The sequence below is a fragment of the Flagellimonas nanhaiensis genome, from assembly GCF_003382275.1.
Taxonomy (GTDB): domain Bacteria; phylum Bacteroidota; class Bacteroidia; order Flavobacteriales; family Flavobacteriaceae; genus Flagellimonas; species Flagellimonas nanhaiensis.
Window position 1 is genome coordinate 1,095,759 of sequence record NZ_QTJX01000002.1, and the last position, 57,671, is coordinate 1,153,429.

46 protein-coding genes and 1 tRNA gene (2 of these 47 cut by a window edge) are annotated in these 57,671 nt (G+C 40.5%); 16 read left to right on the forward strand and 31 right to left on the reverse strand.

Annotation, left to right across the window (positions count from 1 at the left end):
- Positions 1 to 107 carry the beginning of a bifunctional riboflavin kinase/FAD synthetase gene (locus tag DX873_RS12530; protein ID WP_116184906.1) on the reverse strand. It extends 823 nt beyond the left edge of the window, so 107 of the gene's 930 nt are visible here — the first part of the coding sequence; its start codon is at positions 105 to 107; its stop codon lies beyond the left edge, outside the window.
- 184 nt (positions 108 to 291) lie between these two features.
- Here DX873_RS12530 and DX873_RS12535 point away from each other — a divergent pair, with 184 nt between their 5' ends.
- Positions 292 to 3,933, forward strand: coding sequence for a reprolysin-like metallopeptidase (locus DX873_RS12535; protein WP_232520910.1), 3,642 nt, complete (start codon positions 292 to 294; stop codon positions 3,931 to 3,933).
- The gene (locus DX873_RS12540) at positions 3,930 to 4,616 is read left to right on the forward strand and encodes a hypothetical protein (protein WP_116184762.1); all 687 of its coding nucleotides are present in this window, start codon (positions 3,930 to 3,932) and stop codon (positions 4,614 to 4,616) included. Before DX873_RS12535 ends, DX873_RS12540 begins: the two co-directional genes overlap by 4 nt.
- On the opposite strand, the gene pth is transcribed toward DX873_RS12540, so the two are convergent.
- The 3 genes from pth to DX873_RS12555 form a co-directional block, all read right to left on the reverse strand.
- Positions 4,617 to 5,246 (reverse strand): aminoacyl-tRNA hydrolase, encoded by a 630-nt coding sequence (gene pth / locus DX873_RS12545; protein ID WP_116184763.1) that lies wholly within the window; start codon positions 5,244 to 5,246, stop codon positions 4,617 to 4,619.
- Between the two features lie 94 nt (positions 5,247 to 5,340).
- Entirely contained in the window at positions 5,341 to 5,985 is a 645-nt protein-coding gene (locus tag DX873_RS12550) for a 50S ribosomal protein L25/general stress protein Ctc (RefSeq protein WP_116184764.1), read from the reverse strand.
- 83 nt (positions 5,986 to 6,068) lie between these two features.
- A complete protein-coding gene (locus tag DX873_RS12555) occupies positions 6,069 to 7,010 on the reverse strand; it encodes a ribose-phosphate pyrophosphokinase (protein WP_116184765.1) in 942 nt (313 codons plus the stop codon).
- A 159-nt stretch (positions 7,011 to 7,169) separates the two neighbouring features.
- Between DX873_RS12555 and DX873_RS12560 the strand changes: the two genes are divergently transcribed.
- Positions 7,170 to 7,251, forward strand: a tRNA-Leu gene (locus tag DX873_RS12560).
- A gap of 36 nt (positions 7,252 to 7,287) precedes the next feature.
- Here DX873_RS12560 and DX873_RS12565 read toward each other — a convergent pair.
- Complete coding sequence (locus DX873_RS12565; protein ID WP_147296656.1) at positions 7,288 to 8,055, reverse strand: hypothetical protein; 768 nt, start codon at positions 8,053 to 8,055, stop codon at positions 7,288 to 7,290.
- Positions 8,056 to 8,282: 227 nt separating this feature from the next.
- Here DX873_RS12565 and DX873_RS12570 point away from each other — a divergent pair, with 227 nt between their 5' ends.
- From DX873_RS12570 to DX873_RS12580, 3 genes are all read left to right on the forward strand, one after another.
- Entirely contained in the window at positions 8,283 to 8,699 is a 417-nt protein-coding gene (locus DX873_RS12570) for a deaminase (RefSeq protein WP_116184767.1), read from the forward strand.
- A gap of 1 nt (position 8,700) precedes the next feature.
- A complete protein-coding gene (locus tag DX873_RS12575; protein WP_116184768.1) occupies positions 8,701 to 9,312 on the forward strand; it encodes a pyridoxamine 5'-phosphate oxidase family protein in 612 nt (203 codons plus the stop codon).
- A gap of 73 nt (positions 9,313 to 9,385) precedes the next feature.
- Entirely contained in the window at positions 9,386 to 10,171 is a 786-nt protein-coding gene (locus tag DX873_RS12580; protein WP_116184769.1) for a hypothetical protein, read from the forward strand.
- Between the two features lie 41 nt (positions 10,172 to 10,212).
- Here DX873_RS12580 and DX873_RS12585 read toward each other — a convergent pair whose 3' ends face one another.
- The 7 genes from DX873_RS12585 to DX873_RS12615 all read right to left on the reverse strand — a co-directional run bounded on the left by DX873_RS12585 (position 10,213) and on the right by DX873_RS12615 (position 19,034).
- A complete protein-coding gene (locus DX873_RS12585; RefSeq protein WP_116184770.1) occupies positions 10,213 to 13,425 on the reverse strand; it encodes a CHAT domain-containing protein in 3,213 nt (1,070 codons plus the stop codon).
- A gap of 3 nt (positions 13,426 to 13,428) precedes the next feature.
- Positions 13,429 to 14,163 (reverse strand): tetratricopeptide repeat protein, encoded by a 735-nt coding sequence (locus tag DX873_RS12590; RefSeq protein ID WP_116184771.1) that lies wholly within the window; start codon positions 14,161 to 14,163, stop codon positions 13,429 to 13,431.
- Positions 14,153 to 14,719, reverse strand: coding sequence for an RNA polymerase sigma factor (locus tag DX873_RS12595; protein WP_116184772.1), 567 nt, complete (start codon positions 14,717 to 14,719; stop codon positions 14,153 to 14,155). Before DX873_RS12595 ends, DX873_RS12590 begins: the two co-directional genes overlap by 11 nt.
- 104 nt (positions 14,720 to 14,823) lie before the next feature.
- Entirely contained in the window at positions 14,824 to 15,990 is a 1,167-nt protein-coding gene (locus DX873_RS12600) for a PorV/PorQ family protein (protein WP_116184773.1), read from the reverse strand.
- A gap of 103 nt (positions 15,991 to 16,093) precedes the next feature.
- Positions 16,094 to 16,474 carry a hypothetical protein gene (locus tag DX873_RS12605; protein WP_116184774.1) on the reverse strand — a complete coding sequence of 127 codons (381 nt, stop codon included), beginning with the start codon at positions 16,472 to 16,474 and terminating at the stop codon, positions 16,094 to 16,096.
- 51 nt (positions 16,475 to 16,525) lie between these two features.
- Positions 16,526 to 17,779 (reverse strand): hypothetical protein, encoded by a 1,254-nt coding sequence (locus tag DX873_RS12610; RefSeq protein WP_116184775.1) that lies wholly within the window; start codon positions 17,777 to 17,779, stop codon positions 16,526 to 16,528.
- Between the two features lie 19 nt (positions 17,780 to 17,798).
- Entirely contained in the window at positions 17,799 to 19,034 is a 1,236-nt protein-coding gene (locus DX873_RS12615) for a serine hydrolase domain-containing protein (protein ID WP_116184776.1), read from the reverse strand.
- A 302-nt stretch (positions 19,035 to 19,336) separates the two neighbouring features.
- Between DX873_RS12615 and DX873_RS12620 the strand changes: the two genes are divergently transcribed.
- The 10 genes from DX873_RS12620 (at position 19,337) to DX873_RS12665 (ending at position 31,392) form a co-directional block, all read left to right on the forward strand.
- Positions 19,337 to 23,746: a T9SS type B sorting domain-containing protein gene (locus DX873_RS12620; protein WP_116184777.1), complete on the forward strand. Its 4,410-nt coding sequence runs from the start codon at positions 19,337 to 19,339 to the stop codon at positions 23,744 to 23,746.
- A 7-nt stretch (positions 23,747 to 23,753) separates the two neighbouring features.
- Positions 23,754 to 24,701, forward strand: a complete 948-nt coding sequence (locus DX873_RS12625) for a PorP/SprF family type IX secretion system membrane protein (RefSeq protein WP_116184778.1) — start codon at positions 23,754 to 23,756, stop codon at positions 24,699 to 24,701.
- A gap of 1 nt (position 24,702) precedes the next feature.
- The gene (locus DX873_RS12630; protein ID WP_116184779.1) at positions 24,703 to 26,652 is read left to right on the forward strand and encodes an OmpA family protein; all 1,950 of its coding nucleotides are present in this window, start codon (positions 24,703 to 24,705) and stop codon (positions 26,650 to 26,652) included.
- A 155-nt stretch (positions 26,653 to 26,807) separates the two neighbouring features.
- On the forward strand, positions 26,808 to 27,347 hold the full coding sequence (locus tag DX873_RS12635; protein ID WP_181899496.1) for an RNA polymerase sigma factor: 540 nt from the start codon (positions 26,808 to 26,810) through the stop codon (positions 27,345 to 27,347).
- Positions 27,344 to 27,889: a hypothetical protein gene (locus DX873_RS12640; protein ID WP_116184780.1), complete on the forward strand. Its 546-nt coding sequence runs from the start codon at positions 27,344 to 27,346 to the stop codon at positions 27,887 to 27,889. Before DX873_RS12635 ends, DX873_RS12640 begins: the two co-directional genes overlap by 4 nt.
- Positions 27,870 to 28,958, forward strand: coding sequence for a hypothetical protein (locus DX873_RS12645; protein ID WP_116184781.1), 1,089 nt, complete (start codon positions 27,870 to 27,872; stop codon positions 28,956 to 28,958). The genes DX873_RS12640 and DX873_RS12645 overlap by 20 nt, the downstream gene beginning before the upstream one ends.
- A gap of 73 nt (positions 28,959 to 29,031) precedes the next feature.
- Positions 29,032 to 29,688 carry a hypothetical protein gene (locus DX873_RS12650; RefSeq protein ID WP_116184782.1) on the forward strand — a complete coding sequence of 219 codons (657 nt, stop codon included), beginning with the start codon at positions 29,032 to 29,034 and terminating at the stop codon, positions 29,686 to 29,688.
- On the forward strand, positions 29,678 to 29,857 hold the full coding sequence (locus DX873_RS12655; protein ID WP_116184783.1) for a hypothetical protein: 180 nt from the start codon (positions 29,678 to 29,680) through the stop codon (positions 29,855 to 29,857). The genes DX873_RS12650 and DX873_RS12655 overlap by 11 nt, the downstream gene beginning before the upstream one ends.
- 32 nt (positions 29,858 to 29,889) lie before the next feature.
- Positions 29,890 to 30,723: a head GIN domain-containing protein gene (locus DX873_RS12660; protein WP_116184784.1), complete on the forward strand. Its 834-nt coding sequence runs from the start codon at positions 29,890 to 29,892 to the stop codon at positions 30,721 to 30,723.
- Positions 30,724 to 30,813: 90 nt separating this feature from the next.
- A complete protein-coding gene (locus tag DX873_RS12665) occupies positions 30,814 to 31,392 on the forward strand; it encodes a precorrin-2 dehydrogenase/sirohydrochlorin ferrochelatase family protein (RefSeq protein ID WP_116184785.1) in 579 nt (192 codons plus the stop codon).
- A 49-nt stretch (positions 31,393 to 31,441) separates the two neighbouring features.
- Here the strand turns inward: DX873_RS12665 and DX873_RS12670 are convergent, their stop codons facing one another.
- The 19 genes from DX873_RS12670 to DX873_RS12770 form a co-directional block, all read right to left on the reverse strand.
- Positions 31,442 to 32,194, reverse strand: a complete 753-nt coding sequence (locus tag DX873_RS12670; protein WP_116184786.1) for a LytR/AlgR family response regulator transcription factor — start codon at positions 32,192 to 32,194, stop codon at positions 31,442 to 31,444.
- Between the two features lie 1,396 nt (positions 32,195 to 33,590).
- Positions 33,591 to 34,253, reverse strand: coding sequence for a hypothetical protein (locus DX873_RS12680; RefSeq protein WP_116184788.1), 663 nt, complete (start codon positions 34,251 to 34,253; stop codon positions 33,591 to 33,593).
- Positions 34,254 to 34,536: 283 nt separating this feature from the next.
- On the reverse strand, positions 34,537 to 34,917 hold the full coding sequence (locus DX873_RS12685; protein WP_116184789.1) for a hypothetical protein: 381 nt from the start codon (positions 34,915 to 34,917) through the stop codon (positions 34,537 to 34,539).
- 230 nt (positions 34,918 to 35,147) lie between these two features.
- Positions 35,148 to 36,155 (reverse strand): hypothetical protein, encoded by a 1,008-nt coding sequence (locus DX873_RS12690; RefSeq protein ID WP_116184790.1) that lies wholly within the window; start codon positions 36,153 to 36,155, stop codon positions 35,148 to 35,150.
- Between the two features lie 17 nt (positions 36,156 to 36,172).
- The gene (locus tag DX873_RS12695) at positions 36,173 to 37,117 is read right to left on the reverse strand and encodes a PorP/SprF family type IX secretion system membrane protein (RefSeq protein WP_116184908.1); all 945 of its coding nucleotides are present in this window, start codon (positions 37,115 to 37,117) and stop codon (positions 36,173 to 36,175) included.
- 4 nt (positions 37,118 to 37,121) lie between these two features.
- The gene (locus DX873_RS12700; protein WP_181899497.1) at positions 37,122 to 40,910 is read right to left on the reverse strand and encodes a T9SS type B sorting domain-containing protein; all 3,789 of its coding nucleotides are present in this window, start codon (positions 40,908 to 40,910) and stop codon (positions 37,122 to 37,124) included.
- 1,402 nt (positions 40,911 to 42,312) lie between these two features.
- Entirely contained in the window at positions 42,313 to 43,416 is a 1,104-nt protein-coding gene (locus DX873_RS12705; protein WP_116184792.1) for a bile acid:sodium symporter family protein, read from the reverse strand.
- 277 nt (positions 43,417 to 43,693) lie between these two features.
- Positions 43,694 to 44,971, reverse strand: a complete 1,278-nt coding sequence (locus DX873_RS12715; protein ID WP_181899498.1) for an Nramp family divalent metal transporter — start codon at positions 44,969 to 44,971, stop codon at positions 43,694 to 43,696.
- 5 nt (positions 44,972 to 44,976) lie between these two features.
- The gene (locus tag DX873_RS12720; protein WP_116184794.1) at positions 44,977 to 45,645 is read right to left on the reverse strand and encodes a bifunctional 4-hydroxy-2-oxoglutarate aldolase/2-dehydro-3-deoxy-phosphogluconate aldolase; all 669 of its coding nucleotides are present in this window, start codon (positions 45,643 to 45,645) and stop codon (positions 44,977 to 44,979) included.
- A gap of 78 nt (positions 45,646 to 45,723) precedes the next feature.
- Entirely contained in the window at positions 45,724 to 46,764 is a 1,041-nt protein-coding gene (locus DX873_RS12725) for a sugar kinase (protein WP_116184795.1), read from the reverse strand.
- 46 nt (positions 46,765 to 46,810) lie between these two features.
- Positions 46,811 to 47,563: an SDR family NAD(P)-dependent oxidoreductase gene (locus tag DX873_RS12730; protein WP_116184910.1), complete on the reverse strand. Its 753-nt coding sequence runs from the start codon at positions 47,561 to 47,563 to the stop codon at positions 46,811 to 46,813.
- A gap of 55 nt (positions 47,564 to 47,618) precedes the next feature.
- On the reverse strand, positions 47,619 to 48,383 hold the full coding sequence (locus tag DX873_RS12735; RefSeq protein WP_116184796.1) for an SDR family NAD(P)-dependent oxidoreductase: 765 nt from the start codon (positions 48,381 to 48,383) through the stop codon (positions 47,619 to 47,621).
- A 20-nt stretch (positions 48,384 to 48,403) separates the two neighbouring features.
- The gene (locus tag DX873_RS12740) at positions 48,404 to 49,672 is read right to left on the reverse strand and encodes an MFS transporter (protein WP_116184797.1); all 1,269 of its coding nucleotides are present in this window, start codon (positions 49,670 to 49,672) and stop codon (positions 48,404 to 48,406) included.
- Between the two features lie 228 nt (positions 49,673 to 49,900).
- Positions 49,901 to 50,602: a FadR/GntR family transcriptional regulator gene (locus DX873_RS12745; protein ID WP_116184798.1), complete on the reverse strand. Its 702-nt coding sequence runs from the start codon at positions 50,600 to 50,602 to the stop codon at positions 49,901 to 49,903.
- A 168-nt stretch (positions 50,603 to 50,770) separates the two neighbouring features.
- A complete protein-coding gene (locus tag DX873_RS12750) occupies positions 50,771 to 51,706 on the reverse strand; it encodes a polysaccharide lyase family 7 protein (RefSeq protein WP_232520911.1) in 936 nt (311 codons plus the stop codon).
- An 11-nt stretch (positions 51,707 to 51,717) separates the two neighbouring features.
- Positions 51,718 to 52,629, reverse strand: a complete 912-nt coding sequence (locus DX873_RS12755; protein WP_116184800.1) for a polysaccharide lyase family 7 protein — start codon at positions 52,627 to 52,629, stop codon at positions 51,718 to 51,720.
- Positions 52,630 to 52,742: 113 nt separating this feature from the next.
- A complete protein-coding gene (locus DX873_RS19185; RefSeq protein WP_116184801.1) occupies positions 52,743 to 54,728 on the reverse strand; it encodes a PKD domain-containing protein in 1,986 nt (661 codons plus the stop codon).
- A gap of 17 nt (positions 54,729 to 54,745) precedes the next feature.
- The gene (locus DX873_RS12765; RefSeq protein ID WP_116184802.1) at positions 54,746 to 56,194 is read right to left on the reverse strand and encodes a RagB/SusD family nutrient uptake outer membrane protein; all 1,449 of its coding nucleotides are present in this window, start codon (positions 56,192 to 56,194) and stop codon (positions 54,746 to 54,748) included.
- An 18-nt stretch (positions 56,195 to 56,212) separates the two neighbouring features.
- Positions 56,213 to 57,671, reverse strand: the end of a protein-coding gene (locus DX873_RS12770) for a SusC/RagA family TonB-linked outer membrane protein (RefSeq protein ID WP_116184803.1). The gene runs 1,646 nt beyond the window's last position; the window shows 1,459 of its 3,105 coding nt (coding positions 1,647–3,105); its start codon lies beyond the right edge, outside the window; its stop codon occupies positions 56,213 to 56,215.

Consider the following 57,671-nt stretch of genomic DNA (forward strand, 5'->3'; position numbering starts at 1 on the left):
TCCAGTATCTTACGGTGGCCAAGGTGTACTCCATCAAAAGTACCAATGGTAATTGCTGTTTGAAACGCATTATCCTTAAAATGAGAAATGTCCCGGATTGTTTCCACAAATTGAGAAATAAAAAAAGGCTTATTTTTGAAATCGACTGACGCCCCTCTTTGTATGAAAGCTAAATTACATCTTGTTTTTTCAATATCCATATTTTTTACATGCTTTTGCTCATTTGCGCAGCAAGACTACTGGAGGTCCATTCCCAAAAGGTCAAACTACAAAAGTGCATCAATAAAAGATATGGCGAAGGCCAGAGCAGTCTTTTCCCTGGATAAATCTGCTTTTTCAAAGCAGCTAGGTTCTTTTTCAGAATCAAAAGGAAAAAAACAAATAATCTATCTTCCTGATAATAGTGGTAAAATCATACCCTTTTCCATTAAGGAAACCCCAGTATTCAATGAAGGTCTAGCAAAGAAATACCCAAACATCAAGTCCTTTTCAGGAACAAGTTTAGATGGGAAGTACAAAGTGAAGCTCAGTAGCTCCCACAAAGGGTTGCAGGGCATGTTGGTGAACGTAAAAGATAGAAGAACAACATTCATGGAGAAGGTGTCCAATGAAAATGATGCCTATGTGATTTATGAAAGAGGTTCTGGAGATTCTGGAAAACAAGGTTTTGTCTGCGAAACAGAAAAATTGAAGCAGACTGTTTCCAAAACGCTGGTTCCATTGGTAGATGATCAGGTTCTTAGAAGGTTCAGAATAGCAGTTTCGGCTACGGGGGAGTACACGGATTTCCATGGAGGTACGGTCGCAGATGCCCTTGCTGCCATAAATGCTACAATTACTAGGGTAAACGAAGTTTTTGAAACTGATCTAGGGGTTACTTTGGAGTTAATCCCGAACAATGACCTGGTTATTTTTACAAACGCCAATACAGATCCTTACAACGGAAACCTGAACGGAGAGGTTCAGAATACATTATCTACTACCATTGGAGAGGCCAATTATGATGTGGGACATTTGTTTCATAGGGTGGGAGAAGGTGAGGATAACGGGAATGCTGGATTTATTGGAGCTGTTTGTTCGGATAACCAAAAAGGAAGTGCCTTTTCCTCGGCATTTAACCCTGTTGGAGACAGGTTTGATCTTGATTACGTATCACACGAACTGGGACATCAATTTGGGGCTAATCACACTTGGTCTTTTGAGTCTGAGGGTACTGATGTACAAGCCGAACCCGCCAGTGGAACAACTATCATGGGCTATGCAGGCATAGTGGCTGGCAATAATGTAGCTCCTAATGGAGATGATTATTTTCATTACTATAGCATTTTTCAGATTTCTGAGTATTTGGGAACAGTTTCTTGTGCCCAAACTACTCCTTTAGTAAACTCCCCACCCGTTGTTACTCCGATGGGGGATTATGTGATTCCCAAAGGGACTGCTTTTGTTCTTGAAGGGCAGGCAACCGATCCAGATGTTGGAGATGTGCTCACCTACACATGGGAACAAATAGATGACGGTGTGGTCACTACAGGCTCATTTGGCCCAGATAACCCCGGAGGGGCTAATTTTCGGTCGTTACCTCCCAGTACTGATCCAAGAAGATACTTTCCAAGACTTTCCGAGGTGGTTCAAGGCAATTTAACACAGACAGATCCGCAGGTCAATGAGGCGTGGGAAACGATTTCAAATGTAGAACGGAATCTTGGGTTTGCACTAACTGTAAGAGATAATGCCACAGGCGGAGGGCAAGTGGTTTCAGATTTATTGGATGTAAGGGTGGTAAATGCTGCTGGACCCTTTGTGGTCACTTCCCAAACGTCCAGCGTAACCTATGAAGCAGGGTCTCTTCAAGAAATAACATGGGATGTTGCAAACACCAACATTTCACCTGTCGCAGCGGAAAATGTGGACATTTTACTTTCATTGGATGGAGGTCTTACTTTTCCCATTGTTTTGGCAGATGATACTTTGAACGATGGTCAACAGGAGGTCTTGCTGCCTGGTAATGCCACCAATACGGCTCGTATAATGATAAAAGCCAGCGACAATGTGTTTTTTGCGGTAAACTCTTCCAATTTTTCTATTCAGCAATCCCAAGTGGTGCTTAGTTTTCAAGATTTGGAATTTGAGGTTTGCCAGCCCAACGATATAATTATCCCTTTTACGTATCAAACTTTTGGTGGATTTGCAGAAACTTCTACGTTTTCGGCAAATGTACCAGTAGGCTTGTCTGCATCTTTTGCACCTACTCAAGCAGATGCCAATGATACAGCGGTGGATTTAACCATTTCCAACACTAACGGTGTTTCTCCCGGAGTATATCAGATTATGGTCTCGTCTACTTCGGCTTCAGTGACCAAGGAGGTAACCTTGTCATTAGCTATTAGAGATGCTGGTTTTGCTGATGTTATACTACTCGCACCTGCAAATGGCGAAGTAAATACCTCTCTACGTCCTAAATTGGAATGGGAGAACAATGTGCTTTTCACACATTATGATGTTGAAATTGCAACAGATGTCGGTTTTTCTAATATCGTAGAATCCGCTACGGTTCCTTTTAATTATTATAATGCTACCAGTTTGATGGCATTGACCGAGTATTTTTGGAGGGTGCGACCCAACAATAATTGTGGAAGCGGAACTTTTGGTACTCCACGAAGCTTCACCACAATTCAACCAGATTGTAAAACTTTTTCAGCTAGAAGTTTACCACTTGAAATACCCTCAATAGGAACTCCAACGGTAACTACTTCAATTCAATTTTTGGAGGATTTACCAATTGCGGATGTCAATGTCAATCTGGAGTTGAACCATACCTACTTGGAGGACTTAAGGATTATTCTTATATCACCATCTGGGACTCGAGTAGCCTTAGTTTCCAACATTTGTGGGGAACGCAACAATATAAACGCAGTTTTCGATGATGACGGAGTTGATGTGGTATGCGGGGACAATCCTGCTATTTCTGGAACGGTGAAGCCATTGGGCTTTCTGTCATCTTTGATTGGGGAATCAGTATTAGGTGAATGGATTCTAGAAATTCAAGATGTGGCGGCCAGTGATGGAGGTTCACTTATAGATTTTTCCCTCGAAATATGTGCCGAAGGAGTATTTCGCCCTGATGACGATGAAGATGGGGTTTTTGATGACGGTGACGATTTATGCCTAGGAACTCCTAAAGGTGTAGAAGTGGATACCAGCGGTTGCCCCGTGAATAGATTTGCTTCGGATAATTTTGAGATTCAGGTTCAGAGTGAAGCATGTCGAAACAGCAACGATGGCCTTATTTCAATAGCACCTACGGACACTTCTATATCCTACTCCGCTGTTTTAGATGGAGGAACACCAATAAATGCCGATTTTACCCAAGGACATACCTTTGAAAACCTTACGGCTGGGAATTACTCATTGTGTATTACGGGCACAAATGGGGCTATAACCTATCAAGAAATATGTTTCTCTTTAGTGGTAACAGAACCTGAGGCTTTATCAGCTTTTGCAAACCTGCAAGGAGGGCTCTTGGAGCTTACTTTGGAAGGAGGAAGTCTATATAATGTAGAATTAAATGGATTGGTAACACAAACCAGAGAATCCAAAATACAACTCCAGTTGCTAGAAGGAAGGAACATGTTACGGGTTTATACCGATTTACCCTGCCAGGGAACACATGAGGAAACTTTTTTCTTTTCTTCAAAGCCTATCTTGTATCCCAACCCTGTAGAGGAGAATCAAGCGCAGGTTTTTCTCAATGGTCACATTGGCTCAGTAGAAGTGGAAGTGTTCGCCATGAATGGAAGATTGATTATAAAGAGTGAAAAACAGACTAATGGTAATGATTTGGAAATGGATTTTTCTATACTGCCGACAGGCATGTATCTTTTGCGTATAACAACAAATGGAGTCAGTGAGGTTATTAAATTGATTAAGGAATGAAAAGGATAGTGTTTTATTTGTTCATTGTAAGTATTGTGGTTTCTTGTGGAGGAAGTGATGACCCACCGCCTGCTCCAGGAGGAGCAACTTTGGTATTCCCATTGGAAAATTCTGAATGCACTACCGGAACAAGCGTTAATGAGGAGTTGAGTCAGGTGACTTTTGAATGGCAGGCTTCTGCTAATACGGACAATTACACTTTAAATGTAATTAACTTGGAAACAAGTGCACCGCAAACCATTTCTACTGCGGCAACTTCGGCAAGTTTGTCCATTGCCAAAGGAGCTCCATTTTCATGGACGGTGACTTCCAGAAACTCCAATTCCGATCAAGTGGCCACGAGTGAAACATGGCTGTTCTACAATGCTGGTGCTCAAACCTCGTATGCTCCTTTTCCGGCTCAATTGGTAAGTCCCATATCGGGATCAACCGTGCAAAAGGATATAGCAAATGAGGTGAGCCTAATATGGTTGGGTGCCGATGTTGAAAACGACATTGATTCTTTTGAGGTGTTTTTCTCTGATCAGAATCCGCCAACAGCCTCTATGGGAACTACCGATTCCAGTACCATGGAGCTTTCCGTCAGTGTAACGTCGGATACTGTATACTATTGGAGTGTGGTGACAACCGATCAGGAAGGAAATACTTCTAACTCTGGAGTATTTGAATTTAGGGTGTTTTAATCAACTACCGTTAAATTCGTTCATGGTGTTTTTTGAACCCGCGAACACAAAAGATTTAATGAGGTCCACTGATTTTTGAAGACGTTCTGGAAGCGCGGTGATTTCTTCATCGTTCCATTTTCCAAGAACATATTCCACCTGCCTGCCCTTGCCAAAATCAGCGCCTACTCCAAACCTAAAGCGATTATACTTGGAGGTCTGAAGAACATTTTGAATACTTTTTAACCCGTTATGTCCCCCATCGCTTCCTTTTGTCTTCAAGCGAATTGTTCCAAAGGGAAGATTGATGTCGTCGGTTATGATGAGTACGTTCTCAAGTGAAATCTTCTCTTTTTCCATCCAATATTTTACGGCTTTCCCACTCAAGTTCATATATGTGGAAGGTTTTAGGCACAATATACTCTTGCCTTTGTGCTTAAAGGACGTCACTGATCCCAATTTGGCACTTTCAAAAGTAAGGGACTCCTGTTGTGCAAGATGGTCTAGAACTTTGAAGCCGATGTTATGCCGGGTTTCTTCATAATCGGGTCCTATGTTGCCAAGACCAACAACCAAGAATTTTTTCATAGAATCAGTTTCTTCCAACAAGCAATCATCAATTCCAAAAAGTGATTTTAAAAACTGGAGCATTGTGATGAATCCGTTGCCTTAAAATTACAAAAGCATCCCCAACTTACGAATAAGCTCAGGGGATGCTTCTTTATAAAGTTTAATCCTTTGGATGTTACTCCGTAGCTTCTGCGGCTGGAGCTTCGGCACCGCCTTCAGCAGCTGCACCTTCCTCAGAAGTTTCTTCTTCTTCCTCTTCCTCATCGGCAACAGAAGTTCTAGAAGCTTTCACCTGTACAACAGAGGTATTGTTTGGGTGCTGGATGGTAAAGTCATCACTTAGAAGTGATTCCACGGAGATGGTTCCTCCAATCTTTAGCTTTGAAATATCTACTGTGATAAAATCAGGAAGTAGGTCTGGTAATGCTTTAATGGAAAGTTTTCTTTTTCTAAAAAGTAAACGTCCACCGTTTCGCACACCAGGAGAATTTCCTTCCAAGCGGACAGGGATGTTCATGGTAACTGGTTTGTCCTTGAACAACTGGTAGAAATCGATATGCAAAATTTTATCCGTTACAGGATGAAACTGAATGTCTTGCAATACGGCTTCAAGCTTTTGCCCGTCTTCCAGCTCAATTACAGCTGTATACGCATTGGGGGTGTACACTAAGTCTTTGAACGAAAGTTCGTCAGCTGAAAAGTGCAATGGCTTATCCCCTCCGTACAGCACGCAAGGGACCTTTCCAGCATTACGTAAGGCCTTGGTAGATACCTTGCCCACGCTTTCTCTTTGGGATCCTTTGATAGTAATTGACTTCATAACTTCTGTTATCTATATAATATTTAATTTATTCTTATCCATTTTCGAATTGCCAGGTGTGTCAGCCTGAGCGTAGTCGAAGGCTACATTAAAAACTTTGAAGAAATTGAGGTGTTATGATGCACACGGTGCATTACATCTGCGAACAGATCGGCACAGCCCAATACCTTTATTTTCTTTTGATCATGGTCAACAGGGATTGAATCGGTAATGATCAATTCTGTTAACTCGGAGTTTTCTATTTTTTCATAAGCATTTCCGGAAAGCAGACCGTGCGTAGTAATGGCACGAACACTCACCGCACCTCGTTCTATCATCAAATCGGCTGCTTTGGTCAAAGTTCCGGCAGTATCCACCATATCATCTACCAAGACCACGTTTTTTCCTTTCACATCTCCGATGAGCTCCATGTGGGAAATGACATTGGCCTTGGCTCTTTGCTTATAGCAAATAACCACATCGCTTTCCAATGCTTTTGAATACGCGTAAGCTCTTTTGGAACCTCCCATATCTGGAGACGCAATACAGAGATTGTCCAGATTAAGGCTTTTTAAGTATGGCAAAAAGAGTGTTGAGGCGAACAAATGATCGACCGGCTTTTCAAAAAAACCCTGGATTTGGTCAGCATGCAAATCCATGGTAATAATTCGAGTAGCTCCGGCTGTTTCCAACATTTTTGCTACCAACTTGGCCGCAATGGGAACACGGGGCTTATCCTTACGGTCCTGTCTCGCCCATCCAAAATAGGGCATAACTGCGGTAATGTGCCTAGCAGATGCCCTTTTGGCCGCATCCAGCATCAACAACATTTCCATTAGGTTTTCAGGGCCGGGATTTGTAGAGCCGATAATAAAAATCCTAGCACCTCTTATAGATTCCTCAAAAGAAGGCTGGAATTCACCATCACTATATCTGGAGAATTGGACTTTCCCTAAATCAGCACCATACGCAGCAGCAATTTTTTCCCCAAGAGCAACGCTTTGGGTACATGCAAAAATTTTGGGTTCGGGAACTCGATACGCCATTACAATCTCTTGTTAGCTAACTTATTAAAGTACTTTTTAATAAAAGAGGTGCAAATTTAAAAATTAATTCGGGTTGCTAAAGGATTATTGCCGCTATTTTTGGTAGTAAACAAAATTATTTTTTAGCTTTGCATCCGCATTTGAAATAAGTGCCAAAATGCCTTGGTGGCGGAATTGGTAGACGCGCTGGATTCAAAATCCAGTTCTTTCGGGAGTGTGGGTTCGATTCCCACCCAAGGTACAGAAAACCTCAATTTCATTATTCTGGAGTTGAGGTTTATTTTTTTACACTTATCAGAACCGCTTCAGAGCTGCTCAGGTAGGAATTTAAGGTTATTTTTTCAGATTTAATGCTGTCAGTGATTTCCAGTGAGACAGTATTTGGCGATACTTCGCCTAAATTATGAGCATATAAAAGGAGGTCATTGGGTTTGTCCGGTTCTAGTTTTATATCAAATTCCCGAAACTTTTTGGTCAAAAGATGTTTGGAAACCACCAAGGTTCCATTGAGATAAATGGACACGATGTCACCATCCTCTTTTTCATGATCCCATATTTTCACGGATATATGCTCACTGCTGAACACCAATTTTTTGACATAGGAGATTTTTCGGCCTTCAAACTCTTGCCTGATGGGGTGGTTCATGTTTTGTTCTGCAGCAATATTCGCTGTCGCTGTTTTTTCTAAGGGCTTTACGGGTCTTTCCTTTTTGATTGAAAAGAAAGGGGTAACAAATTTTGCGACATGGTGTTTATTGTCAGGGAATAGTTCAATGCCAACAACTTGATAGGTGTTTCCAGAACTAATGTTTTTGGCCAGTTTAATTCCCTTTGCGTAACCTTTGTTCTTGAACTTTCCCAATTCTTGTACCACCACTTCATCTCTTGCCAGAAAAAAGCGAATGGATTTTGTAGTGTCCAGGTTTATCGTATTCCATTGTATTTCGATGGTTTCCGGGATTTTCCAAACAGTTGTGCTTGTGGGATAGGTTATGGCAATGGTAGATTTTTTTTGAGCATAGCTTTTTTGTGAACAAATTGTCACAAAACAAAAAATGACACCAAGAAAAAATATTCTATTTATTGAATTAGAAACCATTTTGGTCTAAAAACTAGTTACAATTGCCCTTCAATCTGGTTAAGTACAATGAAATAGTATAATACAAATATTTTTTATCACTCTGGTAATCAATACAGGATTTTTAGGTTTTCCTTGACCAAAAAGTATCGATTTTGTAAGGTTTTTAACTTTTTAAAGGCTAAGATAGCGTTATGCAAGATGCTGAAAAATACATGGCCCTATGTGTGGAGTTGGCAGACCGTGCTGCTTCCAAAGGAAATAGTGCCGTAGGCAGTCTTTTGGTCATTGGTGATGAGATTATTGCCGATGCGGAAGAGGCGGCTGCTACCCATGAAGATGTAAGCTGCCATGCCGAAATGGAGGTGATTCGGAAAGCCCGGAAAATTTTGGGAAAAGATATGTCCAAGGCTACTTTGTTCAGTACAAAAGAACCCTGTGTCATGTGTAGCTATGCCATTAGATTTCATCAAATTGGAAAAGTGGTTTACAAAGAAAGATCGGGAGAGCTCGGCGGTGCACACGGCACTTATGATTTGTTGGTTTCCCAAAATGTGCCCAAAGGATGGGGACCACCAGTGGAATGTATAGAACTTGCGGAAGATCAATGATATGAACTATTCAAAATTAGCATTTACAGAAACCGTTAAAGCCCTTCAGGAAGAACAGGGAAGTAGAAATGCCTATGCCCGTATGGAGCGCATGGAGTTGCCAGATGGCATATCATTTCGGGAGATGAGTTTTATACAGGAACGGGATAGTTTCTATGTGGCCTCCTATGGAGAAAATGGGTTTCCCTATATTCAACATCGGGGCGGCCCCAAAGGATTTTTAAAGGTAATTGATGTAAAGACCCTTGCATTTTTGGATTTCTCTGGAAACAAGCAATACATCACCACGGGAAATGTAAAAACGCATAAAAAAGTTTCTTTGATCCTTATGGATTATGCCAACCGGGCCCGCCTCAAAATCTATGCAGAAGCGGAAACCGTCTCCTTGGAAGAAAACGAAGAATTGGCCCAAGCTTTAAAATTAGACTACAAATACAAGGCGGAACGAATTTTTTTATTCCACATTAAGGCCTTTGATTGGAATTGTCCGCAACATATTACACCTAGATTCACTGCCGAGGATATCAACGAAATGTCCAAAGAACGTGAGAAGTATATTCAGGAGTTGGAAAATCAGGTTGAATCACTGAAAGCGCAGCTTGGTCAAACCTAGACCTAATTCTTATTTTTTTTCATTTCATGATGACATTTTTTTTCCATTACGATAGTAGGGAAAAGAACAAATCATGAAAACAACAACTCTAGTTGCAATAGCATCCTTCGCCTTGGTCTTCTTTTCCTGTAGTAAGGATGGTGAAGAGGGAGGCGGAAACAACAATTCCGTTTTACAAGGATTTAATTCCCAAGTATGTGCAAATGTTCAAGGCCCTTCAGCGGCCTATTGGGATTTCTCCCATAGCATACCGCTTCCGTTAACCCAGGTTCCTGTTTTAAAAAACCCGGGGCAGCAATTTATCCACAGTCAATTTCCACTATTGGGATTTGTAATGCCGCAAGGATTCAATGCCAATGAAATCACAGATCCTGTAACAGGGACCATCGGGGTAAATGTGGTAAGAAACGATAATAATGTAGTTTTTAGATGGGTGCCCAACACTCAGGTGGCTGGACAAGTGTCCGCTACCGATATAATTGCCAACGAGATCAATGCCATGTTTGCCCATTATGGATTTAATGGGGCTCCCGATGTGGTCTGCACCACTACTTCCAATAGCTCTTTTGAGGGAATTCCTTCCCAATTTACTGCGAGACTGTTACGTTTTGGCGGAATAACTGGTCAGGTTTGGGTGCGGTCTACCTTTATCGCTGGCGGAACCTTTTCGGCCATTTCGGTAACATCGGCGCCAACCGCTGAGTACGACACCCAGGTAGCAGAAACCTTTTTGCCTATAAACTATCAACTGTTTGTAGGTAGGGATGGTACGTTTGTGGATAATGATAACGATGGGGTTCCAGCCAACGAAGATCCAGATGATAACAATCCGAATGTTCCTAATAACAATGGAGGATAAAAAAGTTTGAGTTAGTTAAGTTAGTTTATTCAAAAAGGCCTTCAATTTGTTGAAGGTCTTTTTCTTTGAATCCACCATAAAAGAAACGTCAAGAAAACCAATCCCAATCCCCATAAAAGCCAATGGTTATCTGTGGAAAGTTCAATGGCGGAGGTATTGCCCATCAAAACCAATCCAGCCCAGTATTGTGGGTGAAGGGTTCTGCCATCAGCATTTTGTAGGTAGTCCAATTTGGCCAATCTCAGGGCTTCGTCTTTTGGTTTTCCTTCGGAAAGATAATCGTAGAAATAGTCTAGGATTTGCGTGCTTGATTGTTCGTCAATTTGCCAGAGACTTGTCAAAATACTTTCGCTTCCAGCATAATTGAAGGCATGTGCCAGGGATATCATACCCTCTCCTGGCTGATATGTTGGTTTTCCTGTTTCGCAGGCGGTCAAAATTGCCAAATTGGAACTTAGGTTTTGATTGTAAATCTCGTAGGTATAGAGATAATTGTCGTTGATGTTGACAGAATCCGATACGTTTTTCGCGAAAACCAATCGGGATAGCTCAGGATTTACGTTGTTAGATTCTGCATGGGTGCCAATATGAATGATCTTATGCTCTTTGGCCGATTCGGAGAACAGTTGTTTGGAGGCGTTTGAATTCAAGAAGGTATTCCCATCGAATTTTTTTCCAAATTTTTTGGCCAAATCGGTACTGAAAGGCTGGGGGAGAAGAGTCAAATAAGCCTTGTCTAAAAAGAGGGAATCTGAAATGGCCATTTGGTAATTGGCCTTCATGGCATGGTCAAACTCTGGAACAAAGGCCACAAAATCATTGTCAAATTGCAATGTTTTGGAACCATTTTCCAGTAGCAGCAGACTATAATTGTAAGAGATATTGTGTTTGGACAATAAACCAACTTTTGAAATATCCTTTAACGAACTGACCTTTTCAGAAGTCAAAAGTTCAAAACTTAAATTAAACAGCTCGGCATCTGGAAAAATGATGACATTTTTGGTGTCGACATATTTGGTCAAAGGAGCCCATAGTTCATCGTACAAGGTTTTGAGGCAGTTAAAAAGAACCTCGGTGTCAGATGCATAATTAGATATTGTCCTTATACATTCGTTGTCCATAGTATTGGACAATTCAACAAGTGATGTTTTAGTATTGTTGTGCACAAAAGCATAAAGGTTTTTACCAACAAAGAAATAGCGGACAATTGTGGTTTCAGGGTTGATGGATTTCTTTAATTTGGTTAGAGGTCTAACAATGGAAGCGTAACGCATGTCATGGTATTCCGGATAGTTTTTTTGAATGCTATCCAGATGATTGTCCCAATCTTTTGAAGTTTTTTCCCATTCAGAAACATCAAATTGGGTTTCTGTTTCAGCATCAAAAAAGGAATTCATTCTATCCTTGATCAGCTGTTCTCTTTCTTTGATTTCAGCAGGGGCCAGATTACCTTCAATAAGGTTGAGACGGGCTCTTATCTTGTTATAGATGGCAGATTCATGAAGTGCCATAACCTTTTCCAGATCATCATCATTCCTAGTAAGACCATAAAGGTCCAGGTATACTTTCTTGGCAAAATCAAAAACCTCCTTGTTATTTTCGATTAAATCAGCCACAGCCTGCTGAGAAGAAACTAGAGATCTTCTGTTTTCAACAATTTCCGTTGCTTGATCAACCAGTTTTGTTATTTCAGTTAAGGTAGAAGGGGTTTTGGTGGTAAGCATCCCATATTTTGCCTTGGCCAAGAACATTACCACCTGGGCCTGGTCTGCACCAAAATAGTACTTGTTTCTTTCATTTCCCGGAAATTGGGAGTTGTAGTTTTTCAATAATTGATCACAAAGCGTTACGGTTTCGGAATATTTATCGGCACTGAACAATACACGAATTTTTGACAGGGAAACCGCATTGTCCAAATACCCGCCTTTACCATATCGTTCCTGTACTTTTTCTTGGGTTTTGTTGAGTAGGTCTTTGGCTTGATTAAATACTCCCGCACGCGAATAGGTTTGCGCCAAATTCAATTGGGTATAAATTTGATTTTGGCTGTATCCGTCTGGATTGTTTTTTTCATAGACCGAGAGTGTTTTATGATAATAGGATATAGCATCATCATAATTATCGTACTCACTTTCAAGATCTCCATATACATTGAACAGGTTGCCCCAATAGGAAAGATTGTCCCCTGGAATGGAGCTCAAGGATCTTTCCGCTTCCTCCAAATATTTTCGTGATTTGTACAAATCCCTACTGTATAAATGGGCTTCGGCCATCATTAAAATGGAACTGAAGTATTGCACTGTATTGGGCAACAGATTGTTTTTGGCATGATGGTATCCAAGTGCGGCTATCTGTTTTGCTCTTTCCTTATTGCCGACATCATTGTAAAGGCTGCCTAGATTTCTATAGGCTATCGTTAAGTTGCCATGCACTTTTTCAGTAAGGGAATGGTTGTTGGTTTTTTCCAGAAATGTATTGAAATGGGTTATGCAGCTAAGAGTCATGTCCATTGCAGCATGGTAATCCCCCTCCGATTGTTTTACCATGACCCAATTCCCATAAATGGTACCGGGAAGGTAATAACGGTTCTCGGGTGTATCCGATGTGCCGGAAACGGACTTGAGTGCTCTTTCAAAATAATAGTTTGCACTATCCGGATGGCCCATAAAATGGGATAAAGATGCCTTGTAATTGTAGGTTCTTGGTGCCAAAGGAAATTTAATCGATGGGTTGCCTTTGATCAACCCGAGAGCATTTTCTGTTCTTTGTAGTAGTTGATTAAAATCCCCCAATTTGAGCCCAATTTCACTAAGGTGAAATTCTGACTCCATATTTTTCAAGGGATTTCCTATGCTTTTGGCCAACGTATTCGCCCTAAGGACATAATCATTTGCAGCCACTACGCTTCCTTGGTCAACATGCAACAGGCCCATGCCCAATAAACCTTCATAGGTGATAGTGTCCTGTAGCCTTTTGTTTTCAATACGTTGGAGGAGTGCCCTGGCATCATTAAATGATGTGTTCTTATCTTTTAAAAATTCAATTTTTCCCAAGGGATAAACCAATTTTCCTAGGTTAAGATGGGCTGTATCTTTTTCAGTCTCATTGAGAATCAAATTTCTGGCCTTTTCCAATTGATCAATAGCAATGAGGCTATCTATCCTGTCCAAGGTGGGCCCTTCTTGGGAATGGAGTAGGGATTGACAGCATAAGGCCATCAAAAATGGGAATATGAACTTGTTTTTACCGAACATGAATCAGTTGGTTAATTCTTGCAAAAGGGTTTTGCTCCGTTCATCCTTTGAAGATTTTAATACGTTGATAGCTTGGTCCGTTTTGCCTTCCTTCACATAGGCGAGGGCCAGATAGTATGCAGCATCGTCGCGGAAAACACTTTGCTTGTTTTGCACAGTGTTGTTTAGGAACAGGATGGCACTGGCAGCTTTTCCATTTGACAAAAAGGCGGTTCCCAAGAAGTAATTGAGCGTATCATTGCTGGTTTGAAGCTGATGAAGTCCTTGCCATTTGGCAATGGCAGTATCATAATTTCCCTGTTTATAATCCACCATGGCCTCATAGAAGGTATAGTTATCGCTGGTCCCCATAACCGTAGGGAGACCTGGGTCTGGAGTAAAATACTTGTCGAACAATTTTTCATTGGGAGTTTGGTGAAACAAAAACCAAGCACTCACCGCCACCAAAGCAGCTATTCCGGCAGCTATTTGAAAATAATAAAGTCTGGGTTTGATGGAAACTGAACCTTTAGGTTCATTTTTGACCATACCATGAAACTCCTCCATTTTGTTACGAAGGGACTGTTCTTCAATAAACCCGAATATTTCCCGAAATTCAATGAATTGAGCTTTAAGAATTTTGTCAGATTTGAGCTGTTCCTCAAAAGCGGTCCGCTCTTTGGAAGACATTTGATCCAACAGAAATTGTTCAAACTGTTCTTGTTGATCAGGCGATATGTGACCTTGCTTATTTTCCATTGCTCTTTATTTCCAAGCTCAACGTTCTCAACTTTTCCATACAGCGATATTTCTGATTTCGAGCAGAAGTGGAGGCAACGTTCATGACTTTGGATATGTCCTCCATCGACTTTCTTTCAAAATAGAACATGTTGAGCAAATTTTTGCAGTTCTCTCCTAACTGTTCCCAAGCATCTTGTAGTGCTTTCTTTTTGTTTTCAAGGGTTTCATCTTCATTTTTTTCCTCCTCAACCACGGTCAAGGGCCCTATATCATTTGCGCTGACTTTCTTTTTGTAATCAGCAGAACGCAAATAGTCTGTCCATTTGTTCTTGGCTATGGTATACAGGTATGCCTCGATATTGCTGTTGGTCATCACTTTGTCATTTTTGATATTTTTCCAGCAGGCAATGAACGCTTCTTGAAAAATATCCTTTGCTCGATGGTCGTCCCCGTTGTTCTTTATTACAAATCCACGAACTTTGGGGTATACAACAAGGTAGATCTCTTTTAATATTTCAGGGTCATTTTTCCTGAACCCATCAATAATATTTTTTTGCTGTAGTGAGGTCCCCATACTTTTGAAAAGTATGGGTTTAATTTACCTTTTTTAGGGATGCAAAAAAATAAAATTAGATCAAAACATGTTTTCATCGTTTTATGTCATTTTTAAAACATTGTTCAAGGATTGAGTTGTTCTGGATTTTTTGGAGTATTGGATTTTAAATTCAATTGCAGGCCAATGCTCAACTGAAGCTTGTCATCCGTAAAATCTGGATGAACCCTTTCCGTCCTATTTTCGTTCAAAACGTCTGGAAGGCCTTTGGCCAAAATATCCAACCTGGTCTCAAAAGGAATCCCATTATTGCTCCATTTATGAACTGGCAGAATAAAGCCGAGTCCCCAGGTAAAAGCTTTTCTTCTGTTTTTGGTGACCGCTATCTCTCCAGGATCCACATCGGTGCCTCGTGTTTCCGTAAAATAGCCCAATCTAAGGGCAAGGGTATTCAAAGCTGTTCCTTCAACTCCTACACCGACCATGGTGTGATTTTCACTGCTTGTAAAAATATGGTCATCGGATGCCAACCAGTTGCTATACTGCAAGTGCAGGGAAACATCCAATTTTTGGGGTGCATCTTTCAACAGCTTACTGTTTTTGGCAAACTCAAGATTGATAGGATGGGAGAAGGAATACGAAGTGCCGATCCTTAAAATAATTGGAATGTCGCGGAACCCAAACACGGAATCATTGGCCCGTTCCGTGTAGGAGCCTTTCATTAACGTATTGAAAAGACTTACCGCTCCGCGTATCTTTTGGTTTTGGAATTTTTCATTTTTGATCCAATTAACTGCCCGATCATATACCACGCCGGTACTTGCTAAGGTTTGGCTAGCTGTTTCATTGTTATCAATTTCCTTTTGGTTCATAAAATGAACTGACGCTCCAACATGCAGTCCTTCAATGATTTTTCCCGCTACCATGATGGAGTTTGCATTAAAAGTGTTTTTGTCTGTTGAGAATGCTTGACTTCCAATAATTGTCCTCCAATAGGGTTCTGGGTCTATCCAGTGACGGGTGTCAAAACCAACTACAATCCTGTCATTGATCCTATACGATACCCCTCCGGTAATGTAGTACGACTTAGGATACATGTAATGCCCTTTGTCATAATTAAAGCCCAAAGAAAGTTTTTCGTTGCTTGAGCTTAAGACAGCAGGATTTTCAAAAGCTGTTTTGATTCCATCCAAGGTTATGGTGTTCTTTCCCAAAGCTTCAGATCTTGCATTATATGCATTGTCATTCAAAAACCCCTTTATATCTGGAGTAATGAAAACATTTTGGGCCATCAAGCTGTTTAAAGAAAAGAACAGACAGACCATTGTTGCAAAACACACACTTGGTTTCATACGTTTAGAATGAATGCAATTTTTCATTTTACCCATTTCGATTTTAGTTAGCTCCTTGTTTGGAACCGGTCCAGGTGCCCGATCCATTAGATGGGTTGTTCCAAGTACCAGAAGAAGTGGTTTCTGTAAACCTACCGGTAAAAGTTGCACCGTTTTCTGCCGATCCCAATACTGCATTGAGGTTTCCAGAGTCATTGATTTGCCCATTTAAGGGAAGTGTCTGTTGCAGATTATTGGATACTGCATCACCGGTTACACTTCCATCTTCGTGTATAAAAACAGAAAACGTACCCGAATCGTCGCCGTCAAAGGTTCCGAACCAATTTCCATAAAAATCTATTTCAGGTGCTTCGTCACCATCGCTAGAACATCCTAGCGTTACAAATACAATACTGAGCATCAAAATTTTAATCATGTTTTTCATATCAAGTGTTTTATAAGGTTATTAGAATATCGATTGGTATAAAAAATGTCATCAAAAAGCTTTTTTGACCTTTGTCCATTCCCTGTTGTTCAAATTGATATCACCGTTAGGGGTATAAAAAAGGTCATTGTTCTGAATATAATTTCCATTGCTGTCCATCCAGTATTCGGAGGAACCTGCATCAACTTGGTAATTCTTATTGGTCAGGGGATTGTAAACAGTTTCTTGTTCATTGATCATGTTGATGAACTGTTTCTGCCCAGTGTCACTGCCGCTTCCAAAGTTTCGGTTCATAAATGAGGCATGGTTTGCATCCTGGGCGGCCCAAATACCCTTCATTTTTTCTTGATGTGCATTAAAGGCGGCCTGTCTGTTGGCCATGTTCTGACGGTGCATGGCATTTGATCTTTTCATCTGTTCCACTGCTTCTCTTTGGCGTTGTTGGGAAAGGTGCGCCATATATTGCTCCCATTCTGGATTTTCTTTGGAGTTTGTAGCGGCTTTGATCGTTTCGTCAAGATTTTTTTCAAGGACATCTTCGTCCACAAAGAAGTAGTCTATGGTATACATCCACATGGTGAAGGACATCATGTCCATGGGCTGTTCCATGGCAATTTTGGTCACTGATGCAATAGCGCTTTGACCGGAGCTATTTTTCCATTGAGTGGCGTAAAAATCAAAACGTTCAGAACCTGTGCCCTTTGTTTTTATCTGGGTTGCTATGTACTCCTTTATTTTAGGCAACTTTCTTTCACCAACATAACTAAATCCACTTTGGGTCATACGTTGTTGTACTTCCTGCCGAAACAGTTGTTGGGAACTGATTTCTGGCCTCAACATTTTAGATAGGTTTCTGTTGCCATAGGAAACCATTTGCGCCACCTCTGGGTTATGGTAATGCATGTACAATTTTGTAGGGGTATTGAAGGTTTTGAGGTTATTGGGACCTTCAATTTGAATCAAAAAAGTCGGGACTTTTTGGTCAAATGTGTAAATAGGTTTAGAAATCACATTCCAGTCTGAAGGGTACTTGGAAGTTTGCACGATCAGTCCAGTTCTCATGTCCCTCAGGTGATGGGTTTTGTATCCTCCCGCTGATTTGGTAAGGCGGTTGAACCAACTTTCTTTCTTTTCGATGGCTTCTTCTGACTGGTTGTCCGTAAAGAAGGTGTCCTCCTCCATGGTTTCCTGTTCCTCAGCATAATCCTCATGATAGTTTTCTTCGGAAAAACTTTGAGGAGCGTTGTTTTTACAGGAAAAGAACAAGGAAGCTACTATGCAAATGCTTAGAAGTTTAATTTTCATAATGGTCTGGTGAATGGTTTTAGAATTGATCTAGATCGGTTTGCCAGGGAAGGGAATTATTTTTTATCATCTCCAACAATAGATCTTGAAGCTCAAAATCGAAATCAACAACATCGGTTCTTCGATAATTGAGGAGGATTACGGCGCTTTTTCCGTTTTCGCCGATCATAAACCATGTTCGGGTACCGGGAAAACTGCCAGTAAAGAACAAAAGGTTTTCACTCTGCCAAATCCCGATTCCTTTTCCAAAGTTTGGTTGGTGTTCCGATACTTGCTTTCGAAGGTTAATAGCAGAAGGACTAATGATATCCTGACGATTGGAAAACCCGTCTATGGCCGATAAAAAACGCAGGAGGTCAGGCGCACTAATGACCCCTCCACCATCACCATCCCTTCGGGATGCTATGGTGTAGATATATGGCGAGTCTGCTTCGGTGCCGTAATATTCTACCTCGTTGGGTTCCCTGTCTTCTTGTCTATAGGTGGTTACTTTAAAAGAGGTAATTCCTGTTGAAGAGATAAGGTTTGCAATATAGTCCTCATATGATTGGCCGCTCACTTTTTCTATGATCCGAGCCAATAGCCAATAGCCAGTATTGCTGTAGTGGTAGCTTTCTCCCGGGGCGTGGCTTAAATCCCAATTGTTGAGAACGTATTCTATGAAATCATCACTGTTTAGTTGTGGTTGATAATCAATGGGGTCTCCTCCGGAACTTGCAGCCCAACCGCCAGCTTCGTTCATTAAGAGGTGGTCAATGGTGATATTCAATTCATCAGCAGTTAAGGAAGCTGTTCCAAAATCGTCACCAAGAATTCCAGTTGGGCCAAAAACCTTGTCGTCCAAAGAGAGTTGGTTTTCATCTATCAATTTCCAAATTGCGGTTGACGTAAAAACTTTAGTAATGCTTGCCAGTCTAAAGACATCATCTGTTTTTGTGGCGGTACTGTTTGTCGTATTGGAAAACCCGTACCCTTTGGTGTATACCATTTTTTCGTTGACACTAACCGCTATTGCAGCTCCTGGGACATCATATTTTTGCATAAAAGCGGCAACAGCGTCATCAACTAAGGCAATATCATTTTGACTTACCGGATCGGGGTCTGGATTTGGATTTGGGTTGGGATTAGGGTCTGGAGTTGAACCTATATCGGGATCGGGAGTTGGGTCGGTATCCTCAGAACTGCATGATAAGGCTATCAGAACGAAAAATGCGGTCGTAAATCGTAAGAGCAAACGGAATAGTGGTGTTCTCATTGGTTTAATGTTTTATAGCGTTTGCCTTACTATCGAATGAATTGGAAAATGTCATCAAGAGACCTGAAAAAAGATTTTAACAAGAGAAGAAATCACTTTCCTTGAGAGCAGTGATGTAGGAAAATATTTTCAAGTTTTGTTTTTACTTCTTCCGATGATGGCAGATGATTGGTTGGATATCCTTCGTTTATCCGATGTTTCACAACAAATGATCGTTGAAATACAACATATATTCCTATATATGAACAGATGTGGATATGTTTAGGTATCCTTAGACGTAAGGACAACCTCATTTGTAAACTATGAACATACTCCCCCTTTGCAAAAAAAAAGGAATTTCAGCTGTTCTTTTTTTGATATTGTTCTGCTTAACGCATTGGGGATATGCACAGGATTGTTCCATAGATGCCGGTACACCTGAAACCATTTGTGAAAGCGTTGGAACCCATAATTTATCCGGAACTTCTTCCGGTTCGTTTTCAGTAAACCCGACCTGGTCCCAAATTGCAGGTCCAGCAATAACCATTACAGATCCCACAAATCTTACGACATCAATTACAGGTTTTACAGGTGGCAATACGTACACATTTAGATTGAGCGCAACTTGTGCGGATACCACTCCTGTATTTCAAGATGTGGACATTACGGTTGCACCTGTGGTGAGCTCAAATGCAGGTGTTGATCAAATCTTGAGTCAGGTTACCTCTGTATTTTTAAACGCTACTCCTCCCTCCTCTGGAACGGGGACATGGGGACAGATATCTGGTCCTACCTTGGTGAGCTTTGCCAATGCAAACGACGAAAACACCCAAGTTTTTGGAATGATACCGGGCGCCTATTTCTTTGAATGGATAGTGTCCAACGGTACTTGCCCAGCAGTGTCCGATGTTGTCGGTGTTTCCATTCAAGCTGTGGATTTGGAATTGGAAATGTTGGCAAGCAATACCAGCCCAGATGTTGGAGATGTGGTCACCTTCACTATCAACGTGAGCAATCAAGGTGACGTTGCAGCTTCTGGCGTTTCTATTGAAAACTTGGTGCCACAAGGTTATGATAATATCGTGGCCATAAATAATGGAGGGACCTTTAATTTTGGAACACGGGCAATTACTTGGACGGGGCTCAATGTGCCTTTGGGAACCAATACTGCTGTTTTAACTTTTAACGCAACGGTACAGACTCCAACAGCAACTCCAGATGAATTTATGCATATTTCCGAGGTCACCTTTGCCAACGAAATTGATTCGGATAGTACACCCAATAATGATGATGGCGATCAAAGCGAGGATGATGAGGTATCATTGACCGCTTCTCCACAACAAGCGGATTTATCCTTAACCAAAACGGTGGTCGGAAGTGAGTTTACTCCGAATGTAGGTGAGTCCATAAGTTTTGTGATTTCAGTGACCAATAGCGGTCCAGACGATGCCACTAATGTGGTAGTGGTGGATCAATTGCTTTCTGGGTTTAATTTTGACTCCTATACCGCAACCATTGGCACATACGATAATACTACCGGATTTTGGCAAATAGGAACATTATCCAACGGAGCAACAGAAACATTGACGATAGATGTCACGGTAAATCCTTCAGGAAATTATACCAATACCTCCCAGGTGATTGCTTCAGATGGGTTTGATATTGATTCCACTCCCGCAAATGGTGTTTCTTCCGAAGATGACCAAGGCGATGTAACCATAGCTCCTGTTAATGTGGTTGATCTTTCCCTGAATAAATCTGTGGACAACACCACGCCAGATGTTGGTTCCAATGTGGTTTTTACATTAACCACATCAAATGATGGCCCTAGTGATGCCACCTCAGTGCTGGTTGAAGATTTGCTTCCTTCGGGATTCGTGTATGTATCCGATGATGGAGGAGGAGATTATAATGATGCCACAGGGACATGGGATGTGGGAACCTTGGCAAATGGAAATACAGAAATTTTAAATATTACTGCTTCCGTGAATCCCACGGGAATTTATACCAATGTAGCGGAGATTACGGCTCATGACCAAGCAGATACTGATTCAACACCCAATAATGGCTTATCCACTGAAGATGATCAGGACGACGTGGTATTGGTTCCAGTTCCTTTGGTAGATGTCTCTGTAACCCAAAATGCAAATACTCTAACACCCAACGTGGGGGATCAAATCATATTCACCATTACCGTATTGAACGATGGACCCAGTGAGGCCACCAACATTGTGGTCACAGATTTTTTACCCTCAGGATATGCTTTTGTCAATGCAACCCCTTCAGTAGGATTCTATAACCCCTTGATTGGTTCTTGGATTGTGGGAAGTTTGGCAAACGGAGCTTCAGAAACGTTAGTTTTGACTGCTGATGTATTACCAAGTGGAAACTACGCCAATACCGCAGAACTGACAGGGCTGAATGAAGCGGATGTGGATTCGTTTCCGGCAAATAATGATGGTACCGAAGACGATCAAGAAACTGTGGTGCCTGTCCCGGTTCATATATCGGACCTTATTTTACGCAAATTTGTGAACGTATTGAGTCCATTGGTGGGGCAACAGGTAATCTTTGACGTAAACATTTCCAATGATGGACCGAGTGATGTTACCGGAGTGCAGATATTGGATTTATTGCCTTCAGGTTACACCTATGTTTCAAGCACTAGGACGGCTGGGACGTATAATCCAGCTACCGGAATTTGGGATTTAAATGGGGTTATTCCCAATGGAACCACAGAAACTTTGACCATTGTTGCAACAGTGAACCCAACAGGGGATTATTTCAATGTGGCGGAGGTTATAGCTTCAGACAATCTGGACCCTAATTCTACACCCAATAATACCAACTTTTTTGAAAACGATTTGGACAGTGCCGGAACCACCCCAATTCCGGCAACCGATTTAACATTGGACAAATCAGTGGATAACGAATTTCCAGATGTTCTGGACACCGTAAACTTTACTTTGATATTGACCAATGAAGGCCCCAGCGACGCCACGGGTATTGTGGTTTTGGATGAATTGCCAACCGGATATACTTACATTTCGGATGATTCAGGAGGAGCCTACAATCCGGTAAACGGCGCCTGGAACGTAGGGACCGTTCTTGCGGGAAACAACTCTGTTTTGACTATTTCTGTACAGGTGAATCCTTCGGGAAATTACGTTAATTCTGCAGAAATCTTGGCTGTGGTTCAGTTAGATCCAGATTCTACCCCGGGCAACAACGATCCCACGGAGGATGATCAAGATGAACAAGGAACTACACCAAGGGCGGTCACTGATATTTCAATATCCAAAACTGTAGATAATCTGAGTCCTTCGGTAGGAGATGATATTGTTTTTACCATCACCGTGAACAATGCAGGTCCCAATGATGCAACAGGTCTTGTAATAGAGGATTTATTGGGCTCGGGATACGGTTTTGTGTCGGCGTCCGCAACTTCAGGAACTTACGATGAAATTTCAGGAGGATGGGATTTACCGAGTATTACCAGTGGAGCTTCTGAAATAATGCAAATAACAGCACAGGTATTGCCAAATGGAAATTATACAAATACCGCAGAACTGATTGCATTGGATACTTTTGATCCAGACTCAACCCCAAATAACAACTTAAGTTCCGAAGATGATCAGGCTACGGTGGTTCCCGTTCCGGGGGGATTGGCCGATTTGTCCTTAACCAAAATAGTGGACAATGCTTCTCCAAATGTAGGCGAAGTGGTCCGTTTTACCTTGAGTCTTACGAACAATGGATTGAGCAATGCAACCGGAGTTATGGTTCTGGATCAATTACCAGTTGGTTTTACCTATCAATCCCATGTGGCCACCGCAGGAGTTTATGATCCGGCCACGGGGGTTTGGACATTGAATGGAACCATTCTCAATCAGGACACCGCAAACTTGGAAATACTGGCCTTGGTAAATGCCCCTACAGGAGCAACGGATGAGTATCTTAACATTGCCAATATATCCGCTAGCGATTTTCCTGATCCAGACAGTGATGTCACTCAAGGAATTTCGGTTGATGACTTGTCAGATGGCCTTCAAGATGATGACGAAGCCAGTGTTTTGGTTGTTCCACAGACAACAGATCTGGCCATTTCCAAAACAGTGAACAACACAAGTCCAAACATTGGTGATGAAGTTGAATTTACCATTACAGTTGTCAATCAGGGTGGCTTTCCAACTACCAATATTGGAATAGAAGAACAATTGCCCAGAGGATATGCATTGATTTCCCATCAAGTATCCTTAGGAATTTATGACCAGGACTCAGGGTTTTGGGAAATAGACCTGCTTAGGGTTTCTGAGTCGGCCACACTTCAGCTTACGGTTGAGGTGCTGGACATTGAAGACTATGTGAATATAGCAAGTCTTGCTTTCTCAGATCAATGGGACATGGATACCTCCAATGATTCCGATCAAGCATTTGTGGAACCCACCTGTTTGGTCATCTATAATGAATTTTCACCCAATGGGGATGGAGTCAATGAGTTTTTTAAGATTGATTGTATATCTCGATACCCAAACAATCGGTTGCAAGTGTATAATCGATGGGGAAATATTGTTTTTGAACAACGCTCATACAACAATGACTGGGATGGAACCTCCAACGGTAGGGCAATTATCCAAAAGGGAGATGCGCTGCCAGTGGGAACCTATTATTATGTGCTAGATCTTGGAGATGGATCGGTCCCTAGAACGGATTGGTTGTACATAAATAGATAAAAGAAGCATGAAAAATGTAAAAGGAACATACAAGACTATTAGAAGGTTGCAGAGCAGTCTTCTGGTGCTATTGCTCCTTTTGCCCATTGTTTCTATGGCTCAACAAGACCCCCAGTTTACCCAATACATGTACAACACATTAAGTGTCAACCCCGCTTATGCAGGTTCTCGGGGGCATTTGACAAGTCTTTTAATGCATCGTTCGCAATGGGTAGGGGTAAACGGCGCACCCAATACACAAATTTTGGCGGTGGACAGCCCTGTGGAGAACAATGTTGGCGCCGGATTGGTATTGGCACATGATGCGTTGGGGCCATCATCTGAACTTTTTGTTGATGCCAATGTCTCATACACCGTGCAGTTGGATAGTGCCAATAGGAAACTGTCCTTTGGTTTAAAGGCAGGTGGAAGGTTGTTCAATGTAGATTTTTCCAAAGGCTTGATGGAAAACCCGGATACGGCCTTTCAGGATAATATCTCCAACAAGTTTTTCCCAACCATTGGAGCCGGAATATACTATCACACCGGAAAGGCATATCTAGGATTTGCCGTTCCCAATTTTTTCTCTCAGAATCACTATGATGGACAAGAACAGGAAATTGCAGCTGAACGCTTGCACTATTATTTAATTGGAGGAAGGATTCTTGATTTGACCCCAGATGTAAAGTTTAAACCAGCATTCTTTGCAAAATGGGTCCCAGGAGCACCATTGATCGTAGATATTTCGGCCAATGCCATGCTCAAGGAGACCTTTACCTTTGGAGTGGCCTACCGATGGGACGATTCCTTTTCAGCTTTGCTGGGCCTTCAAATATCACCAAATCTTAACGCTGGCTATGCCTATGATTTAACTACTACCAATTTAGGGAGCTACACTAGTGGTACCCATGAAATATTTCTTCGATACGAGTTCAAAACCGTTGAGAAGAAACTAAAATCCCCCAGATTTTATTAAAATGAAAGCTTTAAAAACCAACATAATTGCATTCGTCCTCTTGTTGAGCTGCACCCTTTCCGCCCAGTTGCAGTACAACGATGCTGATGTCAATTTTGAAAACATGATGTATGTAAGGGCGGCAAGGCAGTATGAAAGTATGGTGAGGAAAGGAGATAAGTCCAAGCATGTGTTGCAACGTTTGGGAGATTCTTATTTCTACAATACCAACATGAAGAATGCTGCAAAATGGTACGCGGTACTTTTTTCTAAATACGAAAACGTACTGGATCCAGAATACATTTTCAGGTATGTGCATGCTCTTCAGGGTACGGGAGACTATGTGCTCTCCAAGGCAATCATGAAAATCTACAAGCAAAAACTTGAAAAATCCGGATTCACCGTTGAGCAATTGAAGGACAATGATGAAAAAATGGATGAACTGCTCAATAGGCAGCCCCAGTTCTATGTTTCAAATTTGTCCATTAACACATCAGTATCAGATTTTGGGACCACTTATTATAAGGACAAAATTGTGTTTTCTTCCAGTAGGGATTCATTAAAATTGGAAACCCGGGTTTACGAATGGAATAGACAACCCTATCTGGATTTTTTCGTGGCCGATGCCAATGACCTTGGATTTGATCTGGACAATGTGGTTTCATTTTCATCAATATTGAACACCAGATACCATGAAGCAGGGGCAACCTTTTCACCTGAGGGAGATGTAATGTACTTTACCCGAAACAATTTTACCAACCAGAACCTGGGAAGGGATAAAGATGGAGTAAATCACCTCAAAATTTATACCTCAGAACTCAAGAACGGCAAATGGACGGAAGCCACCGAGGTATCATTCAATAGTGAAAACTACTCTGTTGGGCAACCTGCGATGAGTCCAGATGGTAGTAAGCTGTATTTTGTGTCGGATATGCCGAGTAGTCTGGGTGGAACGGACATTTATGTGGTGGATGTAGATGATAGCGGTAATTTTTCAACGCCCCGGAACTTGGGTCCGGCCATAAACACGAGTGCCAGGGAAATGTTCCCCTTTGTAACAGAAGAGAAGCTCTATTTTGCTTCAGATGGGCATCTGGGTTTTGGTGGTTTGGACGTTTTCGAGAGCGAATTTGGGAATGATGGATTTGGTCTTCCCAATAACCTTGGAAAACCACTGAACAGCAACAAAGATGATTTTGCGTATATCGTAAATGAATCTACCCAAAGAGGATATTTTTCATCTAATAGAGCGGGAGGTAAGGGAGATGATGATATCTATTCTTTTAGACGAATGGAAGAAACTTGTGAGCAAACCGTGAAGGGAAGTATTGTTCGAACGGCAAATGCACAGCCCATTGTAAATGTAGAAGTAGCACTTTGTGCAGAAGATGGAACTCCATTGGCAAATACAGTCACAGACCCCTACGGAGCATTTCATTTTGATATGACCTTGGATTGCGAATCAAACTATGTAATCAAGACCAAAAAGGAAGGTTTTAAGTCAGGACAGGGAAACCTTGAGACGTCAAAAGAGAAAGATTTGGAAAACAATGTGGCGCTTGAAATGACCAAGGAGCTCAACAAACTCATTGTTCAGGAAGATGGTGTGCTCAAGATTAAGATTGATAACATTTACTTTGATGTGAACAAATCGGAAATCCGGCCAGATGCTGCCCAAGAACTCAACAAAATTGTTGAGGTGATGAAGGAATACCCAAATATGGTAATCAAAATTGAGGCACATACAGATTCTCGTGGCAGTGATAGGTACAACGAAACATTATCAGATAAAAGAGCCAAGGCAACAGGGAACTACATTGTTTCCCAGGGTATTGAGGACAACCGTATTGAGAGTGCAATAGGATATGGAGAAAAACAATTGTTGAATCAATGCGCCAACGGCGTAAAATGTTCCCAAGAGGAACACAATCTTAACAGAAGATCGGAGTTCATCATAGTTAAGCTGAATTAACCAAACCTAACATAACCTCATCCTACAAACCTTCAATATTTATTGAAGGTTTTTTTATTTTTTTCAGTTTGTGCAACCCTTTTGTTTTTCTATTGTCTTTGGGTTAGATGAATAAGAATTATTTTTAGCTGTCATTGAATAATCGTCCAGGATTTTTGGAAGCGAAAGTACGTTTTACCCATCAAATATTGGTGGAACAGAGCAAAGAGGGAGACCGGAATGCACAATACCAGTTGTATAAGCTGTACGTGGATGCCATGTTCAACATTGCTATGCGGTTAGTGACCATTAGGGAGGATGCCGAGGACGTTGTTCAAGAGAGTTTTGTTGAGGCCTTCAAAAAACTGGGTTCATTTAGATACGAAAGTTCATTTGGGGCTTGGTTGAAGAGAATAGTGATCAATAGGAGCATTAACCATTTAAAGGCAAAACGACTACTGTTTTCTTCAATGGAGAACGAACAGGAGCCGGTAGAAGAAGAGAATATAGAAGAAGTACATGAACTGGAGTTGGAGAAAATAAAAATCGGGCTTTCCCGATTGCCAGAAGGTTATAAGCAGATAATAACCCTATACCTTTTGGAAGGGTACGATCATATTGAGATTGGTGAAATTTTGGGGATATCCACCTCCACCTCCAAATCACAGTACCATAGAGCTAAAAAGAAACTTATTCAAATTGTAAATGCATTATGATGGACAATTTTGAAAGATTCATTAAGGAAAACAAACAAGCTTTTGATGTCCATAAGGCGGACCAGGATAAGCTTTGGCAGGGAATTGCCTCCCAATTGGATGAAGAGTCCAAACCCAAGGTGATACCGCTTTGGAAATCGAGCAAACTAAGAATAGCGGCCTCGGTGATATTGCTATTAGGGCTGTCATTAATGACTTTTTTAATGGTTCAACAACCTGATACCACCATGGAAGGGTATGCAAGTGAGGAACTGTTGGAAATAGATATGCATTATCAACATTTAGTGTTTCAACAAGTTCAATTGGTAAAAAACCATCCTAGGCTTTCCGCTGAGGACAAAGAGGAGTTTCTATCCTTTATGGATGAACTCGATGAAGAATATGGCCAGTTGAAATTAGAGATGCAAAACAATTTGGACAATGAGCGGGTTTTGGAAGCCATTGTGAACAATTACAAAAAGCGAATAGAACTGATCGAGAACTTACTTGAACAGATCAGTGCTTCTAAAAAAGAAATGGATTATGAAGGATATATTTTATAAACGTACGGTTGTAGCAGTAGCGCTGTTTTTCTGTTCTGTACTTGCTTTTGCACAAAGTGAGAGAAACAAAGAGTGGGATAGGACATTCGACCTTTCCCAAACGGGTAAGGTAAGAATAGAGAACAAGTACGGTAACGTGGTCGTGAACGGTTGGGACAAGGAACAGGTAAAAGTGTCTGTTTCCATACAGGTGCGTCACAGAAAAGATGAAAATGCAGTGAAGCTGCTGGACAGAATCCAACCTAAGGTTGTACAAACAGGGAATTTTATCCAGGTCATTTCTGAAATTGGCAACAGGAATAGCGGATTTTTCGCCAAATACTTTAATAAGGCCAATCCTTTTGACTTCGATAAATCAAATGTGCAGATAGATTATGAAGTTTATCTTCCTCAGAACACTGAGCTTGATATTGCCAACAAGTTTGGAGATATCATCATAGACTCTTGGACCGGTGACCTAGAAATAACCCTTCAACACGGTGATATTTGGGTCAATGAAGATATCTCAACGGCTAAAATCGATATGCGGTTTGGAAAAATCAATGCAAGAGACATGGATTATGGCAACATAAAAATGGATAATGGGCGCATTGATGTAGAAAGTGCCCAGAAGATGAAAATAATCAGCAGTGGAAGTGATGTACATTTAGGTAAAGTGGCCGATTTGGAACTGTACTCTAGCAAGGATGAGGTAGTATTAGAAGAAATAGGGGACTTGAGGGGAGATTTTAAATTCTCCAATGCGGATATAGAGAATGTAACAAATGAAATATTCCTGACACTAAGGGTAGCAGAGGTGCAAATCCAAAATGTGATGAATCCAGATGCAGAGATTGATATTGTACAGGAATCTTCGGAAATCAACATGAATATCTCAGGTCTTTCCTTTGAATTTAGTGCAACCTTGGAACAAGGCCTGTTGCGTGTTCCCAAAACCTTTTCCAATGTAAAAACACATGTTACCAATGAAGGACGTAAGATCAGGGATATTACCGCAACCTATGGAACGGGAAAGAAGGGGGATTTTTCAATAAATGGAATCAAGGGAATCATAATATTGACGGATTGATCAAAAAAAATAGGCAAAGGTGCAACCCTCATAAATTTTGATTGTCTTTAATTCTGAAACCAAAAAACGAAACATGATTAGATTAAAACCATTACTCCCGCTGTTACTCTTTGGATGTGTAGCATGGGGCCAGACCCAAGAAAATGACAATTTTATTGAATTCAATGACCGAAAAAGCGTTGTGCATGGCGTGTATTTGGGACTCACTACCTATTACGGAGAGATTGATGGCAAATCAACATATATAGGAGGAATGAAAGTGGCTTATGTAGCCAATAGGCAGTTTGAAGTTGGTTTCTCGGGGGTTTTTCTGTACTCTGAACAGGACAACCCCCGTACTTTGAACGAAGACCTGATCGGAGGCTATGGGGGACTTCACCTAGAGCCTATTTTGTTCAGTAAATCACTGGTCAACCTGTCCTTTCCAATACTTATCGGTGCAGGAGGATTTGGCTATCTGGGCAACGATTTTGATGATCGCATAGGCGATATCGACGAGGATGATGTTGACGCTGTTTTTGTTTTTGAGCCCGGAATGAACGTACTCTTCAATGTGTCCAGATACCTTCAGCTTGAAGCTGGTGTCAAATACCGCCTTTCCAGTAGATTGGAATTGGATGGCAACCCACTTAGAAACATCAATGGATTTTCAGGTGGAGTGGGAATAAAGGTCGGAGTTTTTAACATGGGAAGGAATCGATACAAAAAACACTTGGGCAATGGCGAATAAATCAAACCCGGAACAGCCAATGGCCAATGGACTTTTGGCCAACCACGTATTCACGGAAAATGGCATAGTGTTTATAAGAAGCGCACAACAATTGGAACAAGATGAATGGTCCGCAATTAATTTTTATTGGATGCCTGTTTTGAAGTTGGAGCAGGAGCTTGGATCATAACAACCACCGTATTACATCAAAAAACGAATATCATGAAAATTTTAAAAACTATTTTTATCGCTTCGGCGATGAGTATGCTAGTGTCCTCATGTTACCACGACACCGTATGGGTATCCGATGAAATCTCTACCCGATACTACGATTTTGACAACATTACATCTTTACAGGTGGCCACGGATTTTAAGGCTTATGTTACCTTTTCCGATACAGAAGAAAGTGTATCCATACGAGCCAATGACAATCTATTTTCAAAAATGGATGTGTACATGGAAGGCAGAAAGCTGGTGGTGAAAATCGAGAACAATGTCAATATAAAGGGAAGAGAGACCTTGAACCTTTATGTTACCACCAGGAATATCAATAGATTCAAAGCTTCTTCCGATGCTTCCATCTTTCTGGAAACGCCACTCAGCACCAACGACGTTGTTGTTGAGTTGAGCTCTGATGCCTATTTTGAAGGAGATATTACAACCGATAATTTTGAGTTTAGGGCTACTTCGGACAGTGAAGCATTGTTTTATGTTGATACCAGGGATGCTTACATGGACCTTTCTTCAGATGCTTATCTGAGAGGGGAGTCAATCATAGATGATGCAACAATTAGGCTTTCTTCGGGCGCCATTGTTGACCTTAGTGGCTCTGTCAACGATTTGGAAGCTACCATGTCCTCGGATAGTGAACTAAAGGATTATGGGCTCCAGGTAGAAGACCTTGAAATTGAACTAACATCCGGTAGTGATGCCTACCTTACGGCAAACCAAACCATTGATGTTACGGCCAACTCTGGCGGTACACTGTATTATAGAGGTAATGCCGAAATAGTACTTCAAAGGCTGTCCAGTGGCGGAAGGGTGATCAAGGATTAGTCGAGGGGTATAACTTGTTGATTGCCAGTATCACGATTTTGACGATGTCTTGAGGGAAAACCCATAACTTTGGGTCTGAAAAGGTGGATTATGGAACGTAATGAGTTATACCCTATTTTTTTAAAGGTTTCAAACCTGAGTGTACTTATCGTAGGCGGGGGGAATGTAGGTCTGGAAAAACTGGGTTTTTTGTTGAAATCGAGTCCCAATGCCAAGGTACAACTATTGGCCAAGGATTTTTTGCCCGAAACTTTGAAGTTGGCCCAGGACCATGGAGTGGAAATTACGGAGAGCCCCTATCATAAAGATTTTTTGAAAGGAAAGCATATGGTGATTGCCTGCACGGATGATGAGCAAGTGAACAAAGAGATTTATCTGGATTGCAGGGAGCAGAACACTTTGGTGAATGTTGCGGATAACCCACCATTATGTGATTTTTATATGGGAGGTATTGTTACCAAGGGCAACGTAAAAGTGGCCATTTCTACCAATGGAAAATCTCCGACCACTGCTAAAAGGCTTCGACAATTCTTCGAAGAAGTAATACCTGAGAACATAGACGACTTGGTAAAGAATTTGAACGAATACCGAAAGACCCTAAAAGGAGATTTTCAGGAAAAAGTTGAAGCCCTCAATGAGTTTACAAAGAGCTTGGTAGAAAAAAAATAACAAATTCAACTTTGAGTAAATTGGTGCCTCTCTTGCTCAGATGAATGGGTTAAAGTCGTCTCATGGCATCTATTAGGTCCTCTTTTTTCCTTGGTGAAATACTAACGTGCATATCATTGCTCATTATAATGTAACCACCATCGGATTTAATGTATTTTTTTACTTCATTGAGATTGATCAAATAACTGTTATGTACCCTCATAAACTGTTGGTCAGATAGTAAATTTTCATACTCCTTTAGGTGTTTGCTTACTAAGAGGGTGCTTTTATCCTTTAGGATAAAAGAGGTATAGGAACCATCTGCTTTACAAAGAATGATATCTTCTATTGCTATAAACTCCATGCCGGCTGTGGTGGCCAGACATATTTTTTCCTGCTTGTTGCCACCTCTGGATAAACTGTGCATCAAAGTGTCAATTTGCTGCCGATAAACATTGGTGTCCATACGATTTCTGGCTTTCTCAACTGCTTCTTGTAATTCAATTAGATCGATGGGTTTCAACAGATAATCCAAAGAACTGAACTTAATGGCTTTTATGGCATATTTTTCAAAAGCTGTGGTAAAAATAACCTCAAAGCTGGGTTCTTTTACTTGTTCCAGAACATCGAACCCCATGCCGGGCTGAAGCTCAATATCCAGAAAAACAACATCTGGGCTATAAACCGACAATACTTTCACAGCCTCTTTAACGGAACTGGCGGTTGCTATTACTTTTACATCCTTGCAAAATTCCTCAAGCATGGATTTCAATGTTTCTCTACTATGTTTCTCGTCCTCAATTATTATTACTTTCAAAGTCATGCTGTTTCGTTTAATGTTTCATGAATGCGGATTATTGCTTTGGTACGTCTTATTTTAAGTCTGAATCAGATTGGCCCATAATATTGATGTTGTTTTGCGGATTATGATTTGATAGGTGTTCCCAGTCTTATCTCTGCTATTTCGGTTCCTGTCTAGACTTTTCTTGCTTTTTCTTTTCATATAGCTTTTAGGTTAATGAAACTTCTCGAGCAAATTTACTAAACAGATTAGCCGTTTTTTTCGTGTTACCAGCCAATAATTTGAAAATAAATGGATAATACTATTTGCTGTTGGAGCAGGACAATTTGATGAAGTTTTTACCATTTCACGTTAGGGAGGCACGAGCCATTTTGGGTTTACCATAGGTTTGATAGGATAGTGTTTTAGATGGAACTTGGACAGGACAGTCTTCCATACTCATAATCCGCCAATTTAATGACAGCTCAAAAATGAACGGTTGATAGGTTGCTAAGAATCTTAATTTAGGAAATATTTTTATTTACTGATGAAAAGTTACCAAACTTCATTGAAACCAAATATTTTCATGGGGTTTTTCATCTAAGTGAAAAATGAATTTTCCCACTCTTAAGATAAAAGTGCTTAACTACTTCAAGAGTTTTTCAACACTAAATGATTTCATTAAACCTGTGGGGGTGTTTTTTTGAGGTTTTATCTCAATATTGCAACCAATATGTGTAATATTTAAACTGAGATTCCATTGGATATTTACCAAAGGCAAACATTAAATCAAGAAATATATGTACCAATAGATTGGGAAAGGATATTCCATGAGATCCATATGATTTGTAATAGGATTTCAGGAGTTTTACAATATTGTTGAATATAACCCACCACATTGTTAATTGCAAAGCCAGTGCACAGCATAACCCCATACTTGCTTTTGACTTAGTCAAATAAGATACTTGTGGCGGGTTTTTATAATATTCATGTACTCTTTTTGTTTTTGCCCATAAGTCTTGGGGCTGCAATATCCCCATCGCCAGAACTGAAGATTATGGATGATTAAATCCAATATGCAACCCAAGACTATTCTTATTCATTAACCAAGTCTAAAATAAAGGAGTAGATTCAAATCTATTCTTGCAATTTGATGAACACATGGTCTGGATTGATAGAAAGCAGTTGTCAATTAATAGAAAATGGGATCAATGTTATTATAGCTCAACTTGTAGTTTTTACCTTTTGATAGGAGAATCAAATAGCTAATTGGTATAATATTTTGATAAACAACAATTGTAGCTAAGGATAGAAAGCTGTGAAAAAGGAAATCAATTCAAAGCCATCTCATCTTGGAAGAGGATATTGGGGACAATAAATTAATAAAGCTCTTAAATCAAGATCAATTGAAAAAGTACGATTATGAAAACGTCGGCTATCAAGGAATTGAGGGTAGGCTATGTTTCTTATGGAAGAAAAGAGCTTCCTTAGAATTCATTTTCTGTGGAGAAACACTGTTGAAATGTCCTTTGAAATCTATATGTGAGACATTACTGAAATATCCAAGTACGTCTTCATAATCGTTAATGTTAATATTGGCATTTTGCAGGGCTCTGTATATTCTGGATTTTCGTGTATTACAATTACCGTCAATATCAGATGTATTGTTTTTGGTGTTAATGATAAGTACTTTCAATTTGCTTAGGTGCCAGGCAGGAACATAAAAATTGGATACCCCGTCTTTAAGGGATTTAAAAGTAACATATACTTTGCCAATATTTTTGTACACATTGGCTGTATATCCAAGTGAGGCATTGTTCAAGGGTAGATGTAAATAAGTATTGTCCGATTCCAAATAAAAAAGGATTGGATTTGTCAATAAGACTTCCTCCGTGATTTCAGGAACATCCACACATAGCGACCAACTTGGAAGTTGATTTCGAATATCAAAGGATATTAGTTCAACATTGCTTACGTTTAATTTAGTTTTAAGCTTTTTAGTAGTTTCCAATATGGAAGCCGACTGATTAAACAGCAGAATTGGGTAGCCAATGATTATTGAGGCACATAATAGGGCCCAAATTATGGTCAATATTTGCATAAGTATATTTGTTAAGTTTTGGGAAACTTCTTTTGATTCTTCTACTAAGAAAAAGGTAAATTCTGGATTGATGTCCTATCAATAGATGAATGCCTGATTTTGGTTGACGGATACGAACCCATCGATGAAATACGTATTTCATCGGCAAAATACTTTAAGGAAATTCACCGTAATTTGAGTTAAACACACTAAAATCCTGAATGCTAAATTGATTGGATAATCATATCAATTTAAACCTGCAATTATACTATTTGCAAGTGATTTATGGAATATAGTGCCCCAATTAGATATCTTTCACCTCGTGCAAATGTTCCAATTGACCAACTACTTTCATAACATCGTAATTGGCAATTTTTCTGGTGCTGTAATTCCTCTTGACATGGTTTACATAGGTATGTATTTCCAGAGTATAGTAGTTTTCCAATTCAAATATTGGGTTTTTTTCTAATTCAATATTTTCAGTATTGGCATTGTTTCCATACGATCTGGCATGATAAACAATTTTAAAACTGTTGTTTTTGCCATCAATCCATTCAATGGTAACTTCAATAAAATCATTCATTCTTTCTCTGAGTTTGTAGGTTGCCCGTCTCGGGATATTTCCAATTTCATACTCCAGTTTTACTAGGTTTAAAATCCATTTTTCAAGAAAATTCTCTTTCATTTTAATAGGTTTTCGGGTGTTTTGATTTGGGCCTACTAATAGGCATTCTTATTTGTCCATGAGGCTGTACAAACGAGGATGATAAATTGGGTTCCCATTTCTTGGTTTTAACACATATTATTGTGTCAAATCCAAGGTGGCTCTGGGAAGAAGCTGTGGAGATTGATAGAGGCTAATTTATTTTTACTGTCTGCATTTGAGGCCGTATGAGCATGACAGTAGTTTCTTTTTTAATTCATATGAAGAAGGTCTTTTAACCAATTGATTGAATTTTCCCTGGCAAGTTGACTTTGTTCAACTCCTTCAAAGTCAAAACCATGACCGACACCTTGATACAAATTTAATTCTACATCATCCCCTTTCTCTTCAAGCAAGTCTATCAAACAAAGTGTGTTTTCTGTAAGATAACCTTCTTCAGGAATTTGAAATAGCATTGGGGCATATGTTCTATAAATATTTTTATCATATGAATCGTCGCTGCACGCGTTGGTTCCCCAGTATCCATAGCCCATTGAGCCTCCATAATAAAAGATTCCTCCGGCAAACCCACTCTCGGGTCTAGGGTCTGGGGGCAATACACCTGAAGAGGTATCATAGGATTTGCCTTCAAAACTTTGATTCCATTGCCAATCGTTTGGGGTCGTCTTTGTATCATATAAGGTAGCAGCTACTGCACTTGCACCATCCGAAAAACCAAGTAAAGCAATGTCTTTGGCTCGTATTATTGAACTACCATCTTCAAACTTTAAATTTTTTAATAATTCCAGGGCAATTGTTGCGTCTTTTGGGCGGATGAATTGGGAACTTATCTTGAAATTGTCTGGAGCGGTTTTCCATTTTCCGGTCCTCGTGGTCACTCCCCGTCCTGAATAACTGTCAACATAAGCTCCCGCAATACAGTTTTCATCAAATAATTCACGCCATTCCTTATTTTGTCCCGACATGGTTCCAGTTTTGGAATCATGGTCTTTCCACATGCCATCTGAACCGTGCAGAACAACAACTGCGGGGTAATCCTTGTTATCACAATCTTTGGGAAAGGATAGGTAAATGGGCACCTTGTACTTGCCAACGATTGCGTGGATTATTGTGTCACTTGCTGTTTTTTTTATCATAACTTCACCGCCTTCATACCCGGAAATGAAATTATCATCATCCTTGCTGCAGGAGAATAGGGTAATTGAAATTCCTAAAAGAATAAGTAGGTTGATTTTTCTGGTTTTTGGGCAACATTTCATTGTTTTCAATATTTAAATTAATAGGTGCAGGTACAGTTGGAGATTCCTTGAAACAGGTCCAATCCCAACGTTACTACATGTGTTCCGTTTGAATATCCTAGAAGCTCGTTCATTATGATTTGATAGGAATATCCAAAGTAAAAATTATCTTTTTTGAGCCCAATTATGGGTGCCATATAGAGTGGATTTCCGAGCTGGTCATTTAAAAAACGATATGTGAAACCAGCATAGTAGTAATCCAGAAAATCGTACCATCTAAATTTTGTGTTGATATCTGTTACTGACCGACTGTCATTTTCAAAATATTGAACAAAAACAGATGGCTCAATTTCAAAATCATCCCGCTTACTTTTTCTGAATTTGTATCCAGAATATAAATAGTAGTTCCTTAAGACGTTGGGCTCAAAAATGGGATTGAACTTTTTGAAATCTTTGTTTAAGATGTTGGCAACATTTAAACTAAGATAAAAACCAGCTCTTCGGTATAGGGCGCCCAAATCAAAATTCGGGTTACTGGATGCACGATCATTCACCACAGCCAAATCATTGTTGTCCTCAAAGTTTTCTATGTCGATTCTAAACTGATTCAGATTAAAAGACAGAGCGAAAGAAAAAAAGTGATTTTCATATTTATCGATAGTTAAGTGATGCGCAAAGGAAATTTTACTGCCCCGCTGTTTTGTTTCACCATTGGAATCATTGTACAATACCATTCCAATGCCAGATCGATTTCCCAATCGAACATCAGCGGATAGTGATTGAGTGTCTGGGGCATCTTTTATACCGGTCCATTGTGTAACCCCATTCATTCTAACTTTTACATAATTCCCAATCCCGGAAAAGGAGGGTGACATTAAGAAAGGATTGTCAGAAAGATATTGTGATAATTGGGGAACGGTCAATTCCTGTGACCTTACTGTCAATATGTTCATTATGATCAAGAAACCTATTACCTTTTTCATTGTTTTATCTATATAGGGTGAAGTGTCCAACAAACTCTCGACCAGAACCATCATATAACCTCACTATGTACCAATAATCCCCTGAAGGCAAGGCCTTGGATTCATAATATCCGTCCCAGCCTTTGTCCAATGGCCCCATTAATTTTATTTTTCTTCCATATCGATCGAAAATGTATGTTTCGATGTTGGGAAAAAGCTCCATGTTTTTAGGTTTCCAGAAATCATTTTGACCATCCCTGTTTGGAGTAAAGAAATTGGGTATCGAAATGTCCACTAGATTCATTGCAATGGTTGTAGAAATCTCACATCCTTTACTGTCGATTACAGTAACACCAAATGTCCCGCTTCTTGTGATGGTATAAGTGTTTGAAGAACTTCCGTTGTTATTTTCAAAATAGAAAGTATATGGGGGGAAACCGCCACTAACATTGGCCGTTATTTGGTTTACGTAGTCGTTGGTTAAACTCAAATTCAAAGTGGCAATTTCCTCTATGGAAAATGGAATCTCTACAATGCACCCATTATTGTGCATTATGGACAAACTATGATTACCAGCGCTGATATTCTCAAAATCAGGACTCAATACAAAGTCATTTGGATTTGTTGAATCTAGAGCATAAAGAACATCATTGACTATACTTGGATCGAACAAATTGACAGAAATACTATTTGAAGGAAGACTGGACACGCAGAAATACATAGGTTCTACAGACGCTTCAAGATTCAGGCCTCCAGGTAAGATTTCAAATTCAGTTACAGAGATACATCCACTGTTGTCTATAATGGTCAACTCATAGTTTCCAGATGATAAATTGTCTATAACAAAAGAATTGTTGGGGAATACCATAGGTGCTATCGAATTCAACTGTACGGTTAAAGGCAATCCAGTTGTATTTGCGTCTATTGTTACAGAACCGTCTCCACTTTCCCAACAAGTCTCATCTTGTATGTTTGTTGATATATCAAATCCTGTTATGGTGACCTCGAAGGAGTTCTCGGTGTCTGGGCAGCTTCCGGTCCCCGGGCTGAAGACGTACAGGGTGGCGGTGGCGGCGATGTTGTCGCCTGCCGAGAGGGCGTTGCCCCCTCCGTTGGGCGCATCGAAATAGGCGCCGTTGGCCAGTGGGGGGAGGATGTAGGAGTCACAGCTCTCGACATCGGCCGGTGCGTCGGCCATTGGGGTGCTGTTTATGGTGACCTCGAAGGAGTTCTCGGTGTCTGGGCAGCTTCCGGTCCCCGGGCTGAAGACGTACAGGGTGGCGGTGGCGGCGATGTTGTCGCCTGCCGAGAGGGCGTTGCCCCCTCCGTTGGGCGCATCGAAATAGGCGCCGTTGGCCAGTGGGGGGAGGATGTAGGAGTCACAGCTCTCGACATCGGCCGGTGCGTCGGCCATTGGGGTGCTGTTTATGGTGACCTCGAAGGAGTTCTCGGTGTCTGGGCAGCTTCCGGTCCCCGGGCTGAAGACGTACAGGGTGGCGGTGGCGGTGATGTTGTCGCCTGCCGAGAGGGCGTTGCCCCCTCCGTTGGGCGCATCGAAATAGGCGCCGTTGGCCAATGGGGGGAGGATGTAGGAGTCACAGCTCTCGACATCGGCCGGTGCGTCGGCCATTGGGGTTTGACTTATTATTACTGTAACTGTGGCAGAATCGTCGAGGCATGGGGATGGGGCGATTGGGGTAATAGTGTATGTGAAGTTATACATGCCTGCTGGGATTCCCATGAAATCAACGTTGGAAGGGTCCATCAAATCGACTCCCGTTCCATCACTATCTACCCAATTGCCTCCTGGGTCTGGTGTCCCGCTAAGACTTGTGAACAAATTAATAGGAGGATCATTGACACAGATATTGACAATATTGGCACCCCCTGCATCAGGAGAAGTATAAACATTTATTGTTTGGATAAGATCAGTGAAGTTGCCAGAGGTGTCAGATATTCTATAGGTTCGAGTAATAATTTCAGGATTGGTGCCGCCAAGTGAAAAATCTACTATATGTGTTACTGTATCTACAGCACAATTATCATCCAAATTATATACGTCAGCAGTATTGACAGGAGGAACTACATCACAAACATTGACATCATCAATGCTTCCACTAGGCGGCGTAAAATCACCATAACCAATAGTAAACACTTCTCCATTTTCAAAATCTACATTGTGGAACTCTGCAATTCTAGATAAAGCGTCCACAACGGTTGCTTCTATATAGGTAATGGGGCCAGTTGTAAAATCTCCGTCCCCATCGGTATCTATCATCAAATAGAGCGCACAGTCTGGAATTATAGTGATATTGGATCCTGAAAGCTCTATACTTACATTTACTCCTGAAATTGGTGTAACCCCTACAGAAAATGTTTTTTGGATCTTCCATTCCCTCGAAATTCTTTCCGTTACTGTTCCTAATGGAAGCTCAACATTTGTGGAGGATAAACTGGCATGGTCGTTTCCCCAGAGCAAGTAATTGTGTTCTCGGGGATTTGTAAATGGAGAGGCATCGATTGCCGTTCTAGTATCATCAAGATTGTCCGTGATAAAATCGGTATTCGTAGACATTGTGACAATAGCTTCGGTATTGACACTTTTTGAAATACGCTGGTATAGGTTATATCTCAATCTGTTTCCCCCAGGAACATCATAAAATCTGTCTTTTCCAATACCTGCAATATCATAATTGTAGGGATTGGCCAAATCAAAATCCCAAATAACTGTACCATCTGCAGCCAAATAATTATAGGATGTGTTTCCGTTTACGCTTCCAAGGCCTCCTGCTCCGTTAAGGGTGATGCCGTATTTGACTGCTAAATAACTTTCCATTCTTTGGATGTGGTTGGCATCTGTAATACCATCCATCAACATTACTTCTGCTATGTGTCCGTCCAGATTACTTGGGTCTGTAAACCCGAGTCCATCGGTGTCATTGAAGTGCTTTCCCATTCTATTGTAATAGAATAGACCCTCATCAGCTGTGGGGTGATTTCTTGCCAGATTGAATATGTCGGGCAGCCCATTCACTCGAGTATTTAATGTTTCTTGATTCAGGCCTGTTTGCCTGATAAAAGTTCCTATAGTTGGTCTTTCCAAAAGGTCAACCCCACCTGATTGAAAGAATGTGCCTGTATCCCAAGTCCTCCCGATGGAAAAACGATTACCATTAGATATTCCCAAAGAAAGATTTGTATGGTTGTTAAGATGATTGTCGATATCTCCACCAAATAGCAAGCTTTGCGTTTCTGCGGTACTTCCAGCTCCAGTGGCTGCAAAGACAATGAAAACTATAGACTCATTCCTGGCGTGGGAACGAAAGTATAGGGCGTCACCAGGCCCTGAGGGATCGAATTCTATTGCCGGGTTAAAGTTCATTATATTTCTGCGCAATGTTGGAAGACCTGGAATTGCCCCTATTGGGGATAGAAAACCTGAGCCACCCGGATGCTCAAAACCATGGTTTGGATAATTTTCCCATGGTTGGTCATAGTTCAATGGATTAGGATGCTCCATAGCATCTTGCCTAAAGGCTAATGAATAGTCAACCAATTCATACCAGACATTGACGGGAGTACCATCTGCTGGTGCATAAGGTGTAAATTCGGATAGTGCTCCAGGGAATGTAGAGGGAACGTTAATAGCTCTGTCCGCGGAATACCAATTGTCTACCTGTTGTGCGTGCAATTGAACCTTAAAACATAGAAAGTAAAATAGTACAGTCGCACATAGGCGCCAGTGCACGAAGCCAGAACAAAAGACTTTCCTTTTGGAAAGATAGCGTATGATCAAGAGTAGAGATATAAGCATAAGCAAGTAGGTTTTTCCAAGTATTTCCTTTAGGAAATAAACAGGGAACATTATTTGGTAACATAAATTAAAGTGCTTTGACTTTAAGAAAGTGACTCCGATTAACCTATAGGGGGTTAGAATTGATAAATGGCTGAAATGAGTTTATGGAGCAATTCTATGATGGTGATGTTATGGCACTTATCTTTTTCTTTGATTTTATTGTGCTATTGTTAGCGGAAATTAAATGACAAAAGGCCATCAATAATATCTTGATGGCCTTTCCTGTGTCGAAAAGAATGGTCCTTGCATAGTCGTTTAGCTGTTTCCGAACTTCTATGATAACTTCGGGGCATCCTTTGTTTTCAAATGGTCTTGCTACTTCACATCTGTCGCTCCTGTCTATAATACCATTTCCATTAGTATCTGGACAACTATTGTGTTCTTTAGCGCCAGGTTGAAGAGGATAATCGTCGTCTTTGTATAGTAAAACACGAGCAAGGGCAACACCAAGTTCTTTGAATACATTAAAAACCTACTTTACCCCTTGTGAAAAATGCAAAAGAATTTTTGTTGTTGATACTGAACATCACTCCAAGCCATGAAATTGTCCGAAGTTGGAAAAGTTGCAAAATTGCATAGTCCTGATTGATAACGCGAAATACCTGGTGAACATTAAGGCTTATATAGTCATCTACCTAAAAACCGATATATGATTGTCCAAAGCAAAAAGACATCTATCAAAAGTTTTTTTGTATTCATGATTTACTATTTAGTCTTTCCTGTAGCAATGTTTTTACATGGAGTATATTCTTCCATGCATACAGCAAAGAGATAGTAAATAAGTATAAGTGTAGTGCATGAACAAAGAAACGACATGTTTCAATTGATGTACCGATATTTTGGATTTACCATTAGGTGAAGAACAAGGGGATCCAAATAGAAGAAAACTGACCCATGAAGTCTGGATGTCAACCATCTTTGGAATTTTCTTTTGAGAAGAATGTTTGATGGGGAGAGTTTCTGAAAGAAAAGTATAGGGAAGGGGAAAATAAGTACGGCCTTAATACTAAAAATCCATTACAACCAAGGAATCCTGTTGATTCCTTGGCGTAACGGAAACCTCAACTAAACTAAACACTTTATGACCATCAGCCTAAAAGTGCATTGCTATATGTCCGCGTTAATTTGATCTTGCTTTGTCAATATGTAACGCGCATTTACACTACAAACATATTATATGTTTAAAGCATAATAGGTGGTGAGCTAACGAATACCCTATTTGGATTAACGGATGGGCTATTTCGCTTAGCGGTTCGGTTATTGAAATCGATATTTTTTAACCTCCAATCTAAAAAGGAATACGGATAACAAGCTTTTTGAAGTTAGAAGTATCTGGACGCAGTAGGAGGATTTTATGCAACTAGTCAAGTTTTGTAGTGTTCTCTTTTTGGGCAATGGGTGTTGAATCTCTCCACCATGTTGCTAATGATGACCCTGAAATGTTCATCCAAGGGCCAAACACTGCCGGGGCCAACCCCATGGTAGCAATTCTGTTCATCTCCAAAGCAATACCAGAAGCCAATCCCGCATTTTGCATACCTACCTCAAAAGCAACGGTACGGGCAGACTTTTCATCCAATCCTGATAGGCGACTTCCCCAATACCCCAGAAAATAACCCGTAGCATTGTGTATAATCACTACTAAGATCAATGTGAGCCCAATGGTGAGCAATGAATCTCTTCCTGCAGCGGTAATTACGGTTATTATTATGGCAATACCCGCCATGGAAACTATGGGCATGGCCTTATCAAGCCATTTAAACCGACCGTGCGCCAATTTATTGAAAATTAAACCGGCTATAATGGGAAGAATTACCAATTTCATGATGCTCCAAAGCATTCCTAAAAAGTCTATGGGTACCAACTGATCTGCCAATAACTTCATTAAGAAAGGGGTCATCAAAGGGGCCAACAAGGTGGCCACAGCTGTTAAGGTCAATGATAAGGGCAGGTTGGCACCGGATATGTAGGCCATTACATTGGAAGCCAATCCACTTGGAGAGCAACCGACCAAAATTACGCCCGCGGCAACCTCCGGAGGTAGGTTAAAAGCATAAGTAAGGCCGAGACCAACAAATGGCATTATCGTGAATTGACAAATGATCCCTACCAAAACACCTTTGGGCATTTTGATTACGCCCACAAAGTCTTTTAAGCTCATAGCGGTCCCCATACCAAACATTATTAGCATGAGTAAGGGCACTATCAATCTCTTTAAATTAAAATCTCCTATTTCAGTGAACAAGTCAGGATAATACAGAGAAGCCGATACTGCGGCAAATATTAAGATAGTATAGGAAAAACCTTTTAACGCAGAAATACCCTGAAAGGCTATGGCCAAACTTAAAAAGAAACCAATTACCGCAACACCGGTTTGATGGGACATACCCAATACCAGCATAACTATGAGAATAATAGCCAAAATAGAACTTACTCCCAACAATAGTTTACTATATGCTTTCATGATTTGGTTTTATGCGAAGTTGTTAATCCGCTTCAATATACGCTACTTGTATTATTTGTTTAGAAATTCCCTAAGAATAATATTGGTTTTTCCAATCGTGTTCGTTTGTTCAGAGGGCTTGTATCTGTTTTTCTGGGAGGTAACGGAGAGGTATCTGTAAAGGAAAGGGTGTCTTTTTCAAACTGCGATTCAAGCTTTAATGTTGTACTTAACTGGCTGGACCGAACTTCGGTTGAACAGAAGGTGGAATTGAAGTATTCCACGCCAAGATTGGCCCCTAAAAGTACACCAGCAATGCCATAATTCCATTATATGAAATAAGGCATGAAAAAAATAGGGCCGCTACAAGTCCAATATTCAACCAAAGTCCGGTTTTATGTCCGCGCATTAACTTTTTGTTGTTCACCAACAAAATTATTCCCAAAATTACCAAAGGAAGTACAAATACATTGAATACTTGTGACATTATTTGCATTTCAATTGGATTGGCGCCAAAAATGGGTACAATCAATGAAAATAAACAAGCAAATGCGGTTATTATCTTAAACTGACGCGAGTGGGTATCCAACGTACCGGACTGATAATCCGATAGCAAGATTGGAGCTATCAACAAACATGGAAAAATGGAAGATAAGCCTGCACTTAACGTTCCAAAAAAGAACAGGGTCAAGGCAAATTTACCGGCTACGGGCTCAAGTGTATTCGCCATATCCAAAACCTTGGTTACAGGCTCTCCTTCTAAAAACAGGGCTCCGCACGCAACGGCCATAACTGAAGCACTGATAACAAAAACCAAACAGGCCGCTATGATAGCATCTTTTTTCTGCTGCCCAAGATTGGAAATGTTCCAGCCTTTTCCTTTTACAAATAAAGGTCTGGATAAAAAGGTAGCTGCCGCCATGGTAGTTCCCACAAAGGCCGCAACCATCATCTTACCGCCCTTTACTTTTGGTATGGATGGAATGAGTCCTCTGATCACTTCTTCGGGCTGTGGATAGACCATGAACAGTGATACTAAAAAAGACAGTCCCATTATTGTCACAAATATGACCAGGATCTTCTCAAAGAAAGTATACCTTCCCACCAACAATAGGGCATACATGGTCAATATGATGATTATCGCAATCCCCAGGACCGCTTCGTACTCAACGCCTTCCAATTGTGGGAAATAAATCAGGATTATCTCAAAAATGATATTGGCAGAGATACCCAAAATACCCATTAGGGAATTCCATTGACCGAAGGTGACTCCCAAAATGATCAAAATGGCGATCATTTTACCCCATTTCAAATGTTTTTTGAAAGCAAAAAGTGCGGTTTCCCCGGTTATCAATGCATAGTTTCCATAGGTAAACATCAAGATTCCCGAAAAAATACAGCTCAACATCAACACCCAAAGCAATTGCATGCCATAAGTGCTTCCAGCTACGATCATTGAGGTAACGCTGCCCGTACCAATAGTATAGCCAATGGCAAAAATACCCGGCCCGAATGCTAAGACTAGGCCTATGATTTTTTTAATTAATGAGCTGTTGTTTGAAACCTGCTTGTCCACCGATTTCAGTTTCTGACCTTGGCTATGGTTTCCAATGTAGTTTTTACCAGGTTCTTGAGCCCATCAAAATCTTTATTGGCCAAAATCTCTTTGCTAATCAATTTTGATCCCATTCCAACACAAACGACCCCAGCTTCAAACCACGATCTTAAATTGTCCTCTTCTGTGCTCACTCCACCTGTGGGCATTATGCTGGTCCATGGCTGTGGACCTCTTATCGCTTTTACAAAACCAGGGCCGTAGACAGCACCTGGGAATAATTTAATAATCTCGCAACCAAGTTCTTCGGCTTTATTGATTTCCGTTAAGGAACCACAGCCTGGAGACCACAGGACTTTTCTTCGATTGCATATCAAGGCAATATCATCCCTAAAAGATGGTGTGACAATGAAATTGGCTCCCATTTGCATAAAAAGTGATGCTGCGGCAGAATCAGTAATGGAACCTACTCCCATGATCATACCTGGAAGTTCTTTTACCGCATATTTGTTCAGTTCTGCAAACACCTCAAAGGCAAAATCCCCTCTAGCTGTAAATTCCATTAATCTGGCTCCGCCATCATAACAGGCTTTGAGCACCTTTTTGCCTAATTCTACGTCTGGATGATAGAAAAGGGGAACCATTCCTGTGCTTTTCATTGCATCGACTACCTGTAACCTTGAATATTTTGCCATTTCTTTTTGATTAAAAGTCCCATACAAAATTTACTGTTTTATATGGGACCTACTTAAAAATCTAGTCAACTAATACTTTTATCTTGCTACTCTACCTGAAGCATCGCCCCCCATAAGCTTTTCTACCTCTTGAACTGTGACCAAATTGGCATCTCCTTTTATTGTGTGTTTTAAACATGAAGCAGCCACTGCAAAGTTCAGGGCATTTTGGTCATCATCAGGATATTTTAGAAGTCCATAAATAAGGCCTCCCATAAAAGAATCCCCGCCACCAACTCTATCCACAATGTGGGTAATTTGATATTCAGGGGATTTGTACATGGTCTCCCCATCATAAAGTACTCCTGCCCAAGTATTATGGGATGCAGAAAGTGATCCTCTTAAGGTAGTGATCACTTTTTTGGCCCTAGGAAATTTTTTCATCATTTGTTTACAGACCGAAAGGAAAGCTTCAGCCTTGACATGTTCTCCCTGCGTGGTAATATCCAATCCTTCGGGTTTTATGCCAAAGTGTTTTTCGGCATCTTCTTCATTTCCGAGAATAACATCGCAATAAGAGGTTAATTTGGTCATAATAGCTTCCCTATCTCCACCATACTTCCAAAGTTTTGCCCTATAATTTAGGTCTGTGGAAATGGTGACACCCATTTTACTGGCAGCTTCAACGGCTTCAAGACAGGCATCTGCCGCACCTTGAGAAATGGCAGGTGTAATTCCAGTCCAATGAAACCACGATACTCCTTCAAAGACCTTCTCCCAATCAACCATTCCCTTTTCTATCTGGGCCATGGCAGAGTGTGCACGGTCATAAACCACCTTACTACCTCTACTAACTGCGCCGGTCTCCAAAAAATAGATTCCAAATCGATCACCACCAAAAACTATATTTCCGGTACCGACTCCTCTTTTTCGCATTTCCATCAACGCGCATTGACCAATATCATTATTGGGAAGACGGGTAACAAAATCAACGGGAACGCCATAATTGGCCAGAGATACCGCCACATTTGATTCTCCACCTCCATACACTACATCAAAGGAAGTTGTTTGCGAAAACCTTAAAAATCCGGGAGGTGCCAATCTCAGCATTATCTCACCAAAGGTCACTACTTTTTTCATCTATCTTGTTATAAGGATTTGAGTATAAATTTAGGGTTTATTGTTGTTAACTAAAGGCCAATCCGCCGTTAATATCAATATTATTTCCAGTAATAAAAGATGATTCATCCGAAGCTAGATAAGCAACTAAATCAGCAACTTCCTCAGCAGTTCCTTCTCTTCTTAAAGGGGTACTCGCGGCGACTTTTACACGAACTTCATCTTTGGTAAAATCATCATGGAACTTTGTAGCGATCATTCCTGGGCAAACAGAATTGATTCTAATTCCTTGTGGACCAAACTCTTTGGCCCAATTTCTTGTTAAAGTCATAACGGCACCTTTGGAAGCAGCATAAATGACTGATCCTGGACCACCACCATCGCGACCTGCTTGCGAAGCAAAATTTATAATTGATGCTCCTTTACCCATCATTTTTTTAAAAGCTTGGGTAACAAACACAGTTCCCTTGAAATTAACATCCATAACCAAATTATAGAACTTCTCATCCAATTCTTCAACTGTTTTTCTAGCAAACAGCCCACCTGCGCAATTAACCAAAATATCAACCGTGTTGCCAAAAGCCTGTTTGGTCTTGGCAACCATATTGTCAATGTCCTGTTGTTTTGTTACATCAGCCTGAACAGTAATGGCCTCACCACCAACGGCTTTAATCGCTGCAAGGGTTTCGTCACTGTCAGTCTGACTATCAAAATAATTGACCACAACCTTAGCTCCTTCTTTGGCCAGTTTTACGCAAACTGCGCGACCTATATCTCTACCACCTCCGGTTACTACCGCTACTTTACCTTGTAAATTCATTGTTCTATTATTTTTCATCCTAAAACGGATGAATTTTCATAAAAGATGTTTTGGTTTAAATTCCCAAACCTTGTCCACCGCCTACTTGGATAGTTTCAGCAGTCAGAAATAAAGCATCATCACCTACCAAGAATGAGATAACCGATGCGACCTCCTCAGGCTGTCCAAGTCTACCAAGTAAAATATTGTTTTTCCACGAAGCAAATACTTCTGGTTTGGTGGATTTAATCTGGTTATGAAAAGGCGTATCAATAGTACCAGGAGATACTGCATTGACCCGAATACCATACTCTGCAAGGTCTTTTGCCAGTGCCCTAGTTATGGCATGAACTGCAGCTTTTGACGTTCCATAAATACCGGCCCCGGGTCCTCCCGCATTCCAACCCGCAATTGAAGTATAATTGATGATTGAAGCGTTCTCGCCTTTTTTTAGAAAAGGTATGGCCGCTCTTGAGACAAAGAACGTAGAATCCAGATTTAAAGCCATAACCCCTCTATAAAATTCTGTGGTCATCTCTTCAAACCGGGACCTTCCCCCTAGACCTCCGGCATTATTGATCAGAGCGTCTATTTTACCATATTTTTTCCCAATCTCATTAATATTTGAGTTCACCGCTTCCTCGTCTGTCACATCAAAACCGTAGTACTCTGCCTGGATGCCCTCGGAAGCAAGTTCCTTAACTCTTTGGGCTCCAATCTCATCTTCTATCCCATTCAAGATTACAGTGTATCCGTCTTTGCCGAGTCTTTTTGCTACCTGAAATCCGATACCCCCAGTAGCTCCGGTTATTACTGCTATTTTATTTTTTGAATTGCTCATTATATATGTTTATCGTTTTATTATTTATTTTCAACTGGTCCTATTTTCTTTACTAATCTGAATATTGACAACACTCCTAGCGGTACAAATACTGCAATTAAAATAAATGCTGGTGTGTAGGATGTTTTTGTTATTACCGGAATAAGAAAATTCATGGCGATTACGGAAAAAATACCGACCGTACCGCCCAATCCGGCCAAGGTTCCTACAGATTTTCCACTGAAAAGATCGCTTGGGATGGTCTGAATATTGGAAATGGCAAATTGAAAGCCAAATAGCACAAAGGCCACAATGACTACGAACTTTGTGGGGTTATCGGCAAAAAGTATGGTGGTCACCAAGCCCAAGAACATCAAAAGTCCTCCAATCCAAATTGTTCGCTTCCGAGCCGTATCAATGCTGGTGCCGCCAGCAACCCACCTTTCGGTAAAAATACCTCCCAAAAGGCTTCCGATTGCAGCTCCAACAAATGGCACCCATGCAAACATTCCTATTTCCTTTACATCAAATCCGTATGTGTTTTGTAGATAAAGTGGCATCCATCCTACGAACAACCACCAAATGGGTTCCAAAAAGAAGCGTGAAGCCAAAACGGACCAAGATTCTTTATAGGACAGAATTTTGGCAATGCTCAAGCCTTTTCCCTCATGGTCTTCTTGGCGGCTTTCATACCTTCCTGAAACGATGTAGTGCTTTTCTTTTTCGGTTATCCAGGGGTGGTATTTAGGTCTTTTCTTATTGAAAATCAACCAGGGAATAATCCACAACATTCCAACGGCCCCAATAATTATAAAAGTGGTCCTCCAACCAAAACCCAGGTATAAAAATGCAATCAAGGGTGGAGCAACTACCGATCCAAGAGAGGCCCCTGCATTGAAAATCCCCTGACCTATTGCCCTGTCCTTAACAGGAAACCATTCGGCATTGCTTTTCACTGCACCAGGCCAGTTACCCGCTTCTGAAACTCCCAACAATACCCTAAAAAGGCTTATTGAAAGTACTCCTCGCGAAAAGGCATGCAGCAAAGATGCCAGGGACCAGACAAAAATGGATATAACATAACCCAACTTGGTACCTACTTTATCGTACATTTTACCGGAGATTGATTGACCTAACGCATAAGCAACCATAAAAACGTTGAGTATGATGGCATAATCTGATTCCGTCATTCCCAATTCCTCTGAAATACCTGGCCACATTATGGCCAATGCTGATCTATCAACATAATTGATAACTGTGGCTAGGGCAATCAACCCTATAATCCACCAACGTAAGCCTTTTAGTTTCATTTTCTACTTAAAATTTTGGGGAAGTTTGACAAGGGGTTCCCTTAAGGGAATGATCCTTAAGGAGACCAATCCCTTTTTAAACTTTGGAAACCTAAACTTGAAATGTAAATCTTGCCGCTCTGCAAGAATTGCCATCGTATTTTAGTAAGTTCTTCTTCCCTCCAATTATTATTTCAATATGGTAAAAACAAAAGCGTGCAATCTTGTTTTTACCATTACAATTAATCTTTAAATGTTATAACAATATTGATATAAAACTTTAAAATGCGCCTTCATTTTTTCTTTGGCCTTTATAGGGTCTTGTTCCTTGATCGCCTCATAAATATCCTCATGCTCCTGTATTCCCTTGAATGAAAGGCTAGCATCACAAACATGGTATTTTTCAAAATTTGTAATAATCTCTGGGGTAATGACCAACATAAAAGTGTTCATGGTACTGTTCTTACTGGCTTGCGCTATAGCCAAGTGGAACAATAAATCTTCCTCAACTGCATCCTGTTCGTTCAACACTTTCTTTTTATAGGCATCCAAAGCTTGCCTCATTTTTGCCAAATCTTCATCTGTTCTTCTCAAAGAAGCCAAACGTACAGTTTTAAGCTCCAATAAGATTCGTGTTTCCACCAAAGACTTAAAGTCGGGATCTTCTAACCTTAAAATATCATCCAGCATTCCACTCATAGCAACCCGTCCGATGTTGGCAATGAAAGTCCCACTTTGCGGTCTAGACTTTAATATGCCAAAAAACTCAAGTTTTTGAATTGCCTCTCTGATATTACTTCGGCTGACACCAAATTTTTCAGAAAGCATTCGTTCGGAAGGTAACTTATCACCTGGTTCCAAGTTTTTATATTCGATATAATCCTTTATACTGGAAATAATTCCCTTTTGCACCTTGTTGATTTCGTTCTTTGTCAGAATTTCTATTCTCATTGTATCAATTAAAGGTTAAATTGGTTAACCAGATTGGTTTGTTAAATTTAGTCAATTTGTCCTAACCAAGAAAACATCTTTATTATTATTGTTATACCAATTAAACTTTAAGATGTTAAAAACTATTGGCCAAAAAAAATTGGCCAATAGTTACTAAACTCAACTAACTCAATGTTCAACCTGTAAGGCATAATATTTTACCACTGCCGATGTGCCTTCGTCCTTACTAATAAGGTAATTTCCTGCCTTAAAATAATTTTCAAAAACACCCCACTTTTCCATATGGATATCTTCTTTTACAAAAGATTCGTTATTATTCAATATCACCTCAATCCTACCCTCGGAAGCAATTACTTCCAATGAGAACTTTTCGGTTCCCACAGGTTCAGGAAAGCTATAAGGCACATCATCTTCCCATGCAGAAGTGTGCAACAATTCCTCATTGGACACATCTAGGTTTTTTAATTTTTTTGTGTGGACTCTTACCTTACCATCATTCCAATAAATCTTTAATACCGGGGGCGCATTATTGTCATCCTCCCCAATCAAATCTCGTTGTTCATTGGTTAATCTGCCATGTATCTGCATGATTATGGTTCGGTACTTTTTACCATTTTCATCTTCTGAAATAAAAGGAACTGAGAGTGTCCCCGTCATTCTGCCACCTTGGGCAAATGTCCAATTGATATTATTACTTCCGGGTTCCATTTGTTCCCTCAATTCTGTTCTTGAATAGGTGGAATTTGGAGTGGATGAGCCCGGAAAGGTGTAAAATACCAAAGACCCATCTGTAGAATCGTTATACATGTAAGGAAGTAAAGCTTCATTTGTAGCGTAATCCAAAATTTCTGGAGGTTTGACCTCATCTGGAGCTCCAATCGGCAAGGTTACCTTCCAATTACTTAAATCGATTTCCGGAAGTAAATAGGTTGACCCCTCATTATCATCTGGCACAGTATCATCCACAACATCATCTTCTATGTTGCTATCTTCTGTTTGTGTGTCTTCTATAATCTCCTCAGACGATGATTCGCAACTAAAAGCACTCAAACCCATCACGAGTAGCAGAGAAAAACAGATTAGATGTGTTGTATTTGTAGTCATCGAACTCTTGGTTAGTGTGTTACAGATAGTTCATAAAGTTTAACCTTGGCAAAGGCCCCTTCATCTCTGGTCTGCAAATAATTGCCCACCTTAAAATAGTTTTCAAATATTCCCCATCGTTTAATGCTGGGACTATCATAAACAAAAAATTCATTTTTATTTAGGGATACCACCATTTTTCCTTCGGTCACCTTAACCTCAATGGTAAATTTTCTAAAACCTACCTCTTCCTCAAAGTTTCTACCCTTGTCATCAGTCCATGCTTCTTTGTACAAAATACCCTTTGGGCCCACTCCAGCAAACTTCAGAACTTTGGTCTTAACTCTTATTTTTCCCTTGTCCCAGTATATTTTTAAAATTGGTGGTGCATTGTTGTCTTTTTGTCCAATCAAATCTCTTTGTTCATTGGTCAATCTTCCATGGATCTGTGCAACAATAACTCTATGGTGTTTGCCTTTTTTATCTCTGGTCACTTCTCCCATTGCCATTTTAGCCTTCAAATATCCACCATCCTTAAATGTCCAGTTTGCATTATCGTTTCCCGGTTGCATTTGCTCCCTTAATTCTGACCTTGAGTATTTGGTATTTGCCGTGGTTGCATTAGAAGGGTAAGCATAAAACACCAGGGCTCCCGAGGTAGAATCATTGTACATATATGGCTTTAAAGTTTCATTGTTGGCATACTCCAAAATCTCTGGAGGTTTTACACTTACGGCACCACCTTTGCCTTCACCTTCAGGGATAGTAACTTTCCAGTGGCTTAAATCAATATTTGGAAGCTTGTACTTTTTCTTTTTCCTCTTCTTCCTTTCAACTTTTGCATCGGATATAGCAACGCCACTTTTCTTTTCCTGAGCAGAAACGTTAACTATCATGAATGCTATCATAAAAGTTGCCAGATATGTCTTTAGGAAAATCTTCATACTATAAATCAATTATTAAGTACAATATTCTTCACTCTTTAAACACTGGGATTTAACCACCCAGCCAATTATAAACCGGGTGGTTTTGATGTATCAACAGTGTTTATTTACTATTATTCAATGGTTATGTTATCATAGAAGGCCTCAGCCGTATTGTCAACAACATCAACATTCCTCACATAAATCACTATCTGGTTTGTAGATGGTGTAAAATTGAAGCTGCTGGTCACGAATACACTTGAATCTGCATTGAAATCATTTGTGATTTCAAAGTACGCATCAACAGCACTGTCAGAAGTAGATGCATTGATTCCTACTTCATCTTCGATTTCAGTATTCAATATGAAGACATCAGTATTTGTTTGAAAGCCTGATGTACGTGAATCAATTGAAAAAGTATACGAAACTCCTTGCTGTACTTGAACTACTTGATACAAACGGCGGCTAGGTTCTTCAAGTTTTCCTCCTCTAGTGTCATTATTTCCATCACTGGTAGAACCAGGCTGTTCGCTATTATCACCGTACTCAGTATTAAGCCAGCTATCCAAAGCACCATTGTCCCAAAGAGGATCATACGGACTAGGAATATCATTTCCATCACAATCCTTAATCGTAGAATTAGGTGTCATATCCCATGGATCGGCATTGTCCCCTGTGCTTTCTCCAGTACATCCTGCAGTTGTGCCATAAAGGTCAAAATTTCCATTTAATACCTGTACCACAAAACCTTGAGATACGACAAGTTCCTCTGTTGCCACACTTATGTTTCCAGTTATACTTGTAGCGGTAAGGGTAACCGTGTAAATTCCGTCTTCATCATAGGTATGTGTTGGATCCATTCCGGTAAATTGGAAACCATCCCCAAATTCCCATAACAATGATTCTATCAAACCTTCAGAGGCATCCATGAAAGAAAACGTTCTATAATCACCTGGGTCCACTTGAGAAGTGAAATCAGCACTTACGGGAGCTAAAATGGTAATAGTCTGTTCCAATGAATTTGACAAACCGGAATCATTAGTAGCAACAAGTGTTACCGTATAGGTATCGGCTACGGCGTATACGTGAGTTGGCGACTCTTCTGTTGAAACATTTCCATCACCAAAGTCCCACTCATAGCTTGTTGCCCCAGTTGAGGAGTTTGTAAAGGTATATTCCAAGTAATTCACCTCACTCTGAGCAGATGCAAAGCCGACAGATGGAGGTACAGCACCTTCGGCACCAACCTCAATCGTGAAGTCATCCAATCTACCTTCTACTTCACCATTGGTGAAGAAAATAGCTACTGTATTATTAGTCCCAGAATTAAAAGACAATTTTTGTTGTAGGTAAACATCAGGCTCAGAATCATCGGTTACCGTTACAGAGGCAATGGTACCGTTAGCCACATCTTCCAATGTGGTGAAAGTGCCTCCATTTTCTGTTACCCCTAAAACTGATACTATTAACCTAGGATCGGAAGATCCACTTAACATTGTATACCAAAAACTCAGGTCATAGTTCGTATCAGGTTCTACCGTAATTTCTTGATAACCTGCCCGGTCTCCTGCCGGGGTAGGCAATTTACCGCCTTGATCACCAAAAGTGACAGGGCTTCCTGTAATCTGGATAACGCCACCTAGATCACTGTTTCTCCATGAGTCTCTTCCATCACCGCCTCCCTCTGGTAGGGTATCATCCTCGAAACCTGCTTCCAAAATAATAGGTTGAAATGGACCTTCAGCCACAATAACATCTATTGTAGTGGTACCTGTTACACCATTTCCATCAGTAGCGGTCAATGTTACAGCATAGGTGCCTTCACCATCTTCAAATGTAAATGTAGGATCTTCTTCACTAGAGGTGCCATTTCCATCGAAATCCCAAGAATAAGTGGATGCCTCCGATGATAGGTTGGTAAAATTGATGATCCTAAAATCATCTGCAGAGGAAGCATATGAAAAGTTAGCTTCTGGAAATATCTCATCTACCTTAGAGTTTGCCCCTGGCAATTCGTCTCTAAAAATTTCGTCACCTACACAGCTCACAGCAACACCAGTCACTGCCAGCAACACCAGCACCAGTTTTGTTCTACTAAATTTATTTATAATATGTTTCATAGTATTTTTATTTTTTATTAATAGCCAGGGTTTTGCGTCAAAAGCCCATCGCTCAAATTAATTTCCCTTGCCGGAATTGGCAATAGCAAATCCCTTCCGGTAAAAACATATCCCATCTCATCAGAGTGAGCACTCAATACTTCATTGGCAACACCGAATCTAAGCAGGTCAAACCAGCGCTGGTTTTCAAACGCAAGTTCCACACGTCTTTCCACTAAAAGTTCATCTTTGCTAACACTTGACACGCTGTTAGGAGCTGTTTCTGGAAATGCCCTATCCCGAATCATCTGAAAAGATTGTAGTGCACCTGCATCAGTTGTACTGGTACCTGTTCCTATTGTCGCTTCAACGTGCATCAACAAAACATCTGCATAACGCAAAGCTATATAGTCATTTCCAGCATCTCTGGCATTATCCCCGTAGGTTGGAGGAGAAACCGTAATGTCCGAACCTTCGGGCAAATACTTAATCACCTCGATAGAACTTCCATAATTAATGAACGATTGCTCACCTCGATTGCCACCAAAAGCGGCAAAATCTGCCACCAGATTGTCATTTACAATGTTCTGACCATCTTCTCTTCCCTGTCGAACAAAAGATGTAAATTCAGAAGAGAAACTCTGACTTTCAAGTTGGTTTCCAAAAGCATATTGAATTGCAAATATGATCTCATCGTTCAATTCATTATAGAAAACATCGGTGAAGTTGTCCTGTAAGCTGAATTGGCCACTACTGATGATGTCTTCACAAAGTGACTTTGCCGCTGCATAATCTGGAGTTGGCAGACTCATATAAACCTTGGCCAATATGCCTTGGGCCGCCGCTCTGGAAGCTCTGGCTTTGTAGGTATTATCCAAAACGTTCACCGCCTCCTGTAAATCTTGGATTATTTGATCATAAATCAATGCGGTAGACACCCTAGTGAAAAGGGCCTCTTTATCATCTGGAAGTAAAACTTCAGTTACCAAAGGCACATCACCAAATAACCTTACCAATTTAAAATAAGCATAGGCCCTTAAAAACTTAATCTCTGCTGTATATCGTGCCTGATTATTTGCGTCGGCCAACTCTACAAACCTGAACATGTTATTGGCTCTAAATATTACTTCATACATTGATGCGTAATAATCCTCTGATTCGACATTATTTGCATCAACCACATATCTATGAAAATCAGATTTGGAACCTTCCAAGGTTGCATTTCTGGTATTATCTGTTCTATGTTCTGTTAATAGATGTTCAAATTGCACACCTCTATTAGCATCACCTATGTTTGTCTCTGTATTTTCATTGACCCCTTGAAGGGCATCGTAAATTCCAATGATACCTGCTTCAACATCAGCATCAGTCTGAAAAAATGACTCTTCGACTACCACCGAGTCCGGTAACGGATTCAAAAACTCGTCTGTATCACACGACATGAAGACCATTGTCAATGTGAGTACTATATACTTTATATATTTCATAATTTTCTTTTTGTTTTTTTAAAAATCTACGTTAAGACCAAGGGTCACCGTTTTAAAAATTGGTGTACCGGCCCTTTGAGAGCCATACGCCCTTACGTTGCCGTTGTCGTCATGTTCAGGGTTAAAACCATGATAGTCATCTGCGGTTATGTACAGAAGATTCTGAGCAGTAGCATATAGTCTAACATTAGAAATGCCTATTTCGGAGAATATATCACTATCAAAATTGTAGCCTACATTAATGTTTCTCAACGAAAAGTAATCAGCACTTGCAATTACCTCACTGGTCAATACTTTTTCCTGTATGAAAGAGGCATGTGGAACTAAACCGTCCGCAACGGCTTGTGCCTCACCGCCACTTCTGGTTCTATTACCAAACCAATTGAAGAAATATTGATCTCCAATATTGTTTACTTGGGCCCCCAAACTTCCTTGCACCATGAACGATAGATCAAAATTTCCAAATTGGAACTCGTTGGTGAAGCTATATATCAAATCTGGATATGGGTCACCAAGAATCGTTTTATCGTCTTCTGTAATAATGCCATCTCCGTTTAAGTCGACAACAATGGTATCATCAGATTGTCCGTTAATCCTGTTCCAAGGATTGTCCACGTAGGTAGTCCTAAATTCGGTCTCATCAAATGCCTCGGTATCCACTACATAACCCCAGAATGAAGAAATAGGTTCTCCTATTCTGTTTATCCACTGTGAATTTCTACCATATGTATCTTCAATCAGTGCATTATTGGAGTCTCCAAAACTTAATAGCTCATTTTGGTTGGTAGAAGCAATCAATGTAGAGCTCCATCGAAAGTTCTCTTTCATAATGTTTCTGGTCCTAAGCTCAAATTCCACCCCTCTATTTTGAACCTCACCTAGGTTTACAATACCACCATTAAAACCGGTTAGGTAAGAAACTGGATTTTCCAACAAAAGGTCATCACTATTTCTTTGATAATAATCAATGGACCCAGAGATTCTATTGTTCCAAAAACCGTAATCCAAACCAACGGTGAATTCTTCGGAAGCCTCCCATCCTAAATCGGCATTCGCAATATTTAATGGAGATGAACCCGAAACCAAAGAGCCATTAACAACAGCATTGGTATTCTGCAATAATGATAGGTAAGGCCATATGGTTTCTTCAAGGGTGTCAAGATTAAAGTTTTCAGCGCCAGTTAAACCATAACTAGCCCTTAACTTTAAATTATTTACTAATTCACTGTTCAACAAGAAACTTTCCTTAGCAACATTCCAACCTACGGATACTGCGGGGAAATTACCCCATTTGGTGTTGTTTCCAAAAACAGAACTACCATCTCTACGGAAAGATGCATTCAATAAGTATTTATCCTTATAAGCGTAGTTTACCCTTGCGAACATACCTATTTTCTTACGCTCACCATTATTTTGAATAGCGGTTAGGTTATCAGGATTACCTCCATTGATGTTTCTTAAACGATCATCTGTAAAA

Bases quoted from the DNA above. Each gene is read 5' to 3' on its own strand.
- DX873_RS12535 (WP_232520910.1), top strand. From the start codon at position 292: ATGGCGAAGGCCAGAGCAGTCTTTTCCCTGGATAAATCTGCTTTTTCA.
- DX873_RS12540 (WP_116184762.1), top strand. From the start codon at position 3,930: ATGAAAAGGATAGTGTTTTATTTGTTCATTGTAAGTATTGTGGTTTCT.
- pth (WP_116184763.1), bottom strand. From the start codon at position 5,246: ATGCTCCAGTTTTTAAAATCACTTTTTGGAATTGATGATTGCTTGTTG.
- DX873_RS12550 (WP_116184764.1), bottom strand. From the start codon at position 5,985: ATGAAGTCAATTACTATCAAAGGATCCCAAAGAGAAAGCGTGGGCAAG.
- DX873_RS12555 (WP_116184765.1), bottom strand. From the start codon at position 7,010: ATGGCGTATCGAGTTCCCGAACCCAAAATTTTTGCATGTACCCAAAGC.
- DX873_RS12570 (WP_116184767.1), top strand. From the start codon at position 8,283: ATGCAAGATGCTGAAAAATACATGGCCCTATGTGTGGAGTTGGCAGAC.
- DX873_RS12575 (WP_116184768.1), top strand. From the start codon at position 8,701: ATGAACTATTCAAAATTAGCATTTACAGAAACCGTTAAAGCCCTTCAG.
- DX873_RS12580 (WP_116184769.1), top strand. From the start codon at position 9,386: ATGAAAACAACAACTCTAGTTGCAATAGCATCCTTCGCCTTGGTCTTC.
- DX873_RS12585 (WP_116184770.1), bottom strand. From the start codon at position 13,425: ATGTTCGGTAAAAACAAGTTCATATTCCCATTTTTGATGGCCTTATGC.
- DX873_RS12590 (WP_116184771.1), bottom strand. From the start codon at position 14,163: ATGGAAAATAAGCAAGGTCACATATCGCCTGATCAACAAGAACAGTTT.
- DX873_RS12595 (WP_116184772.1), bottom strand. From the start codon at position 14,719: ATGGGGACCTCACTACAGCAAAAAAATATTATTGATGGGTTCAGGAAA.
- DX873_RS12600 (WP_116184773.1), bottom strand. From the start codon at position 15,990: ATGGCCCAAAATGTTTTCATTACTCCAGATATAAAGGGGTTTTTGAAT.
- DX873_RS12605 (WP_116184774.1), bottom strand. From the start codon at position 16,474: ATGAAAAACATGATTAAAATTTTGATGCTCAGTATTGTATTTGTAACG.
- DX873_RS12610 (WP_116184775.1), bottom strand. From the start codon at position 17,779: ATGAAAATTAAACTTCTAAGCATTTGCATAGTAGCTTCCTTGTTCTTT.
- DX873_RS12615 (WP_116184776.1), bottom strand. From the start codon at position 19,034: ATGAGAACACCACTATTCCGTTTGCTCTTACGATTTACGACCGCATTT.
- DX873_RS12620 (WP_116184777.1), top strand. From the start codon at position 19,337: ATGAACATACTCCCCCTTTGCAAAAAAAAAGGAATTTCAGCTGTTCTT.
- DX873_RS12625 (WP_116184778.1), top strand. From the start codon at position 23,754: ATGAAAAATGTAAAAGGAACATACAAGACTATTAGAAGGTTGCAGAGC.
- DX873_RS12630 (WP_116184779.1), top strand. From the start codon at position 24,703: ATGAAAGCTTTAAAAACCAACATAATTGCATTCGTCCTCTTGTTGAGC.
- DX873_RS12640 (WP_116184780.1), top strand. From the start codon at position 27,344: ATGATGGACAATTTTGAAAGATTCATTAAGGAAAACAAACAAGCTTTT.
- DX873_RS12645 (WP_116184781.1), top strand. From the start codon at position 27,870: ATGAAGGATATATTTTATAAACGTACGGTTGTAGCAGTAGCGCTGTTT.
- DX873_RS12650 (WP_116184782.1), top strand. From the start codon at position 29,032: ATGATTAGATTAAAACCATTACTCCCGCTGTTACTCTTTGGATGTGTA.
- DX873_RS12655 (WP_116184783.1), top strand. From the start codon at position 29,678: ATGGCGAATAAATCAAACCCGGAACAGCCAATGGCCAATGGACTTTTG.
- DX873_RS12660 (WP_116184784.1), top strand. From the start codon at position 29,890: ATGAAAATTTTAAAAACTATTTTTATCGCTTCGGCGATGAGTATGCTA.
- DX873_RS12665 (WP_116184785.1), top strand. From the start codon at position 30,814: ATGGAACGTAATGAGTTATACCCTATTTTTTTAAAGGTTTCAAACCTG.
- DX873_RS12670 (WP_116184786.1), bottom strand. From the start codon at position 32,194: ATGACTTTGAAAGTAATAATAATTGAGGACGAGAAACATAGTAGAGAA.
- DX873_RS12680 (WP_116184788.1), bottom strand. From the start codon at position 34,253: ATGCAAATATTGACCATAATTTGGGCCCTATTATGTGCCTCAATAATC.
- DX873_RS12685 (WP_116184789.1), bottom strand. From the start codon at position 34,917: ATGAAAGAGAATTTTCTTGAAAAATGGATTTTAAACCTAGTAAAACTG.
- DX873_RS12690 (WP_116184790.1), bottom strand. From the start codon at position 36,155: ATGAAATGTTGCCCAAAAACCAGAAAAATCAACCTACTTATTCTTTTA.
- DX873_RS12695 (WP_116184908.1), bottom strand. From the start codon at position 37,117: ATGAAAAAGGTAATAGGTTTCTTGATCATAATGAACATATTGACAGTA.
- DX873_RS12700 (WP_181899497.1), bottom strand. From the start codon at position 40,910: ATGCTTATATCTCTACTCTTGATCATACGCTATCTTTCCAAAAGGAAA.
- DX873_RS12705 (WP_116184792.1), bottom strand. From the start codon at position 43,416: ATGAAAGCATATAGTAAACTATTGTTGGGAGTAAGTTCTATTTTGGCT.
- DX873_RS12720 (WP_116184794.1), bottom strand. From the start codon at position 45,645: ATGGCAAAATATTCAAGGTTACAGGTAGTCGATGCAATGAAAAGCACA.
- DX873_RS12725 (WP_116184795.1), bottom strand. From the start codon at position 46,764: ATGAAAAAAGTAGTGACCTTTGGTGAGATAATGCTGAGATTGGCACCT.
- DX873_RS12730 (WP_116184910.1), bottom strand. From the start codon at position 47,563: ATGAATTTACAAGGTAAAGTAGCGGTAGTAACCGGAGGTGGTAGAGAT.
- DX873_RS12735 (WP_116184796.1), bottom strand. From the start codon at position 48,383: ATGAGCAATTCAAAAAATAAAATAGCAGTAATAACCGGAGCTACTGGG.
- DX873_RS12740 (WP_116184797.1), bottom strand. From the start codon at position 49,672: ATGAAACTAAAAGGCTTACGTTGGTGGATTATAGGGTTGATTGCCCTA.
- DX873_RS12745 (WP_116184798.1), bottom strand. From the start codon at position 50,602: ATGAGAATAGAAATTCTGACAAAGAACGAAATCAACAAGGTGCAAAAG.
- DX873_RS12750 (WP_232520911.1), bottom strand. From the start codon at position 51,706: ATGACTACAAATACAACACATCTAATCTGTTTTTCTCTGCTACTCGTG.
- DX873_RS12755 (WP_116184800.1), bottom strand. From the start codon at position 52,629: ATGAAGATTTTCCTAAAGACATATCTGGCAACTTTTATGATAGCATTC.
- DX873_RS19185 (WP_116184801.1), bottom strand. From the start codon at position 54,728: ATGAAACATATTATAAATAAATTTAGTAGAACAAAACTGGTGCTGGTG.
- DX873_RS12765 (WP_116184802.1), bottom strand. From the start codon at position 56,194: ATGAAATATATAAAGTATATAGTACTCACATTGACAATGGTCTTCATG.